Raw genomic sequence first — 56,568 nt, forward strand, 5'->3', positions numbered from 1 at the left:
AACGACGAAATCTTTGTTACCGGTCGTCTGGGAGGGTCATTGGGTGGGCGTCACCTCCGATTCGTCCCGCGGATCGCCGAATCGCGCTGGCTGACGCAAAACTTCCGGGTTCACGCCATGATGGACTTGAGCGACGGGCTCGGCGCCGATCTGCCGCGTCTGGCCCGGGCCAGTAAAGTCGGATTCGAGATCGACCAAAAGACATTGCCCCTGAATCCCGGCTGCACTATTCGCCAGGCCATTTCCGATGGAGAAGACTACGAATTGCTCTTCACCCTTGCTCCCAAAGATTCCCGCTTATTGTCCTCCCGCTGGTCCAGGAATTTCCCAAACATTCCTCTCACACGCATCGGCCGGCTCAATCGACAATCGAAAATCGAAAATCGAAAATTCCCAAGTGGCTACCTGCATTTCCGATAGTCCTGCCGAAACGGAAACGGCCGGTCGCCGATTCGCCTCTAACTTGCCGGCGGGGACGGTCGTCGCCCTGGTTGGACCGCTCGGCGCGGGGAAGACCCAGTTCGTCAAGGGCCTGGTGGCAGAGATCGGCGCCCCCCTTCCCGTGACGAGCCCGACCTTCACGCTCATCCACGAATACACCGGCGGGCGAGTCCCAATTTATCACTTCGATTTTTTCCGGATCGATGATCGCCAATCCGCGGAGCGGCTCGGCCTGGATGAATATTTCTTCGGCGACGGCATCTCGGTCGTCGAGTGGGCGGACAAGTTCCCGGAGCTTATTCCGCCTGGGGCGCGCTGGATTTCCTTGGAGCCGAAATCTGAGACCAATCGCTGGATTACCATTCGTGAAGATCCTGGCACTTGAACTCTCCAGCGCGCGCGGCAGCGTGGCGTGGCGCGACGGCGATCTCGAATGGGCGCGGCAATGGCCGAATAACCGCAAGAACTCCGGCGAGTTTTTCCAGAACCTGGCGGACGCGCAGAAGCAATTTGGCCCGCCGGCCCGGATTGTGGTGGGCCTCGGACCCGGTTCCTACGCGGGAACCCGGATAGCGATTTCCACAGCCATCGGTTTGCAGTTGGCCACCAAGGCAGAGCTGGTCGGACTGTCGTCGCTTTGCGCTGTCGAATGCGACGCGCCGGCCTACGCCGTCGTCGGGGACGCGCGCCGGCAATCGTTCTTCCTGGCGCAGGTGCGCGATCGAATCGTATCGGTTCCGCCCGCTCTGCAAAGCGAAGCGGCACTCCGCAGCGCTCTTGCCGCTTTGAACGATCAGGTACCCGTTTTCGCCATGGAAGAATTACGGCAATTCGACGGCGTGCCGGTCCGATACCCGTCCGCCGAAATCCTGGCGCGGCTTGCCGCGGAGAGGAATCGCGAGTTTGTTCAGCCGCCGCTCGAACCAATTTACCTTCGCGAGCCGCACATTACGATACCGAGACAAAGATGAGTGAAACCTATCGCTGCTGGGCCGAGATCGATCGGAGCGCACTGCGCCATAACGCAGGCGTTGTCCGCGAGCGGATTGGCGCGGCGGAGATGCTCGCGGTGGTGAAGGCGAATGCTTACGGGCACGGCCTCGTGGGTGTGGCCGAAGCGCTGGCGAGCGACGCGCAGCTCTTCGGCGTAGCGAATCTCGAGGAAGCGCTCGCGCTCCGCGCCGCCGGCCTGTCGCATCCGGTGATCACCCTCAGTCCAGCATTAGCGGAGGAACGACCAATCATCGTCGAGCGGAAGTTCATTCCTACGATTTCGGCGCTCGAAGAAGCCGAGGCGTTCGCTCGGCTCGGTCCGGTTTCAATCAATTTCAAAGTCGACACCGGAATGGGGCGGATGGGCGTGCCCGAAAACGAAAGCCTCGCGGTCTTCCGCAAAGTCGCGGCGTTGCCCAATGTGCGCGTCCACAGCATCTCCACCCACATGCCGGTCTCGAATGAAGACGCCGAGTACACGCGTGTCCAGCTAGAGCGATTTCGCAACGTCTTCGCGCAATTTCGCGCCGAAGTCCCCGGCGACTACAAAGCGCATGTCCTGCAAAGTGCTGGAACGCTGGCGTTCAATGATCCGCCGCCGGAGATCGTTCGCGCCGGGGTCATGCTCTACGGAATTTCGCCGTTGCCCGAATTCCAAAAGATCCTCAAGCCGGTGATGACCTGGAAGGCGCGCATCGCTTTGATTCGGGAAATGCCGGCTGGCCACGGGATCAGTTACGGCCGCACTTTCATCACGCCGCGCCCGATGCGGGTGGCCACGCTTTCGGCCGGTTATGCCGACGGTTATCCGAGGCATCTTTCCAATCGCGAGGCAGCCATCCTGGTCCGGGGCCAGCGGTGTCCCCTTCTCGGACGCGTGACAATGGATTTGATGATGATCGATGTCTCCCACCTCAAGGACGCCCAGGTTGGAGACGAAGCAGTCCTGCTGGGCCGCCAGGGAGATGAGGAGGTTTCTGCGACCGAACTCGGAGACCGCGCTGGGACGATCTCGTGGGAAATTGTGACGCGCGTCGGCACCCGCGTCCGCCGCGTCTTCATATGATGGCGTTGGCAGGTCTCGGCGGTGCGTGTATTTGTGAGCAGCAGCGATGTTCCAGATCATCTTCAACGAACTAAGCGCCGCGGAAATGTCGGCCCTGCCGAAGACGCTCCAGTTGGAGTTGCTGGCCGAATTCCAAATCCTGCCCGAGGACCTTGATAATCTGGACGCCAGCCGGTTCGGGGTGATCGAGCGGGAAGGAAAAAAGCTTCATCGCTATCGCGCGAAGGATTACCGGATTTATTTCGAGAAGCGCGCGGAAGGAATCACCGTGCATCGGGTCCTCCACAAGAACACGTTCCGCGATTTTCTTTTCCGCAGTAAGCTGCCGATGGCGGAAGACGATCAGCTCGGGAAAACGACCGAGTTTTGGAAGTTGATCGAGCAAGGCGAGCGAACCCGCAAAGCGTCGTGATCGAGCAGCTCGCTTCGGACGAGAACCTGCGCCGGCGGGAATTCCCGATCTGTGCGCGCAAAATCTATTGCGCCCATGCGGCGGATGCGCCTTTGCCGCGGCGGGTGGCCGACGCAATGCAGGAATCGATCGAGCGCGCGTCGGTGGATCCGCGGGAGTACGAGAACGAGCTGGAGCGGATCGCGGAAACGCGGACGCTGGTGGCGCGGTTGCTGGGAAGCGGGGTAGACGAAATTGCCTTCACGGGGCCGACCGCAAGCGGGCTGAACGCAGTGGCCAACGGCCTCGATTGGAAGCCGGGTGACGAGGTCGTTTGCTACCTCGACGATTACCCGGCCAACGTTTATCCCTGGCTCGCTCTTGAGCGTCAGGGTGTCAGGCCGGTGCTGCTGGAAGCGGCTAGTATCGGAGAGATCACTCCCGAAATCGTGGAGCGCGCCCTGACGAATCGGACGCGCGTGGTGGCGCTGGCGAGCGCGAACTATTGCAGCGGTTATCGCATCGATCTGGATGCGATTGGCGCGCTTTGCGCCGGACGAGGCGTTCTGTTTTCAGTGGACGGAATCCAGACGCTGGGAGCTTTTCCAGTGCCGCTGGCAAACATCGATTTCCTCAGTGCCGGAGCCCAGAAATGGATGCTTGGTCCATCTGGCGCCGGGATCCTCTATATGAAGGAAAGCCGGCAGGAGTTGCTGCGCCCTGCGATCATCGGCGGCTGGAATGTGGTCTCGCCCAATTTTATCGCCCAGCGGGAAGTGAAGTTTGAAACCGGCGGCCGAAAATTCGAACCGGGCGCGTACACCCATAGCGTGATCGCCGGGTTACGGGCGGCGGTCGAACTGCTGCTGGAGGCAGGACCGAATGAGATCACGCGGAGGATTCAAGGGCTGAACCAGACGTTGCGCGATCAACTTACGCCGAGTGGTTTCGAGTTCCTGAGTCCCGAAGAAGAGAAAAACCGCAGCGGCATTCTGAGCTTTCGGCATCCACGGGTCGCGTCGGATCGGCTGTTGGAAACGCTAACGAAAAACAACGTCGTCGTTTCGTTACGATTCGACCGCGCTGAACAAAGCTGGCTGCGGGTGAGCCCGCATTTTTACAACACGCCGGCGGAAATTGAGCTCCTGATCGATTCTCTCGAACGAGATATCGCGATCGCCTAGATCGCGATCGGGGAACTCCGGGCCGTGGTTCCCTTAGTTATTGATTAGGAAGCCTTGGTTTGGCATTGATCATGTGACCGCCCGGAAGAATCCCGTCTCACCATCGCGCAATTGTTGTCGGCTATTGACTACGCGCGGTATTAGCGGCCGAACCGTCGCCAAGCAGCCAGAGAGCGTCCGGATGTAAGGCTTATGGCGGAACAGGAAAACAAAGGAGGCGGTTCGATCTCCTGGGCCAACGTGACCGCATTGCTAGTAGCCGTAGCAGGCGGCATCTCGCTCCTCGTTTCGCCCCTCGTAAGTTCGCGTCCGCAGAAAGGAAGCCGCCCCGTACAGACCCTGGCCGATCAGGATGTCGATGCCCGCCTTTGGCAGGACCCGTTGCGGGTCTCCATCGATCATTTCGAAAGCGCCGCTTCCCCAAAATCGGAGACGCTCAAACGGTCAAAAGAGCATCTCGCGAAGGTGAGTTTGGATATCTCCTTGTTACGCGGGGCCACCGACAAGCCGCAGTTGTTGATCCTGCCGGTGATGATCCCGGGCGGTCCTTACGCCGAGAATAACGAGCGCCGATTGCGAACGCGCCAGGCGGTCGTTTCTGGTTTGGCGGTGAGCGGCTTTACGCCGCGGGATGGGGAACGCATTGGATACTTCGCCCTCCCGGAACTCGACGACGCACCCGAAGGACGCTCTGCGGATCTGGTTCCGTACGAATGGTTCCAAAGGGCCAGCGAAAACTCCGGACTTTCCAAAGCGGACGGCCCCAATCGCGTTCTCATCCTTTGGGTGCGCGACGACTTGCCCGGCGCGAAACCGCTCCAGACTTTGCGGGTTCTCGCGAATGCCTTGAGATGGGACACAGCGGCGCATCGTGTCGCGGTTATCGGACCTGGGACCTCGACGAGTCTGACCAAACTCTTCGAGGAAGACGCCGAGCCCGGCACTGCGAACAATGCCGGCCTCAATGGCATTGCATTGTATGCCGCGTTGCCGACCGCGGCCGCCGAGGTGTTGACGCCTGGCCAGGAGGGAAAAAACGCAGCCGAGCCTGTTTTGAAGTCCGGCCCGCGCTTGTATCGAACCATTAACACCGATGACGAGGTCGCTCGGTCGATCATCGAGGAGCTCGCCCGCCGGCGGGTTGATTTACGGGACAATTTGAACGTCGATCTGAAGAAAAACTGGCGCGCGCTTAAACACGTCGCGGTCATCTCCGAATTGGATACGGTTTACGGCAGATCGTTGCCGTTGACCCTGCGCACAGAAATTCAACGCGACCATCCCGTCCAGCCGGCGACGGAGGCGATCGAAGCGAAGAGCGATTTTTCGAGCGGCGATGACCGAAAAGAGTGGTTTCATGTTTTCACCTACTTGCGCGGAATCGATGGTCGTCTCCCAGCCGAGGGCGGCAGCGAAAAAAGCAAGGCCCCGGCGGAAAAGGAGCAAGGGACCGCGCCGCGGGAAGCAACTGAGGGCGAGGACCAATCCGACTACCTGCGTCGTCTGGCCACGCAGCTCGCCGCGGAGCACCAAAAGCTGAAGCGCCAGGGCAGTCAGGGCTTCAAAGCCGTGGGCATTCTGGGCAGCGACGTCTACGACAAATTGATGATCCTGCGGGCGCTCCGCGCTGAGTTACCCGGCGTCATTTTTTTCACGAACAATCTGGATGCGCGCCTTGGGTTGAAGGAGGAATGGCCGGCCGCTCATAACCTGATCGTGGTCTCGCCCTTCGGACTAAGTCTCGCGTCCGCATATCAGGGCAGGATCGCGCCGTTCCGTGACAGCTACCAAACGTCAGTCTTCGCCAGCACCCTCATGATCATAGGGCCGTTGAAAAGGCCAACCCGGGAGCAGATGCTTTCGCCGCGAATTTTTGAAATCGCGCGAAACGGTCCGTGGGACCTCAGCGTGAAAGCACGGATTTTCGATCCGCCGCGACTCGATACCGCCACCTGGTTTGGCAATTCGGGCCGGCGCATCTTCGCCGCGCTCGCTTTCGCCGGATTCCTGGCCGTCCTGGGTTGGATCGGTCTGACAGCAGGATGGATTGAGCTGCCTGTCGATATGACGGCGGGCTGGCGCGTGAGCAGTATCGTGAGCCGGCTCTTTGCCATGACTCCAATTGCCCTCGTGGTGGCATTCCTTGTTAGCGTCGTTGTAATTTGGCCGCTGTATCGGGTGCAACGCCTGGCCGGCGAACCGCTCGCCATTCTTCAAGGAATCAGTATTTGGCCCACGGAAATGGTTCGCGGGATCATCGCCATCCTCTGCGCGCACTTTGCCTGGAAGAGTCACGTCGCCCTGCGCGAGAGCGATGCCCAGATCAAGCGCGATCATTGCCTCCCCGGTGCCACGCCCGCGAGCCCATGTGCCGTGCCGGCGCCGCAAACGACAACATCGGTGCCCAAAACAACCTGGCTTCGCCGCATCGTGGCTCTTGGGAACTGGAACATCGCCGCGGCTCGCCAGCGCGTGCAGGAAAGGATCGGGTGGCGAACCGGGAGCCGCGAAAAGCGCTCGACTCCTTTGCCGGATAATGCGCCAGAGGGCGCGACCGCCGTGGAAAGAGACGGCATCAGCGCCGAAAAGCTGTGGCAGGAATATCTGGAAAGGGGACACTGGCGGCGCCGCCTTGCCCGCTTCGGACCGCTGGTTGTTTTTTATTTGATCGGCGGCGTCGCGATTTTTCTGGCGCTCGGATTCCCGGCTATTCCTGCCCGCGGCGGGTTCAGCTTCGGGGTCGACATGGTGATGCTGATAATCTGCATCATCAGTACGACGGTCCTGCTCTTCTACATCGTCGACGCCATCCGTCTGAACCGAGACCTGATCGCGCTCTTCAACCAGGGTATCACTTTTTGGCCCGAAAGTGCGCAGAAGCTGAGCGCGCGCCGTCGCCTGCTTAACGAGGAGGAACTGGCCGAGTATCTCGATATCCGGTTAATCGCCGCCCGCACCGAAGTGGTTTGCCCGCTGATCAATTATCCCTTTGTCATTCTCGTCCTGATGATCGTGGCCCGGAACAGTTACTTCGATAATTGGGACTGGCCCTGGAGCTTGATCATCATCCTCGCGCTCAACCTGGCCTGGGCCATCTATTGCTCGGTCCGGCTCTACCGCGCCGCCCGGAAAGCTCGGCGCACCGCGATTGACCGTTTGTCGGACCACCGGCTGCAGGCGCTTTATCACACCACTGAGGTCCAAACGCCTGAAGGCCGCGCGCAGGCGGAGACCAGGGTGAAGATGATCGAGGAGACGATCAGCGAGATTCGCGATTTAAGCCGTGGAGCGTTCGCTCCGCTGTCCAATCAACCCTTCTTCCGGGCGATCCTGTTTACGTCCGGAAGTATAGGGATCGGATCGCTTCTGCAGTACCTGCCCAGCATCTTCTAGGGCTATCCGCGAGCCGAGCGGAAATGAAGGCACACCTACTTCATCAGCAGCACGGAACGGCTGCGCTTGATCTCGCGCGTGATCTTGCGATGCATGTGCGCCGGCATGCCGGTCACACGGCGCGGCAAGATTTTGCCGCTCTCGGTCACGAATTTCTTGAGGAGATCGGGATTCTTGTAATCGATCGCCTCGGTGGCGATGTCGATCCGCCGGCGCGGCATGGTCCGGTTGGCGCGGCGGAAAGCGGAACGGCGTTTGGCTGTCTTTGGTTGCATGGCTGTTTACCTCGTCTCGCGATGGAGGGTATGCCGCTTCAGGAACGGATTGTATTTCTTTTTTTCCAAACGATTCGGCGTCCGCGGGCTCTTCTTGTTCCGGGTGCTCATGTAACGAGAGACCGGCTGCCCGAGCGCCTTCGCTTCCGTGCATTCCAGAGTGATTATTTCCTGCGCCATAAACTATTCCTTGCTCTCGTCCGGCTTGGTTTCTTCTTCTTCGCCTTCCGCGCTCTCTTCGTCCGTCAGACCAAAAAGCGAGGTGACCGATTGCCGGACACGCGACGCCTTGTTCTGCTTCTCGAGCTGCGATTGGCATTCCACGGTGAAACGCGCAAACGGGATCGCTTCGAGCCGCGCATGGGAAATCTGTTTGCCCGACATTTCGCAGATTCCGTAGGTGCCGAGCTCAATCCGCTTCAACGCCTGGTCGATTTCGTAGAGCGCATCCTGTTCCTGGGAAAGGAGGCTGAGCGCGAAGTCGCGGTCGTAGGCATCGCTGCCGGCGTCCGCCTGATGCATCCCGAAAGCTGAGGCTTCGCTGCCTTCCGCGCGCGAGCGTAAATTGTCTTTCGCGACCCCGGCCATCGAATCGACCATCGCGTCGCGAAGCTGCAGTAATTTGTCTTTCTGGCCGCGCACGAACGGGTCGAGCCGCCGTTGCTTGTGGTTTTTCGCCGCCAGGATCGTCTGGCTCGCATCAGGGGAAACAAAATTCTTTTTCGCGCCGTTGGCCCGAGGCGATTTGCCGGCGTGAGGGGACGTTTTTGCCGCCTTTTTTGCGACGGGCTTCTTCGTGGCAGCGGCTTTTTTGCCAGCGGACTTGGTCGCTTTGGCTGCTTTTGGGTGCGAAGATTTCTTGGCCTGTCCCTTTGCTTTAGCAGGTTTTTTCGAGCTCTTCTTTTTCGGGGAGTTGGCCATATTTTCAAGTGCACCCTTGGTTTGCCGGGCGCGAGCGGAGGCTTACTTAAAGGCATTTCTGGCGGGGTGCAAGGGGAGATTTACCCGCTAAAAACGAGCAAAAAAGTAGCCAGTTTTTGGGCCGATTTTCAGGAGCTGGCGCTCGAATAATGGCGCAGGGCAAAACGCCAGAAAACGCGTGAAAGGGAAAACGCAATCGACCCGGCCACAATGAGATGCAACATCAGCAGGGCAGGGTCGCCCAGCGGCTTGATCAGGAGCCGGGCCGGGATATTGGCCACGATCACCACCGGGATGATCCAGCCAAACACAAAACGAAAAAGGCGCGGGAAGATCACGTCCGGATAACGGGCAATGTGGAGAAAATTGAAGTAGCCGTAAACCAATCCCTGGGCCCGGACGATCCAGAAGCTGATCGCCGCCAGGGTGAGCATGATGGAATAATGAATCGCTACGCCGAAGCAGATCGCCACCAGATAAAGAAGAACCTGCACCACGGACGGCGTGACGTGCAGCTTGGAGAGCGCGACGATGACCACCACGCCGCCCAGGAGCGCGTTGAGCACGCTGTCGAGACCGAACTGTTTGGTGGAAACGGCAAACTGGCTGTCGATCGGCAGCGCGAGCAACGAGTCCAATTTTCCAGTCCGGACCAGCTCGGGAATATTGGAAACATTGACGAAGAAAAATGCCTGGAACAATTGGGCGATCATCTGGTGGGTGCCGATCAGCAGGATCACTTCCCACTTTGTCCAGTCACCGAGGCGATCCACCTGGCCGAAGATAATGCCGAAGAAAACGATTTGGCCGCAGAACCAGAGGACTTCCACGATCATCCAAAGGATGAAATTGGCTTTGAAACTCAGCTCCCGGATAAGCGAGTTGCGCAGCATGATTCCCCAGATGGTGAGATAACGGCGCATCCGCCCTACGCTTCCGCGCAACCGGGACGGCCGCAACTTCGAGCTTTCTCCGAGGTTGTATTAACCTCAGGCAAGATCATCGTTCGCAGACACCGGCATGTTTAAACGACCTATTCCTTTGATCGTCGCAGCCACGGTTTTGATCGTGAGCGCGCTGCTCCTGCGCCGCTGCGCGAGCGGCTCGAGCGCGACTTACCAGACAGCGCCGGTGACTCGCGGTCCGATCACGCAGGCCGTGACCGCCACCGGCACCCTTAATCCCGTCCAGAACGTCCAGGTCGGCAGCCAGGTTTCCGGCAATATCCAGAAACTATTCGCCGACTTTAATTCGGTCGTGAAAGCGGGCCAGGTCATTGCCCAGATCGATCCGATCGTTTTCCAGGCCAGCGTCAACCAGGCGGAGGGCGATCTTGCTAATGCGCGTGCCGCCCTCGAGCTGGCCCGCCTCAATGAGACGCGCACTCAGGCGTTGGTCGCCAAACAAAACTCGGCCCAGTCCGATCTCGACCAGGCGACGGCCGCGCTGCATCAGGCAGAAGCCAACGTGAAGATCAAGGAAGGCGCGCTCGAAAAAGCAAAGGCCGATCTCGATCATTGCACGATCACTTCCCCGATCGATGGCATCGTGATTTCCCGCAACGTGGATGTTGGGCAAACCGTCGCGGCCAGTCTCCAGGCGCCGGTGATCTTCCAAATCGCGAACGACCTCTCGAAAATGCAGATCGACGCGAATGTCGCCGAGGCCGACGTGGGAGCGGTGGCGGTGGACCAGGACGTCGAGTTCACGGTGGACGCGTTTCCGACTCGCACCTTCCCGGGCAAAGTGGTGCAGGTTCGCAACGCGCCGATTACTGTCCAAAACGTGGTTACTTACGACACCGTGATCGGCGTCAGCAATCCGGAGCAAAAATTAAAGCCGGGAATGACGGCGAACGTTTCCATCGTTGCGGCGCACCGCGATGAGACCTTGAAAATTCCGAACAGCGCCCTGCGTTTCCGGCCGCCGGATGTGGCGTCGTCGCCAGCGCCACGGCGCGATCCATCGGCGGGGCCGCGCCAGCCGGGCGGCGGCAACAAATCGGGGGGAAATCGTGCTGAGCGGCGGACGGAGCGGACGGTGTATGTGCTTGCTTCCGGCGCTTCGAAACCGACGGCGGTGACGATTAAGACCGGGATCAGCGACGGCATCACGACGGAAGTCGTGGAAGGCTTGAAGGAAGGCGATCGGGTCGTCACCACGATGACCGAGAGTTCTTCATCGGATGCGCCCGCGACAAATCCATTCAGCGGTCCGCGGCGGCGGCCATGAACAGTTCTTCGAACGGCGTAGCGGTTCGCCTCGACGAGGTTCGAAAGACCTATCAAACGGGGGAGGTCGAAGTGCAGGCCGTGCGTGGCGTGTCGATCGAAATTTCACATGGCGAATTCGTCGCCCTCATGGGTTCGAGCGGTTCGGGCAAATCGACGTTGATGAACATCCTCGGCTGTCTGGATCGGCCGACGGCCGGCCGCTATTTCCTCGACGGCGAAGATGTCTCGTCGTTGAGCCGCGACGACCTGGCGGACGTGCGGAATCGCAAACTCGGATTCGTTTTTCAGAACTTCAACCTGCTCGCGCGCACTTCCGCGCTGGAGAACGTCGAGCTGCCGCTGCTCTACTCCGAGGTAGCCTTGACGAGCGCCCAGCTGCGCGAAAAAGCGGAGCAGGTGCTGGCGGCGGTCGGTCTGCAGGGACGTGGGGACCACACGCCGAGCCAGCTTTCCGGCGGGCAACAGCAGCGGGTCGCGATCGCGCGGGCATTGATCAACGATCCCGAAGTGCTTCTGGCCGATGAGCCCACTGGCAATCTCGACAGCCGAACGAGCGTGGAGGTTATGGAGATCTTTCAGTCCCTGAATGAGAAGGGAATCACGATCGTCATGGTGACCCACGAGCCAGACATTGCCGCCTACGCGCGCCGCAACATCGTAATGAAAGACGGGTTGGTGCGGAGCGATCAGCTGGTCGCGAATCGCCTGCAGGCCGCAAGCGAACTGGAACGAATCTCCGCGACAGATGCCTTGGAGGCCGCGGTATGACCGGCAAAAGTTTTGCGCGCCGGATCCGGCTCGCTTCGACTTTCAAAATCGCGGCGCGAGCGTTGCGTCGAAATAAGTTACGCTCGGCCCTGACCGCTCTCGGAATCATCATCGGAGTCGGCGCGGTCATCGCCATGGTGAGCATCGGGACCGGTGCGAAAGCGCAAGTCGAGGCGCAGATCGCGAGCCTGGGCGAAAACGTGATCCTGATCTTTTCTGGCAGCACGACTGCGAGTGGAATTCGCACCGGCTGGGGCGGCGCCGGCACCTTGAAGATCGAGGATGCCGAAGCGATCCGCCGCGAAATCCCGTCGGTCACCCTGGTCAGCGAAGAAGTTGTTTCCACTTCGCAGGTCGCGGCCGGAAACCAGAATTGGTTTACCCGCATCTATGGTGAGTCCGCCGATTACTTCGATCTCCGGCAATGGCCGCTGGCGGACGGCGCGCCGTTCACTTCCCAGGATGTGCGGAGCGCGAACAAGGTTTGCGTTATCGGCCGCACGACCGCCACGCAAGTATTCGGCAGCGAAGACGTCGTCGGGCAGGTGTTGCGGGTGAAGAATGTTCCGTTTCAGATCACCGGCGTCCTCACCCCCAAAGGGCTTAGTTCACAGGGGACCGATCAGGACGACATCGTAATCATGCCGTTTACGAGCGCCATGAAGCGGGTGATGGGAGGCGGGACGACCCTGCGGAACATCAACGCGCAGGTGGCGAGCACGGCCGATCTCGGTCCGGCGCAGCAGCAAATCATCGCTCTCCTCCGCCAGCGCCATAACATCCGCGAAGGGCGCGACGACGATTTTACCGTCCGCAACCAGGAGGAAATCGCCGCCGCCCAAACCGCTACCACTGAGACGATGACCGCATTGCTCGCGGGCGTGGCGGTGATTTCGCTGGTGGTCGGCGGGATCGGCATCATGAACATCATGCTGGTGAGCGTGACGGAGCGGACGCGCGAGATCGGCACGCGCATGGCCGTCGGCGCGCACGGGCGCGACATCCTCACCCAGTTCCTAATCGAAGCGATCACGCTGAGCGTCATCGGCGGGATCATCGGTATTATCCTCGGAATTGTATCGGCGAAAATCCTGGCCGCGGTGAAGAATTGGCCATCGCTGATCTCGCCCGGATCCATCGTGATCGCGTTTGTAGTCAGCGCGGCGGTCGGCGTGTTTTTCGGATTTTACCCGGCGCGCAAAGCCGCCCGGCTCGATCCGATCGACGCCCTCCGCTACGAATAAAATTCGCTGGTAGGGACGGCGCGCTGCGCCGTCCGCCCGTCGGGAGTTGCCGCGTTGTTGATTCAACGGACGGCGCAGCGCGCCGTCCCTACCAATCATATTGAGAGCATTGCCTACTTCGGATTGCGAATCCGGCGGGAGGGGACCCATTCGTCCCATTTCGCTTCGTACTCAGTGTAGTGGATGAGGTGCACGCCATCCTTGGCCTGCAAGACCGTCGCCGGATACCAGCGCTTTTTCCAAAGCACTTCCACCTTCGCGCCGGTCGCATAGCGGACCGGTTTGATCGGTTGTAGATCTTCCGGCGCGACCCACGTGTCTTCGTCGTCTTCGTAGCCGATGAAATGAATCTTTAGCTTCTCATCCCGGACGTCGATAACCCGGCAGGCGTACCAATCTTCGTCGGCGTCCCGCGCTTTCGCCCGTTCGCCGACCCTCGGGTTGGCGAGAGGTTTCGCCGTGGCCAGGACAATTTCCGGCGAAAACTCTTTCGTATGCGCGAAGGTGGAACGCTGTTCTTCGGCTGCGTTCATGTCCGCCTCCACGTGGGCGGCGAATTCCGCCAGCGTAACCGTGCCGTCATGATTGAGATCGACATAGGAAATGCCGCGCCACGCGTCCAGCAGCGCTTCCGTGAAAGTCCAATGCTCGGTTGAGGATTCGCTGGCCGCCGAAGAAGTCACGCAGGCGTAAGCCGGACCGCTCGCTTGCTTCGTGATGGCCAGGCCGGCCTGGCCCGAATAACAACAATCGATAAACCAGAGAACGTGTTTGCATTTGCTGCTCTGGATTTTCCCCGGGATCGAATTAATCGACCATCCTTCGACTTCATCATCGCCTGCGTCGTAGGAAGCCAGAAAAACATCGTTGCCGTCATCCGATTTGGAGCCGTGGCCCGCGTAATAGACGATGAGAAGATCGTCCGGGCTTAATTTCTTCAGTTGCGCCGTGAACGCGTCGTCGATCCGTATTTGCCTGGCTTGTTTGTCCTGTAGATAAACAATCTGGGATTCGGGGACGCCGCTCTGTTTGAAGAAATTTACCAGCGCTTCATCCCGGCGGTTTTTCACCGGGAACGAGCCAAACATCTCGGAATGTTTCCAGCTCAGGACGCCGACGACGAACACCCAGGTCTTTTGCGGCTGCCAACCCAGCTCTTTGGCGCGACTAATCGGCGAAGAGCAAAAAAATGCGAGCAGCAGCAACGGAAACAGCGTTCGGCTTTTCATTTTCGCGGCATCCTAGCCAAGGGAGGCGCGGGATTCCAGCAGACTTGACCGTTCGAAGCGGTCGGGGACGTTCAAGGATGAATCGCTTTCAGCAGCTCGTCGCCGCCGCGAAGAAGAACATTACCGAGGTCTCACCGGCGGAAGCGCAAGCCCAGAGCGAGCGCGGTGACGCTCTTCTGATCGACGTCCGTGAAGGAGAGGATTGGCGCGAAGATCACGCGAAAAACGCGAAACATCTCGAGCGCGACATTATCGAACTGGAAATCGAAGAGCAGATCCCCGATCTGAAAACACCGATCATCTGCTACTGCGGCGGCGGGAGCCGGTCCGCCCTCGTCGCGGAGAGTCTGCAAAAAATGGGATACGAGAATGTGCGATCGATGGCCGGCGGTTTTCGCGCGTGGCAAGAGAGCGGTTTGCCGAGTTCGGATTAGTGAATGGTGACTGGTGATCAGTGAATGGAATAGCCCATTCACCAGTCACTGATCACCATTCACATTCCCTTAGCCGCCGACCGCCTGATAATGCCCAAGCCCGCGTTTCCACATGTAGCGAGCGACGCTCCAGGTGACAAAGAGCCATCCAGCCTGGATCGCCAGGGCCTGGCCCATCTCGGCGCCGCGGAGGCGTTCCATGAAAATGGCGATCGGACAGAAAAGTTCGTAGTAAAAGGGGAGCCATTTTAGCGCGGCCTGGATCGCGGCTGGCATGATGTCCACCGGAAACATCTGGCCGCCGAGGAAGTATTCGAACGAGTAAACGATGAAGACGATCGTGGAAATCTCCAGAATCCAGAAGGCGAAGAGCGCGATGGTGTAGGTGATGAAGAACTGAATCAGCGCGGACATGATCAGCGAAAGAAGCGCGCAAAAGTAAGTCAGGGCGTTGGAAGGAAGCACCAGGTAATCGCGGAAATAGAAGAGGATCAGGGCGACTGGCGGAATGGTGACGGCCGTGAAAACAAGGCGGCCGCTCAGGAAAATGCTGAAACGGTAAGCGAGGTAACTGAGGGGCTTGGTCAGGAAAGAATTGATCTGGCCTTCCCGGATGTCGGCCGAGATTTGCCATTCGTCTTCGGTCGGCGTGACCAGGTTCGAGACAACGATGGTCAGCAGGTAATAATAGATCATCGAGCCGTAGGTGTAGCCGTGCATACCGCCGCCCGGTTCGCGGAAAACGGCCCGCCAAAGAAACACGGTGCCCGCCAGCGGGATCAGGCCGAAGACCGCGCGCAGAAAATAGTTCCAGCGGTAAACGAACGTGTTCTGAAGACCGAGATTAAAAACGGTGAGGTATTTCTTCACGATCAGGTGTCCGTCACTTTTCTTAGGGCACGATTGTGAAAGTAGGAAAGGAAAACGAGCGCGCAAACAGCGCCGATCAGCGCCCAAAACATATCCGACTGGGTGTCCCAGACATCGCCCTGGCTGCCGAGGAATTGGTTTGCGGCACTGCCAGCGACTAGCGCCGCCCACCATTCCAGGAGCTCATAAAACGCGCTGATTCCCATGCAGATCGAGATCACGAGGTAGGGGATCCATTTTTTCCGTCGAACCACGTCGAGCCGAATAATTACCTCGCGAGCGGCGATCGCCGGAACCAAGCCCTGCATCAGATGGCCGAGGCGATCATAATGGTTGCGCTGCCAGCCGAAGATCGGACGGAGCCAATCGAATAGCGGCACCTGGGCGTAGGTGTAATGGCCGCCCACGCAAAGCACGCAGATGTGGAGAGCGATGAGGACGTAGCAAAACGTGGTGAGCCGAAACCGCCGATAGGTCGCGGCCAGGAGGACAATGGCGACGAGTCCGGGCGACGTTTCCAACCACCAGGTAAGGCGATCATAAGGCCGCCAGGCCGACCAGCCGATCACGGCCGCGACCAACAGGAGAAGCGCGAGATGAAGGCGCCGAGGCTCTTTAGTCATGAGGACGGTTACTTTTGCGAGCCAACTCCACCGCCAGATTAATCGCGACGATCATGCTATCGGGGCGGGCTAGGTTTTTGCCGGCGATCTCAAAAGCCGTCCCGTGATCGGGGCTCGTGCGCGGGAAGGGGAGGCCGAGGGTCACATTCACCCCTTCGTGGAAAGCGTGCAGCTTCAAGGGGATGAGGCCCTGGTCGTGATACATGCAGAGGACGCCGTCCCAGTCGCCGTTAGCGGCGTGGTGGAAAACGGTGTCCGGGGAAAAGGGGCCGCGGATGATTGCAGATTTCCCTTCGGCTTGCTCAGGGCCTTGAGCCAGTCGAGACGGCAGATTCCAGGGCGTAAAAGCCCCGTGGGGGCCACGCCCCTTCACGGGGATTGCAGATTGGAGTTCCTCGATGGCGGGCGCGATTATTTCGGCTTCTTCGCTGCCTAGCGCGCCGGATTCACCTGCGTGGGGATTGAGGCCGGCAACCGCGATGCGCGGACTGGCGATTCCCCGGCGACGGAGAAAATCCAGGAGGAGCAGACCGACCCGAACGATTTCCTCGGTTTTCAAGGAGCCCGGGACCTCACGCAACGGAAGGTGAACGGTTACGAGCGCCACGGTGAGTTTCCTGCCGGTGAGGAGCATCGCGAAATTGCTGACGCTACATCGGTCGGCGAAAAACTCGGTCTGGCCGGGGAAACGGAAACCGATGTCGTACATTCGTGCCTTGTTAATTGGACCCGTGACAATGGCGTGGATTTCACCGCGGAGAGCGAGCTGAACGCCTTCCTCGAGGGCCTGCAAGGCGGACCGGGCCGTTTCCTGGGTTGGTTCGCCTAACGAGCAGTCAAGCGCCGGGCCGATGATGGAGTATTCCGCATCGGCAGGCAACCGGCCGGAGGCGAGCGCGGCCCGGACGATCTCCGGTCCAATGCTGGCGGGATCGCCCAGCGTGATGCCGATGCGACAACTCATCGCGCATTGTCACAAACGGGATCGCCCCCCGCAAGATGGATTGCGGTTCTTCTGTAGCCGTCGCCCTGTGGGCGACGTTGAGCTGACGGTGTCAGCGGATCAAACGCCTCCGCCGGAGACAGTCCAAAGGGAACGCTTCGCACAGCGAAGCGGCTACAGAAGAAAAGAGAGTGGCGGTTTGGAAAGCGCCGATCCTTGGACGCGGCAAAGCCGCCTGTAGATCTCAGAACGTCCGGATGTACGCTTTCTGGCGGAGACCGGCCAGCCAGATTTCCTGCTGGCGCTGGTTTTCCTCCTGCATCAGCTTTTTCTCAATCTCCGGCCGCATCTTGGCCAGCGATGGCGTATCGCCGCCCCGTTTTTCTTCGACCTTCAGAATGTAGAAGTTCGGGGGGAGCTCGATGACGTGGCTGACCCGCCCAGGCGGAAGGTTGAAAGCGACTTTCTCCAGTTGCGGCGCCAGCGTCTTGCGTTCGATCCATCCCCAATCGCCGCCCGAGTCCCGGGTCGTATCTTCGGAATACATCTGCGCCATGCGATCGAAGGGCGCGCCGTCGGCGAGCTTCCCGAGAATTTCCTCGGCGACTGCTTTCTGCGCGGCCGAATTTCCTTCCGCCGCGCGCGTCGGAATCATGATCAGCCGCAGCTTGACCTGCTCCTTGGCTGTGAATTCCGCCTTATGCTTCGCGTAATACTCATTCACCTTTGTCGGCGAAATTGTCGTGACCGGTTTCACGTTCTTGCTCCGCATGGCCTGGACGATGATCTTTTCGGTCTCGAGTTTCTTGAACTCGGTCAGCGTATAATTCTGGGCCTGCAAGGTCTTGATGAAGGTGGCCCGATCGCCGCCGAAATCGTCCCGGATGATGTCCTTAACCCTCTCTTCCACGATGTAGGCGGGCAGCTCGAATTTTTCCTTCCGAAACGATTGCACGATCAGCTCGCGGTCGATCAGGTCTTTCAGGGCCGCGTCGCGCGCCTCCTTGACCTGTTTGGCCAACTCCTCGCCCTTAAATTGACTGTGCAACAAGCGCTCGCGGGGGGCGGAGAGAGCGCGGACCTGGGAGTAGGTGATGACTTCACCGTTCACAATCGCGGCGATGCCGTCGATCACGCGGGCATTTTCTTCCGCGGCAAGGGCACCCTGGCAAAGTGGCGAAATGAGCACGGTCGACGCCGCCAGCACACCTGCAAATAATGGTCGAATCATGGGAGTTAGAGTTTCTTGATCAATTCCAATACCTCCGCCAATTGGCGGTCGATTCTATTGGTACTAATGCGAGGGAATTTGCCCCCGACAAGTATAAAATCCCCGCGCCGGGTGAGCATTAGTTTGCCTTCGCGCACCTCCACTCGGGTGACGCCGGCCCTGGCCGCGGAGAGCCTGATTTCGGTCAGAACGATCAAATTGTCAACCGCTTCGGGAAATTTTCCGAACCGGTCCCGCCAATCCTTGCGGAGCCGGTCCAACTGCTCGCGAGTCGTGATTTCCGCGAGATGACGGTAAGCCTGAATTCGCAACGTGGGGTCGGCCACAAAACTGGTGGGGATAAAAGCCGGAGCGCGCGCGTCCGGGCCGAGTTGGACAAACTCGGCTTCGTTCGTGGCGAGAAAATCGAGGCGGATCTCGACTTCAATCCGGGCGCGAACTTTGTCGCCCTTTAGCTGGGCCACGGCCTGCTTGAGCAACTGGCAATAGAGATCGAACCCCACCGCCATGATGTGCCCGCTCTGGGCGGTGCCGAGGATGCTGCCGGCGCCTCGAATTTCGAGGTCGCGCATGGCGATACGAAAACCGGCGCCTAACGAGCTGTATTGCTTGATGGCGTTGATGCGTTTACGGGCCGCGCCCACCGTCATCATCTCCCGCGGCAGGAGCAGGTAGGCGTAGGCCTTGTGTTCCGCCCGCCCGACCCGTCCCCGAAGCTGATAGAGGTCGGCGAGCCCGAACCGATCCGCGCGGTCGATGATGATGGTGTTGGCATTAGGAATATCGAGGCCGCTTTCGATGATGGTAGTGCAGACCAGCACATCGATGCGGCCCGAGACGAATCGGGCCATGACCGATTCCAGTTCGTCGGCATCCATTTGCCCGTGGCCAAATTCGACCCGGGCCCGCGGGCAAAGCTCAACGATCCGGTCCCGTGTTTTCTCGATCGACTGCACGCGGTTGTGCAGAAAATAAACCTGTCCCTGCCGCTCCAATTCCCGATTGATCGCGTCGCGGATGATTCGTTCGTCATAGCCGCAGACGACGGTTTCGACCGGTAGACGGTTGAGAGGCGGAGTCTCGATGGTGGACATGTCCTTCACGCCGACAAGCGAGAGGTAAAGCGTGCGCGGAATCGGCGTGGCTGAAAGGGTGAGAACGTCCACCAGCTTGAAAAGCTCCTTGAATTTTTCCTTATGCAGGACGCCGAAGCGCTGCTCTTCATCGATCACCACCAGCCCGAGATCCTTGAAGATGACATCGCCGGAAATCAGACGGTGGGTGCCGATCACAATATCGACGCCGCCCTCGCGCAGGAGCTGCAAAACTTTGCGCTGCTCGGCGTGGGAACGGAAGCGACTGAGCATTTCGATCCGCACCGGATAATCGAGCATGCGTTGCCGGAAGGTTTCGAAGTGCTGCTGGGCGAGGACGGTGGTGGGGGCAAGCACCGCGACTTGTTTGCCCTCCATGACCGCCTTGAACGCGGCGCGAATTGCCACTTCGGTTTTTCCAAAACCGACGTCGCCGCAGATCAAGCGGTCCATCGATCGCGCCAGCTCCATGTCGTGCTTGGTGGCTGCGATCGCGGTGAGCTGATCGGGCGTTTCCCGGAACGGAAAGGAATGCTCGAATTCCCTCTGCCATTTTGTGTCCGGCCCGAAGGGATGACCGAGCTGCGTTTCACGCTCAGCCTGGACGGCCAGCATTTTGCCGGCGTAATCGAAGATGGATGCGGTCGCGCTTTTTTTGGCGCGGGCCCATTTCGCGTCCGCCAGCGAGCTGAGCGGCGGAGATTTCTTTCCCACCCCGACATAGCGGGAGACGAGATAAGCCTGTTCGAGCGGCACGTAGAGCCGGGAGTCGTTGGCGAATTCCAAGGCGAGCGCTTCCTGCATCTCGCCCCCGGGCGAAGGAACGCGGGTGAGCTGGAGAAAACGGCCGATGCCATGTTCAAGGTGGACCACAAGATCGCCTTCATTCAGTTCGCTGAAGTCGATCTGGGTGCGATGGCGGGCGAGCCTTTCGGCGCGCTGCAAACGCCGGCGTCCGTGGGTCGTATAGCGCCCGAACAATTCGGCGCCGGAAAGGATGACCAATTTCCCGTCTGGAAAAACAAACCCGCGCGGCAGCGTTCCTTCCAGAACCTCGACGCCTTTCATGGCGTCTCCCATAATTTCTCGGAAGCGCTCGATTTCGCCTTCCGTCTGGAAATAGATCACGACGCGAAATCCGCCCGCTCCCCAATCCCTGAGTCTCGCGGAAAACTGCGCGCGCTTCGCTTCGACCAGCATGAAATCCCCGACGGCGAAGTCGCCGATGTCGCAATCTTCGAACGCGCCCTGGAAGTCTTCTGGTTCTTCGCCGCCGAGCCAGCCTTCGCCGATCAGGATCTCGGCCTCGGCGTTTTCCTCCGGTTCGATCTCGACCCGCAGCGCTTCGGGGGACACGTAGTCTCGAACGGTCGCGCTCTGATCTTCAGCGGCGCCGAGGAGGAGCTCGATGCTCTGTAAATTTCGGACCGACGTTTGGGTGTCGACGTCGAATTCGCGGAGCGATTCCACATCGTCACCGAAATATTCCGCCCGAATCGGACGCGCCGCCTGCCACGAATAGACGTCGAGGATTCCGCCGCGAACGGCGAACTGACCGCGGGTCGTGACTTGCGACACCCGTTCGTATCCAGCAGCGGAAAGCGTTTCGACGGTCTTTTCAAGCGGCTGGCGCTTTCCCCGGCGGAGAGTGACCATGGCGGAACTCAGCGCCGCGGGATCCGGCGCGGCCTGATCAAGCGCCGCGCGGGTGGTGACGATTACGCGAGGCCCTTTCTCGCGCTGAACCTGGTTGAAAAGCGCCAGTCGCTCCGCCGCGATTTCCGGGTCAGGCAATACGTTTTCGACCGCGGCGAATTCCGCTTCCGGAAGAAAGAGAGCGTCCGGCAGCCAATTGAGCAGGGTTTCAAAAAGTAATTCCTGGGAGCGGACCGTCGGGCAAAGGATCCAGAGCGTTTTTCGCAATTCTCCGGCGATCGCGGCGACGATAAACGCCTGGGCCGGCTCGGTGACGTGAGAGAATGCGACGGGGGAACTGCCCCGGCGGACGTTCCGCAGTTTTTGCGAGATCGAATTCGAGCGCGTTACGATCGCGGGCAGGGAATCGCTCGAGGAATCTTCCACCGCCCATGGTTCGCCGGATTGGCGCGAACTTCAATTTTTCGTAATCGTGCTCCTGCTCGTGCTCGTGATCGATTCGGGTTCGAGCAAGAGCAAGAGTAAGAGTAAGAGTAAGAGTAAGAGTAAGAGTAAGAGCAGAAGAGAACTACATCCGCCGGCCGACCGCTTCGGCGACGGCGCGCAGGCGCGGAACGAGATCGGCGAAGATTTCCGGCACGATCGCCTGTTCGCCGTCACTCTTGGCAAACTGAGGAGAGTCGTGCACTTCGATCATGACGGCATCAGCGCCGGCTGCGACCGCGGCGAGGGCCATTTGCGGCACGAAGTCGCGCAGGCCGATGCCGTGAGTTGGGTCGACCACGACGGGCAGGTGGGTTCTCGCTTTCAGGATGGGAACGGCGTTGAGATCGAGCGTGTAACGGGTGGCGGTTTCGAAGGTGCGAATGCCGCGTTCGCACAGGAGCACGTTCATGTTCCCTTCGCTCAGGACATACTCGGCGCTCATGATCAAATCGCTGATCGTCGCGCTGAAGCCGCGCTTAAGCAGCACCGGCAAATGACTGCGGCCCACTTCCTTCAAAAGGGAAAAATTCTGCATGTTACGCGTCCCGATTTGGAGGCAGTCCGCGTATTTCTCCACCAGCGCCAGGTCCCTCGCGTCCATGATCTCAGTAATGACCGGCAAGCCCGTTTCCTCGCGGGCGGCGGCCAGGAAACGCAAGCCGTCTTCGGCCAATCCCTGGAAACTGTAGGGCGAAGTCCGCGGCTTGAAGGCGCCTCCCCGAAGAATGTTCGCGCCCGATTTTTTGACGATGCGCGCAATCGACGAGATTTGCTCCTGGCTTTCCACCGCACACGGCCCGCAAATCAAAGCAACCTTTTCATTCCCGCCAATCGTCACATCGCCGACCGAGACAGAAGAGGCCGCGCCGCGAGATTCGACGGAAGCGAGCTTGTAAGGTTTTTCCAACGGGATGATCGCTTCCACTCCGGCCATGGCCGCCAGCGCTTTTTCCCGGACCCGATCTTCGGCGCCGATCACCCCGATAATAATGCGGGAAGCGCCCCGGCTGATTTGGGCATCCAGGCCTAATTCGCGCAGTCGGGCCAGAATCCGGTCGATCTGCTCGTCCGTGGCGTTGGGTTGGGTGATGATGATCATGGCGTGACCGGCGGAAACACGATCATGTCGCCGGGAAAGACCAAGTGCAAGCCGAGAGCCCGGAATGGCCGACGACTAGTGGCTGATGGTGACCGGCGTCCCAGTCGAAACGGAACGGAAGAAATTCTCCGCCATGAACTCGGGCATCCGGATACAGCCGTGGGAAGCCGGATATCCCGGCAGGTAACCAGCATGCATCCCGGTGCCGCCGTAGATCCGCATGAAATAGGGCATGGGCGCGCCTTTGAAATGGGTCCCGGGCGGCTTTGGGTCCTTGCCGACATCCACGTTCGCAACCACGACGTTATCCGCGGAATCGACGTAATCGCCATACTGGCTCGAGACGTGATTTTGATCCTTCTGGATGATCTTGTACGAACCGGCCGTGGTGCCCATGCCTTCGCGGCCGGTGGAGAGCTGCGAGATGCCGACCAATTGCGCGCCCTTGTAGAAATAGGCGCGCTGCTCACTGAGCTTGATTTTGATGGAAGGTTTTCCCGAGACACTGTCGCCATCCCAATAGGAGATGCTGTCCCGCGGAGCTGCGTTAGAAACCGGTCCGGTGCCATAAACGCCGCCCAGGTACTGCGACTGGGCCAGAGCCGGATCGTCCCCATCACAGGCCGCCAAAAAGAGAGCGACGGAGGCGGTCAAAACGAGTGAAAACGGACGAAAAACTGAGTGCGACATAATCAAAAATCGGAACGACGCCTTTAACGCTCGCTAAGTTCAAAGTCAAGGTGACCGGGCTCGCGCAGCGGCGGCGATACGGTATTCGACGGGATGAGGATGGCTTGTATTCTGCTTTTTCTGAGAGAGAATGGCGACCGTTCGCCGCCTTCACTGCTTCATGCCGACCTACGAATATTCCTGCGAGAAGTGTGGAGACACCTTTGAGGCCGTGCAATCCATGCGCGACAAGCCGTTTAGCGAATGTCCAAAGGAACTTTGCCGGCAGAAAAAATGGGGCCACGGAAAGGTGAAGCGGCTTATTGGGACCGGCGCCGGCCTGATTTTCAAGGGCTCGGGATTTTATATCACCGATTACCGAAGCAATTCCTACAAGGAAGGCGCGAAGAAGGATGCTCCTGCCGCGCCGGCCACAGCTGAAAAAACGGCCGTCAAAAAAGAGGGAAGCGGAGGATCTGCACCCGCCGCGCCGACCAAGGCACCCGAGTCAAAACCGAAGAAGCAATCCGTGGAATGATTAAACTGGTCTGTCCGGAATGCCGGCGCGAAAACGAGCCGGAGCGAATTTATTGTCACGATTGCGGGGCGCGGCTTGATCGCACGGCCCTGGCCAAAATTGCGCCGAAGGGCGAGGACGCGAAGGCAACGCAGCGGCGGTTGAAGTCCATGCTCGATCCGGGGCGCCTGAAGATGCGCCTGATGTTTTTCAAGGTGAGCAAGGTCATCCTGGGCGCGTTCGCCACGGCGGCCGTGATTCAGATGTTGCTTCCACCAGATGTTCCGCCGGTGCCGAAGAGCGGTGAGTTTCCTCCCCAGATCAACCTGGACATGGAAAATGCGGCTTTGAACCACGGTTCTCCGCCTTTGCGCTACACTGAGGCGCAGGTGAACGCTTTTCTGGGCAGCGCCCTCAAGAGCAGGCAGGCAGCCCTGAGCAAGGTGCTTCAGTTCGAGCGGGCCTTCGTCAATCTCGATGAGAATGTTGGCCGAGTCACGGTCCAGCGGTCGTTATTTGGCTTCTCCTTTTACACTGCGACTTCCGGCAAAGTGACCCTCGAGAATGGAGCGCTGAAAGCTTCAAACAACGGCGGCAGCATCGGACGCCTGCCCGTTCACCCCGCCCTGATGAAATATGCCGATCCTATTTTCGCGGATTTGTGGGCTGCGCTCGATCGTGAGAAAAAATCGCTCTCGAAGATGGTCGGGATCGAGTTGCATCCGCAAGCGGTTGTTCTGATTCCGCGGCCATAAACTAGCCGCCTGCCGGAGCGCGATTTGCGCGTCCGACAGGCGTGCCAACCCAACCCTAAGCTGCTTTACGAGAGCCCCATCGTGGCGAGCAGTCGCCGATCGATCCGGCCGTCCACGACAAGGCCGTGATTGCGTTCGTAGGCCCGAATGGCGCTCCGCGTCCCGTTGCCGATAACGCCGTCGATGGCTCCGTGATAATAGCCGGCGCGCGCCAGGCGGCGTTGAACGGCCGCCACGGTGGCGTCATCGGTCAGCCCGGCGTCGGAATAATAAGCGCTCCGCGGTGTGTAATAGCCGTATCCGTAGGGGTAAGCGCCGTAATAAGGATACCCATAACCGTAGTAGGGATATCCGAGCCCGATGCCGAACGAGAAATGCGAGTGGTGATGATGATGATGGTTGTGATGACCCCGATAGCTGACGCTCAGCGCGTTGGAGATCGGAGCTGTGGCGCTGGGACGGGCGATCGCGGACGAGGCCGCTACCGCGCCCGCCACCAGCGCGATGAGAAGAAGTTTGGTTGTTTTCATTTGTTTGATCCTTTCTGATTAGACACCGCCGGAACGGAAAAGTTCCGTTTTAATTACGTTGGAAACGAAATATTCTCGGCGCATTTTTTACCTAGCTTTAGACGTAGCGCTTTGAGAGGTTTGCGTTGTGTTCCCCCGGCATAAAAGCGGTCGTCTTTGCTCTGGCCTGGTCGCCTTTCTCGTCTGTCAGACATTCTGGGCGCTGGGCGCTCCGCTCGAACAAAGCGTCAGCACTTCCCGGCAATTCATTGTGTACGGGCCCGATGTGCGGGTCCGCGGCGCGATTTGCGAATTGGCGGAGGGCGCCAAGCGCGATCTCCTCGCCGTCCTTGCTCAACGGGATTCGTGGGTCACGCCGATCCTGATCAACGCGCATTATCCCCAAGCGAACTTGCCCGAAGCGCCGCGAACCGCCCTGGCCCTTGGCCAGACTGGTTTCGGACTGAAACTGCAGCTTGATTTGACGATCGATCCCATGGTCAGCCGGCCTGAGGTCCGGCGCGAAGTGCTGCGGGCGCTGCTCGTCGAGATGATGTATCGCGAGTCTCCTGGGATTGCGGCGGGCACCTCATGCTTGTCACCGCCGGATTGGCTGCTCGAAGGTGTGCTGGCGCAAGCGACGAATCTGGACGCCGGCCTCAGCCAAATCCTTTCTCTCCCAGTCGATCGGCGCACTATCCTGCCGCTTGAGAAATTCTTGCGACAAAAACCTGAGCTGCTGGACGCGCCGGGACTTTCGCTTTATCGGGCCTATTCGTGTGCCCTGGTGGAGCTTCTGGCCCGCACTCCGGATGGCCCGGGCCGCCTTGCGCGATTCATTCTCGACCTTGCCACTGCTTCGAATGATCCGCTGGCGGGTCTGCGCAGGCATTTCCCGGGATTGTTCGAGTCCGACGCGATGGCTGAGAAAACATGGGAAAATCAGGTCGCTCGCTTTTCAAAACAACAGCCTTACCAATTGCTCGGGAGCGCCGCGACGGAGCGCATCCTGGACGACCATCTCCGTCTGAAAATTTCGACGGGGCCTTCGGCAAAAACCTTCGAGCTGGCGGAATTCCCCGCCTTTCTGAAAGCACCTTCGGCCAAGCGAGTTCTGGCCGATCTTTCCCGGGATTTGAGCGCGCTCGCGGTCCGGGCCAACCCCATCTACCAGCCCGTAATCCTCGAGTACGGAGAGATTGCCGCCGCCTTGTCACGTGGAAAAATCAAAGGTATCGCTCGGCGCCTGGACCAGCTCACTGCCTCGCGCAAGGCCATGGCCGCGCAAGTGCGCGGGATCGATGACTACCTGAACTGGTTCGAGGCAACGGGATTACGTGATCAAAGCGGAGTGTTCACCGAGTACTTGAAGACGGCCGAGTCGGCCTTCGATCCGCCGCCGATGAGACGCGATCGAATTTCCGTTTATCTCAACGCGCTCGAAACGCAGCTCCAGGAATAGCGCGAGGTTTGCCGCGGCTTTTCCAAGTGCTCAACGAAAAATCTTTTTTTGCAGGCACTCAGAAAGCGTTTCTCCTGCGAAATAAAGACAGGGAAAGACCAACGGATATGAAATTCAAAGAGCGAATCGAGCAGATGGGAGCAACGGGATATATTTTGCTTTGGCTTTTGGGGATTCCGATTCCGATTCTGTTTTTGTTTTTTCTGCTGCGCGGTTGCACATAGAGGTTAGGGGGACGCGGGTAGAGGATCAGCCTGGCGGAGCCCCGGGCCAAACCCGGGCTTTCGCCGGGCGATTTCTGTACCGCCGTGCGGCTGGTCCCCCCTGATCGGGATTGCTCCGTGCCTCGAAGTCGCGTAGAGACGCGCGATGGATTCAACGCGAGAACGATTCCAATTCGCGAGCGACAATACCGCGGCCATCTGTCCGCCGGCCTGGGCCGCTCTCGCCGAAGCCAACGCTGATGCGGAAGTTTCCTACGGCGACGACAAATGGTCCCGCCGCGTAACCGATCGGGTGCGCGAAATTTTCGAGACCGACTGCGAAGTCTTTCTCGTGTTTAATGGGACGGCGGCGAATTCTCTCGCCCTGGCTCAACTGTGCCGGTCTTATCACGCCGTCATTTGCCATCAGTACGCGCACAGCCAGACCGACGAATGCGGTGCGCCTGAGTTCTTTGCCGGCGGCGCCAAGCTCCTGCCGATTCCCGGGGTGAACGGCAAGCTGGACCTGGACAAGGTCAAAGCGGCCCTCCTTCGGCACGGAGATGTTCATTCGTCGAAACCCCGTGTAATCAGCCTCACGCAATCCACTGAGCTGGGCACCGTGTATCAGCGGGACGAGATCGAGGCGATCGCCGAGTTTGCTCGGGAGCGCTCATTGTTCCTGCACGTTGACGGCGCCCGTTTCGCTAATGCCGTGGCGGCCCTCGGATGCGCGCCGAAGTCGATCACCTGGGAGGCCGGTGTAGATGCGCTCTGTTTTGGCGGAACCAAGAATGGCACGGCTGCGGGCGAGCTCGTCATCTTTTTCCAGAAGAAGCTCGCGGAAGAATTCGATTACCGGGTCAAACAAGCCGGTCAACTGGGCTCGAAGACGCGCTTTCTGGCCGCGCCCTGGGCAGGGTTGCTGGCGGATAACGCCTGGATCGACAACGCGCGGCACGCCAACCGATGCGCCCAAGCCCTGGCCCAAAAGCTGAGCGCGCTGCCGGGCCTTGAACCGGCCTTTCCCTGCGAAGCGAACGGCGTGTTTTTGCGAATGCCGAATGAACTCGTTAGGCGACTGCACCAGGGCGGCTGGCATTTCTACAAATTTATCGAGCCGGATATTTACCGGTTGATGTGTTCATGGGCCACGACCGAAGGCGATATCGACGCTCTGGTGAATGACGTGAAGAGCATTCCTGCCATCGCGAACTGACCTTTCGCAGGGGCGATTTCTCTGGCGGCGGGGCCAATGAGAGATATGTGTAAGCCCGTGAGACCGGGTGGATGGATCCTGTTGCTCGGCGTTCTTGCGCTGGGTGGTTGCAAAGCGGCGCACGATGTGGCGGTGAGCTCATTCCGCGTGATTGATGCGCCCGCGAATTATGTCCGGCGGCATCTTGACGCCGAACAGACCACGACGACCACCACGACTTCCGACGTCACCACGCCCGGCCGCACGGTTACAAATTCGCCGAGCCGCGACCCGCAACAACGCACGGTCACTACCCAGACCCAAACCCGCTCGAACGCGGCCCCCAGCGCCACTCCCCGATCTTCGCCCCCAGTTGTCACCGAAAGGTCCAAGCCTTCCCCGAGCCCGGCGCGCACCACGACGACGCAGGCTCAATACCCAACCGCGAAGCCGGTGCCGGGAAAACCTGGATATGTCTTCAGCCCGTTTGATCCGAGCGGCGGCTACGTGGATGTGAATGGCTACACGTCGGGGCAAAAGGTAAAAGACCCTTATTCCGGCAAGATTTTCCTGGTCCCCTGATTTTTGCGCAGTTCGACCGTTGTTGAGATCCCCAAAGTGGAGCGCATTTTTACGGACTGCAGCGACGAAATTCCCCGGATCGGGCGGGCTGCGTACGCGATTTGCTTTAGAGTGAGTATGAGCCGCTTCGGCCATTTTCTCCATTCCGCTCACAATTGTCTGTTCTCGGCGCCACGTCGACGCTACAAGTTGTTCTCGATGAGGCATGCTTGCGCGCTTGCCGTCGCCGCGATGTTTGGCGTAGTGACCGCCGGACACGCGTATGTTCTCACCGGTAAAAGTTGGCCGAGTGGCAGCGTTCTGGTTCTCCAACTCGGTCTGGGACCCGCCGGCCGCACTCTCCAGGACGGAAATATCTCCTGGGATACGGCGGTCTTGCCTGTGGCTCAAATGTGGAACGAGAGAATTCAGCGCGTCGTCGTGACCAACGTGCTCAACCCCCTTGGGCTGGCCTCGCCCACCGACCACCTGAACTCGGTCGTCTTTGCCAATTCGGTTTTCGGTCAGTCCTTCGGCTCGAACACCCTCGCGGTGACCTATTACTCGAGCAGCGGTTCGAACATGGTGGAATCCGACACGCTCTTTAATCGGGCGATCACTTTCGATTCCTACCGGGGCCCTCTGCAATTCGTGCCTCACGGGCTCGCCATTCCCGACATTCGCCGCGTTCTTCTCCATGAACTCGGGCACACGCTTGGCCTGGGCCATCCTGATACTGGTGGCCAACAAGTCGTCGCCGTCATGAACTCCGTCGTCAGCAATCAGGAAGTCCTTTCCGCGGACGACATCGCCGGTGGACAGCATCTCTACGGAGCCGGCGAGCCCACGCCTACCCCGGCTCCCACAGCCACGCCCGGACCGTCCGGGAGTCATCTCGCAAATATTTCCACGCGGATGAACGTTGGCACCGGCCAGAGCGTTCTGATCGGTGGCTTCATTGTCCAGGGGGCGCAACCCAAGACACTCATTCTGCGAGCTATGGGACCTTCTCTTGCCGGCGCCGGAATTCCGAATGTCCTGGCCGATCCCGTCCTGGAGTTGCACGATTCCACCGGGACCATCATTGCTTCGAACAACAACTGGCAGGATGACGGACTGGCGAGCCAGATTCAGGAGATGGGCTTTGCCCCAACCAGTCCGGCGGAATCGGCGATCCTCGTTACCGCTCCTCCCGGAAGTTACACCGCGGTGGTGAGCGGGTGGGGCGGCGGTCAGGGGACTGGCCTGGTGGAAGTTTACGAGATGGACGGGAACAGTGCGCGAATGATGAATATTGCGACGCGCGGGTCGGTGGGAACCGGAGGCGAACCGATGATTGGAGGATTGATCGTCCGGGGAGGCACGGCCAAGAAAATCATCGTGCGCGCGCTGGGGCCATCGCTTGCTGGAATGATTTCCGGAGTACTGGAGGATCCCTATTTGGAATTACGTGACGCCTCGGGGAATCTCATGGCCTCGAACGACGATTGGGGCAACAGCCCGCAAGCCAGTGAAATCGCCGCTGCCATGCCGCCCACCAACGGCCTGGAATCAGCCGTTATTGCGACCCTGGGCGCCGGGAATTACACCGCGATCGTTCGCGGCGTGGATGACGCAACCGGCGTCGGCCTTGTGGAAGTCTTCGATCTCGATCCCTGACGTTTTTATGAAAATCCGCCGCTCTCCATTTTTGCTGGCGTGCCTCGCGCTCACCTTGCCGGCGCTTCGCGCCACCACCGTTATTCCGCCCACTTTCGATCAGCTCGTCGGCCAGGCGGAAGTGATCTTTCAGGGTACTGTGACGGATCTACGCCCGCAATGGGCGGGCGTTGGAGCAGAACGACACATTGTGACCCTCGTTACTTTCAAAGTCGACGACGCGATCAAGGGCTCGCTGAGCGAAAGCTACACGATCCGGATGTTTGGGGGCGCGCTGGATGGGCAAATGATGGAGGCGACCGATACGCCGAGATTTAAGTTGGGCGATCGCGATATTCTTTTCGTGGAAAACAATGGCACCCAGTTCGTGCCGCTGGTGGGGATCATGCATGGACGCTTCCGGATTCAAAAGGAAGCTGGCGGCCGCGAAGTTGTCTCGAAGGACAACGGCGCGCCTGTCGCTGATGTGGCAAAACTGGGGTTGGACGAAAAGGCCGCGACCACCGGTCAGGTTCTCTCGACGGCTGAATTCAAGGCGGCTATCCGGCAGAAGCTGGGGCCAGGCGCCGCGAAGTAAGAAAGCTTTTTCGCTTCCGATCGACGCCGGCGGACTGAAAACCCTTAGTGGGTACCGTCTTGTTTCCGCTGCTCGGCGACCTGACGCTTCACCTCGTTGGTTCGATCAAGCGAGCGTTTCATCCAATTATGCTCGCTCACCGGCCGGGGCGCGGCCGCGGTTTGCTTAGAGGCCGTCGCGGCCGGCGTAGTCGCTACTTGCTGAGTTTCTTTTTGCTTTTGAACAAGAAACAGCCAGCCCAGCACGGCCACGACCACCAGGACGACAACGGTTCGCATACCCCAATCAGGAGCAGGCCGCGAGCCATGACGCGGCTACGTTGCCGTGGTTATTCCTCGATGGTAAGTAACGGCATGAATCCAGGGTTTTCCATGCGCAGCTCGTTGCTCGCGGCGATCTCGGTCCTGGCATTCGTCTGCCCCGGTCGCGCCCAGACTTTCCAGGGCAAGGAACTGGTCCAGGCCAGCCTGGTCGCCGATGTCAACGCCGTTGTTCCGGGCAAACCCCTTACCGTCGGCCTTCTTCTGAAAATGGCGCCGCATTGGCATACCTATTGGCGTTTTTCCGGCGACGCTGGTTTGCCCACCGAGATCAAATGGAACCTGCCGCCCGGTTGGAAGGCAGGCGAAATCCAGTGGCCGCTTCCGTTTCGGATGATCGACCCCGGGGATATCGAAACCTACGGTTACGACAATGAAGTGATGCTCCTCCAGGAGATCACGCCGCCGGCGTCGGTGCCTGATTCTTCGATCAAATTGGCGGCTGAAGCCAGCTGGCTCGTTTGCGAGAAACTTTGTATCCCGGGCAGCGCGAATCTCCAAATTGGACTCCCCGTTTCCGACAAGAATGCGGCCGCGAACGAGGACCTCTTCACGCGCTATCGGCGATCACTTCCGCAGAAATGGCCGGAGGGCAAGGTCGCCAGCGCGACTTGGAGCCGAGGCGGCCAGGAATTGCAATTGACGGTCGAGAGCGCCGCGCTGGCGAATTATCCCGCGGCGGATTTTTTCCCATTGCCGGACGCCAACGTCGTTGTCGGTCATCCCAAAACGGAGCGGAGCGCTCCCGGCAAGCTGATCTTCCGGGTGCCGATTGAAGGCGACCCAAAATTGTCCGCGCTCAACGGGGTGGTCGTCTTCGGCCAGAGCGCGAACAGCGCCGAGCGCAACGGCTGGACGTTGCCGACTGAGGTCCAGATGCTTTCCGGGGGATCCGGAAGCCTCTGGAAATTTCTGCTCTTCGGTTTCCTCGGCGGCTTCATTCTGAACCTGATGCCCTGTGTGTTGCCGGTCATCTCGCTCAAGATTTTTGGTTTCATCCAGCACGCCGGCCAAGATCGGCGACGCATCCTGCGAAGCGGGCTCGCCTTTATCGCGGGGATTTTTGCCTGGTTCATTGGCCTCGCGCTTCTCCTCATCGGGCTGAAATCAGCCGGTCGCGAGATCACCTGGGCGTTTCAATTCACGAATCCGTATTTCGTCCTGTTTATGAGCGCGGTGGTTCTGGTTTTTGCGCTCAATCTTTTCGGCGTTTTCGAAATCACGCTGCCCCAAAGCGCGAGTCGCGGGGTGCTCGGTTGGACCGCGCGGGAAGGGGACGCCGGCTCTTTTTTCCAGGGCGTCTTCGCGACCGTTCTGGCGACACCCTGTACGGCGCCGTTCCTCGGCACGGCGCTGGGGTTTGCCTTTACCCAATCGGGCTGGACGATTCTGCTGATGTTTGTCGCCATCGCGGCCGGCATGTCTTCGCCTTATCTCCTGCTTTCCGCCCAACCGGCCTGGATGCGTCTGCTCCCCAAGCCCGGTGCCTGGATGGTGCACGTGAAACAGCTGATGGGTTTTCTCCTGCTGGCGACGCTCCTCTTTTTGCTTTGGGTCCTGGGCGCTCAACGCGGGGTTGAAGGGGTCATTTGGGCCTCCTGCTTTTTGCTGGCGCTCAGTGTCGTCTGCTGGATGAAAGGCGTCTTCCTTGTGCCGACGGCTTCCCATGTGGCTCGTGTCGTCTCGATCCTGCTCGCGCTCCTGCTTCTGCTCGGCAGCGGCTATTATTTTATCGGCGAAAAATTCCGCGCCACCCGCCTCGCTTCCGGCGAGATGCAGATGCAGGGCGACTGGCAGCCTTTTACGCCGGAGCGTTTGGAAGAGGAACTCGGGCAAGGCCATTCCGTCTTCGTGGATTTCACCGCGGCCTGGTGCCTGACCTGCAAGTTTAACGAGGCGAGCGTCCTCGAAAGCAGCGCCGTGCGCGATGCCTTTCAACGCCACGGCGTCGTCAAAATTAAAGCGGACTGGACCAATGCCGATCCCGCGATCACAAAAATTTTGAAACAATTTGGCCGGCCCGGTGTCCCAATGTATGTGCTTTACCCGGGCAAGAACGCGGAACCGATTTTGTTTCCGGAATTGCTCACCCAAAGCCTTATCCTGGAAAAACTGGAAACCCTGTTACCACACGTCGCTGCTCAATGAATATGAAATCAAAACTGCTTGTTAGCCTGCTCTCCTGTGTTGCTTCCACCGCGCTTTTCGCTGCCGAATCTCCGGCGGTCGGAACCACCGCGCCCGATTTTTCGGTGACCGATTCGAAAGGGAAGACGCAATCTGTCTCGCAATACAAGGGGAAGTACGTGGTCTTGGAGTGGTTCAATCCCGAGTGCCCATTCGTGAAGAAGCATTATGGCAGCGGGAACATGCAAAAGTTGCAGGAAGAATTTACCGGCAAGGGCGTCGTCTGGCTGAGCATCGATTCATCGGCTGCTGGCAAAGAAGGACACCTCACCGCTGAGCAGGCGAACCAGAAAATGACGGAATGGAAAACGAAACAAACGGCCCTGCTTCTTGATCCCAACGGTAAAGCTGGCCAGACCTATGGGGCGAAGAACACGCCGCATATGTTCGTCATCAATCCCGAAGGCAAAATCATTTACGAAGGCGCCATCGACAGCAAAGCCTCCGCCAATCCGGCCGACCTCGCGAACTCGACCAATTACGTGAAAGTCGCGCTCGAGGAATCGATGGGCGGCAAGCCTGTGACCACGGCCACCACGAAGCCGTACGGTTGCTCGGTGAAGTACTAGGCATCTACAGAAGAGGCGCGCTAGAGGCGCCGCAGGATCGCCATCGGCGTGAGCCGCACGAGGAGCATCGCGATCTTCATTACGATTCCCGGAATGACGAGCGCTTTGTTGTGCTCGATTCCGGCGAGACTGGCGCGGACGACAGCTTCCACCGGCACGTGCATGAAGGAAGGGCTGGGATACGGCTGCTTCACGATGCTGCGGCGTGCGACGGAGCTGAACTCGGTATCGACGGGGCCGGGACAAAGCGTGCTCACGACAATGCCTTGTTTCCGGACTTCGCCGCGGACGGCCTCGGAGAAACTGGTGACGTACGCTTTGCTGGCAGCGTAAACGGCCATTTTCCGGAGCGAAAGAAATCCGGCGCTCGAGCTGACGTTCAGGATCGCGCCGCGTCTCTTCTCGATCATCGCGGGCAACAGCGCGCGCGTCAGCATCGTGAGCGCGACAATGTTTACTTCGAGCATTTGGCGGAGACGCTCCGGCTCTCCGGTAACGAACGTCCCGCGATCGCCGAGGCCGGCATTGTTAATCAAGAAATCGACCGCGATTTTTTCCTGCGCGAGCCAATCGCATAATGCCGTCACAGCTCTCTCATCCGCGAGATCGACGGCGCGACAGTGGACATTCAGGTTCGGATCCCCTTTCGTCAGCTCGGCGCGCAGTTCCTCCAGCCTCTCCAAGCGTCGAGCCACCAGAACGAGCGACGCGGCACGACCCGCCAATTGCCGGGCGAACTCGCGCCCAATCCCGGCCGACGCTCCGGTAATCAACGCGCAACAGCCAGTCAGGTCGAATCCGCTCATGGCGCGCGCAGGATTGGCTCCAAGGTGCGCCAGACCAGGTCGGCGATGATTCGATGTCCCTCCGGGCTTGGATGAATCAGGTCGCGCTGGTTCAATTCGCGATTGCCGCCAACGCCTTCGAGCAGGAACGGAATGAGCGTAGCCTTATTTTCCTGGGCGAGTTCCCTGTAAACTCGCGAAAACCCATTCGCATAATCGTCGCCCATGTTTGGCGGCATCTGCATTCCGGCAATCACAACTTTCATCTGAGGATTCTTCGTTTTGGCTTTGTCGATGATGGCCTGGAGGTTCGATTTCATCGCTTTCAAATCGAGGCCGCGCAGTCCGTCGTTGCCGCCAAGTTCAAGAAAGAGAACGTCGATCGGCCGTTGGAGCAGCCAATCGATCCGGCGCAAGCCTCCCGCGCTGGTATCGCCGCTCAAACCTGCGTTCTGGATTTCGAACGGCAGCTGGGCGGCGCGGATCTTCTCCGCGACCAGGGCCGGAAACGCTTCCCCTGACTGGACGCCCAACCCGGCCGTAAGGCTGTCGCCCAGAAAAACGATGTTCTTCTTCGAAACCGACGCCGGCGAGGGAGTGGCGGTCTGGCCGAAAAGCGTCGCTGGGAAAAAATAAGCGGCGAGCGCAATTCCCCAAAATGCTGGCATCGTTTTTCTCATGCGCGGCGGATCATGTTCGCGTAAGCAAGACGAACCCAAACCTACCGTCAATGAGCGCCTCTTCCATTCTCGATGTTCAGCACCTGACCAAGACTTACGCGACCGGCGCCGGCCAGCTCACGGTGCTCAGAGATATTTCGTTCGACCTGCCGGCGGGCGGGACCTGCTCGATCCTCGGACCATCGGGCAGCGGGAAGACAACGCTGCTCGGCCTCTGCGCGGGCCTGGATCGGCCGACGTCGGGGTCGGTCCTTTTAAACGGGATCACGCTGGGCGAAGAGGGGGAGGATGAGCGGGCCCGGATTCGCAACGAACATGTCGGCTTCGTCTTCCAAAACTTTCAGCTCATTCCGACGCTAACGGCGCTGGAGAACGTGACCGTGCCGATGGAACTGCGCGGCGACCGGAGCGCGCGGCAACTGGGACTCGACTTGTTAGGCCGGGTCGGGCTCGGCGAACGAGTGGACCATTATCCCGCGCAGCTTTCCGGGGGCGAACAGCAGCGGGTGGCTTTGGCGCGGGCTTTCATCAACCGTCCAAAAATCCTTTTCGCGGACGAGCCGACCGGAAACCTCGACGCCGAGACGAGCAGTTCGGTCATCGAAGTCATGCTGGAGCTAAACCGCAGCGCGGGGACCGCGCTGGTGTTGGTGACCCATGATCCGGAGGTCGCCCGCCTGACCGAGCGGACCATCCGGCTGAAGAACGGGGAGATGGTATGACGTCGTTTCAATAGCTGATGATCAATTCCTTCATTTGGAAAATGGCGTGGCGCGACAGCCGGTCGAGCCGGCGGCGGCTCCTGCTCTTTTCCATCTCGATCACGCTGGGGATCGCGGCCCTGGTGAGCATCGGTTCGTTTCGCCACAGCCTGGCCCGGGCGATTGACGACCAGGCGCGCACGCTGCTGGGAGCGGATCTCGTCGTTCAATCGACGAGAGCGTTTCGACCTGAGGACGAAGCCCTGTTGCACTCGTTAGGCGAAGCGCAGGCGCGCGAAGTCCGGTTCACGACCATGACCAGTTTCCCGAAGAGCAACGGAACCAGACTTGCCAGCGTCCGCGCCCTTGGGGGCGATTTTCCGTTTTATGGCCCCATGGAAACGACGCCCGCGGCGGCCGCCCGCGAATTCCGGGAGGGAGCGCGCGCGGTCCTCGAGGAGAGTCTAATGCTCCAGTTCCACGTCGAACCGGGTGATCCGGTGAAAATCGGCGACTTTGAATTCATCGTTGCGGGTGCGCTTCGGAAAATGCCGGGCGAAGCGACGGCCGCCGGATCCTTCGCGCCGCGGGTTTACATTCCGCTCCAGGAGCTGGAGCAAACCCATTTGCTGAAGCCGGGCAGCCTCGCCCGCTATCGAGCCTATGTGAAGTTTCCGGAAAACACCGACGTCGAAGCGCGAATGGAAATGCTTGGGCCGCAGATCAAACGGCTGGGCATGGATTACGACACGGTCGAGAAGCGGAAGCGCGATCTCGGTAAGTCGCTCGATAACCTGTATCGTTTCCTCAATCTTGTCGGGTTCATTTCGCTCTTGCTCGGCGCCGTCGGCGTGGCCAGCGCGATCCAGGCGCATCTCCAGCAGAAAACCAGGACTGGCGCGATCCTGCGCTGTCTTGGCATGTCCGCGGCCGGCACCGTCACGGTCTATCTAATTCAGACCGCGGCGATGGGGCTTTTTGGCGCCGGCATGGGCGCGGCGCTCGGAGTGGCGATGCAGCGGCTTTTTCCGCGCATTCTCATGTCATTCCTGCCCCTGCCGATCACAACTTCCCTCGCGTGGCAGCCGATCTTTGCCGGCTTTTTCATCGGGTTCGCGGTTTGCATTCTCTTCGCCCTGCCGCCGCTGCTCCGCTTTCGACGATTGTCGCCCCTCCGCGTTTTTCGTGCCGCGGTGGAAGTCGAATCGCCGGGCCGCAGGCGCGACCTCATTCTCTGGGCGATCTACGGCCTGATCGTCGCCGGGATCACCGCGTTTTCGATTTCGCAGGCCGAAACAGTTGTGCGTGGCGTGATTTTCGCCCTGGCCTTGTTTGTGGCCGTCGGCATTTTTGCCGCGGTCGCCAAGCTCCTCATCGTTGGCATTCGCAAATTCTTCCCGCACGGTTGGAGCTTCGTGTTGCGGCAGGGATTGGCGAACCTTTACCGGCCGAACAACCGCACGCTGCTCCTCACCCTTTCGTTAGGGCTCGGTACTTTTCTCCTGCTCAATCTCTATCTCACTCGCGAAGTGTTGCTCTCGCAGTTCACTTCGCTCGGCGCCAATAACCAGCCCAACATCTTTTTCTTCGACATCCAGCCGGACCAAAAAGCGGGCGTGGCCGAGACTGTGCGGGCCGCCGGTCTGCCGGTCATCCAGGAAGCGCCGATCGTCACGATGCGGCTTGCTGAGGTGAAGGGACGGAAAAGCGCCGACATTCTCCTCGATCCGCAGCGGAAAACACCGGAGTGGGAATTGGAACGAGAATACCGGACGACTTATCGCGACCAGCTTACCGAGACCGAGAAGGTCACAGCGGGGAAATGGATTGGGCGGATCGACTATAAACCGGGCGATACGGTGCCGATCTCGGTCGAGGGTGACATTGCGAAAGATCTCGGGATAAAGATCGGCGACGAACTGATCTTCGACGTCCAGGGAGTCCCGATCAAGACGACGCTGGCCAGCACGCGAGAAGTCGATTGGAAACGGTTCCAGACGAATTTCTTTGTCGTGTTTCCAGCTGGCGTTTTGGAAAACGCCCCGACGTTTCATGTTTTGGTGAGCCGGGTGCCTACGCCGGCCGAATCCGCGAAATTGCAAAACGCGGTGGTGGAAAAATTCCCAAATGTTTCCGCGATCGACCTGACTTCCGTGATCCAAACCGTCGATTCGATTTTGAGCAAAGTGGCGCTGGTGATTCGCATCATGTCGCTCTTCACCGTGGGCGCCGGCCTGATCGTATTGGCGAGTACCATCTGGAGCGGGCGCTATCAGCGGCTTCAGGAAAGCATTCTGTTGCGCACGCTCGGGGCGTCGCGGCTGCAAATCTGGAAAATACTCTGCGCCGAATATTTTCTTCTCGGGGTTTTCGCGAGCGCCACGGGAATCGTCCTGGCGGTAGCCGCAAGCTGGGCCCTGGCGAAATTCGTTTTTGAACTCAGTTACTCGCCAACGATCTTGCCGCTTTTTGTAACGGCTGGCTCGGTGAGTTTGCTGACGGTTGCGATCGGGTTAATCGCGAGCCGTGGAGTAGGGAGCGCGCCGCCGCTGGAGATTTTGCGAGCGGAGGCGGAGTAAGCGGAACGGTTATCGTTTGTCCTGAGGCTGGAGCGATTTTAGTTCGCTCCTGCTCAGCGGCCGCCAATGTCCCCGTGGCAAATCCCCCAAACGCAGACGCCCGATCCGGGTGCGGACGAGTTTCTTCACCTCATAGCCAATCTCGTAAAACATCCGGCGAATCTGCCGGTTGATGCCTTGCCGGAGGACAACCTGAAGGCGTGCAGCCTTTACCGAATGGATCTTGTCGATCCGGGCGCGCTGCCCGTCGAGCATCACGCCATCGATCAGTTTCCGCGCGAGAACCGGATCCCAGGGATGATCCAGGGTGACCTCATATTCCTTTTCGATTTTGTAGCGCGGATGGGTCAGGCGTTGCGCCAGGTCGCCATCGTTGGTCAGGACCAGCAGGCCTTCCGTCTGGGCATCGAGCCGGCCGATATTAAAGAGGCGCGGGAATTTCGGCGGCAGGAGATCGAAAATAGTGTCGCGCGCATTGGGATCGGAACGCGTCGAAACAAAACCCGCGGGCTTGTTGAGGATGATGTGGAGCGGGCGTTCTCGGCGGACGAGTTTGCCGCCGACTTTGATGTGGTCTTCCTCCGCGGGTTGCGCGCTGAAATCAGTGCAAACCCGGCCGTTGATCGTGACGCGACCCTCAGCAATCAGCTGGTCGCAATGCCGCCTCGAGCCGACACCGGCGGCGGCAAGAAAACGGTTCAGGCGCATTGCGCACTCAATGAAGCGTCGAAGTCCACAAAAGCGAACCTCAACTTCAAACACCGCTTCGGTTTTCCACACATCTGCCAGAACTATTGCGTCTGGCTGGGCCGAGTGCCGCGCGGAGCAGTTTAGTGACGGCGCGCTCTGTCTGACGCTTACTTATTGCGAGCGATTGCCAACGAGCGGCATTCCATCTTATCGTTGAATTTCTTACCCCTCTACCCATGAGCACAACCACAGAATATGAACAGATGGAACAGGTCCGTATCCTCGATTCTCTTCGCAGCAAAGTACGGAAGCAGGAGAAGGAAGGCTATAAAGGCTTAAGGAAGCGAGTGGTGCGTGGTTCTGAAGAGAACGACGGGTGGATTCGAGATGGAGATCTCATCGAGGTTGCTTTGGTCTTAAGTGCACTTTCCGATTCCAAGAAGGCCTCTGACTCTGATTTCCAGAAACTGTCTGACAAGCTTTCTGCCGATTCCTTAACTCTCACATCGCTCGATCCGGGAAGCTTCTTCGAACATATTGATATCCAGACGGGGAAGCTCGGAGGAACGGATGATCACGTCCCGGTACTCCGAGCAGCTATCATCTTGGAAACGCTCTCGCGATCCTTCCCGAGTGCTTTTTCTAGCGGTGGCTTCGGAAGTTATGCTCGAATCGTATACGAACTTTATAAAGCCTCCGAGCCCGACGAGATGCTCGGAGGAGCTGGTCCCGGGAGTGACGGTGGGGCGCAGACAGCCTTCGTTACGATGCGGTGTATTCGCGCCGTCGTCTCGTTTGCCAACATGTGCCGAGATTTTGCGGAGTTGACGATGGCGGTCGTGGATTTGCAGGAAAAACCGCTCCCGGAGATGCCGCAAGAATGGTGGGACATTCACGCTAACGTGCTCAAAGAGACGGCCGCTATCACTACGAAGCTATATGTCGATCACTGGCAGTTTTTAGAAGACGGGCAGTCCCATGAGGACAAACTAAGAAAAATTTGCAATCTGGCCGAAGAGGCCGCGTCCAAAGCTCGCGCGACAATCGAGTACTATTCCGCTGAGGAAAAAAAGCCAAGTCGGCTAGGGCGGGACAAAGTTCGCGAGAGTTTCGAGAGACTAGAGAAGAGTTTCACGGACATCGCTGAAAAGACAAAACAGATTAGCGATCTCGCGGCTCCATTAAATGCGATTGCGAAAGAGCTGAAGGAAAAGCTACGGCCTACCTCGCGTTACCTGGAATCAATACTGGATCGCGAATTGGCTTCCGCTCTTTCGCAAAGCCGTCGTATCGCCGACGGCGCCGAACTCTTGTTTGCAGTCAACGGTTTGGCCATGCTGGGTAATGTGGAGGATGCTCGAATTGAGCGCGTGCTTCGCGCGGTGTCTGAGCAAGTTACGGACGCCGGTCGCATTCCAAGTCATCGGCCATTCGATGTCTTTGCCAAAGGCTATGTGCTTCATGTAGCCGCAGCCGAATCCATCCGGGCTTTTGCCGAACTAACGGTCCACGCGCCCGAGACTATAACAGCGGAGCTTGTTCAGAAATTGCTGCGCCATTTTGGGACGACATGGCAAGAAAAAGCGGGGGGCTGGCGGCACGAGCGCGACAATGAAAACGGACTGTGCCAGCAATGGTTAACTGTCGTTTCATTGCGCGCCTTGCAAGCGCTGGGACGGGGGCTGGATAAACGAATCAATCAATTGGTTCTGAGCAACCTCAGTGTCCGGCAGCCGGTGGAATTGAAAAACATCGGTTTGCCAGATCTTTTCTATCCAGACTTCGGCCTTGTTGTCTCTGGGCTGCGAAAGAAGAGCATCGCCAATGTCTTGCAGGGGATGCGGGCGCATATCTTGGGAGATACCTCGCAAAACCACAAATATTCCCTGGTGCTCTACGGCCCGCCTGGCACGGGCAAAACGACCATTGCAGAAGCGTTAGCCAAGACGTGCGAAGTGCCGCTGGTGGAAGTGACGCCGAGCGATATCTTGCTGGCTGGGGTCGAGAAGATTGAAACTCGCGCCCGTCTGGTCTTCGACGGGCTCTCCATGCTAACTGATGTGGTGATCCTGTTCGATGAATTCGATTCGATTCTGTGGAGCCGGGAAGCTGAAGAGAAGCCTGAGGGAATACTGCGTTTTCTTACGCCCGGCATGCTGCCAAAACTAAAGAAGCTCTACGAACACGCGAAGAAGCAACGCATCGGTTTCATTCTCTCGACGAATCTAATCGGTGGTTTGGACAAAGCAGCTACCCGTGAAGGACGTTTTGACGTGCGGCTAGGAATTTATCCTCCGGACCTCCTCTCGCGTTATGGGCGGCTAACTCAAGCTTGGGCAACTTGGATGGCGGCGAGTAAAAGCAAGGCCTCCTTTCCAAAAGCAGCAGTGACGGAAGTTGTGCAGCGAACGGCTGGGGCGCCGATGGCTCGTTTAGGCAAACCGAGCTGGTTCACGGCCCCGAATGGAACGCCGGACGATGACTCGCCCTTTAGCTTATTGCTTGGCAAATCAGCCGACGTGGATTGGCCCGTGCCTGAGAAGAAAATTCCAGAAAAACCGGAAGAGGATTACGGAAAAGAGCCGTTGAAGAAGTTGAATCCAGAAGTTCTGAGCGAGTGGAAGGAATGGTATTTTATTGGTAGCCGTGACCGCAAATTCGAGTTGGAAAACGGGGAGATACCAAGCTGCGTGGTCCCGCCATGCCTGTCTGAGAGCGAATTTGAGACTGCACCCTGGGAATCTTGGAAGGCATCTTGCGATGCCCACGCTCAGCCTCCAATTTGAGCATCTGCCGCCACGAGTCAGATGTTCGCATCGTCCGGAATTCACCCATAGATTGCGACCAACGCGAAATGTCGAGCACCATGCCTAAAATCTACCTGGCCGGACCGGAAGTTTTCCTTCCTCAGGCAGGCGTGATCGGCGAAGCCAAAAAGGCGATTTGTAAACAGTACGGAGGCGAAGGGGTTTTCCCAATCGATACTGAGCTCGATCTTCGTAATTGCAGTCCGGCAGAAGCAGGTTTCCGCATTAGCGCTTACAATGAAGACCTAATTCGACGCTGCGATCTGTTGATTGCTAACATGACGCCGTTCCGGGGCATCAGTGCGGATATCGGCACGGTTTACGAAATGGGCTTTGCTGCGGGTCTTGGGAAACCTGTGTTCGCGTACACGAATGTAGCGGAGAACTACGCTTCCAGGACGCTAAGGGATCTGGGGCTCCCGCGTGCGAGAGATCACCGGGGTCGTTTGTGCGATCGCTCTGGCATGTTCATCGAAGACTGGGGGCTGATGGACAATCTGATGCTCGAAGGAGGTGTTCGTTCTCACGGAGGAGAACTTATTGTGGGAGCCGTCCCAAAGGATGAACTCTATACAAATCTCAAAAATTTTCAGCGGTGTGTGGAGCGAGCGATGGCTTCGATCGGAAGCCAAGAATCGGGTCGGCCGTCACCGTAACGGTGACCAGCTGAGACTAATTCATCGTGACCGGCGCGAACCGACACCGGCGGCGGCGAGGAAACGGTTCAGGCGCACGGGGATTCAAGTGAATGGTGACTGGTGATTGGTGAATGGAAGACAGTGTTGCCGTCTACCAATCGCTATTCACTTATCACCATTCACCAGCCTGCTAGGCGTCCGGCTTCGTCTTCGGAAGGCCGATGACTTTCGTGCCTTCCTTGAACTGGCCGCGCTTCTTCAGAAGCTCAACGCGCTCAAAGCGTTTCAAGACGTTCCGCTTTGCCGTAATGGTGCTGGCTCCTTTTAGACTGCGATGTTGCGACATAAATACTCCTGTTCTCCCGGGGTTGGGGAGCGCGCACCTTACAATGGTGCGCGGGTTTTTCAAGCCCGGCGGTGCTCAGGGAAAAGCTCGAGGATACTTTGCTCGTTCGCCTCGCAAATCCCGCGCTCCGTGATAAGGCCCGTAATTAGCTCGCGCGGAGTCACATCGAACCCGTAATTCGCGGCTGGGCTGCTCTCCGGGGCGACCCGGACTTCGACATGAGCGCCGCCGTGCAACCCGTCAGCATGGCTCACTTCCTCGGAACCGCGTTCCTCGATCGGAATTTCGTTTACCCCATCGCGAATACTCCAATCGAAGGAGGAGGAGGGGAGCGCGACGTAAAACGGCACGCCGTTATCTTTTGCGGCCAGGGCCTTCAAATAGGTGCCGATTTTGTTCGCCACGTCGCCGGTGTAAGTCGTTCGATCGGTCCCGACGATCACCGCGTCCACCTTGCCCCGCTGCATCAAATGGCCGCCCGCGTTATCGGCGATAATGGTGTGCGGGACGCCGTGTTCGCCGAGCTCCCACGCGGTGAGCTTCGATCCCTGGCTGCGCGGACGCGTTTCGTCCACCCAAACGTGAATCGGAATGCCGGCGTCGTGCGCCGCGTAGAGCGGGGAAGTGGCCGAGCCAAAATCGACAAACGCGAGCCAGCCGGCGTTGCAATGGGTGAGGACGTTGACCGGACCGCCGCCTTTTTTTTTGCTCAGATCCCGAATCAACTGGAAACCATGTTCGCCAATCCGCCGGCAATATTCGGCATCTTCGTCGGCGATTTGCTGCGCAGCGCGAAACGCAACCGCCCGCTTTTCCTCCGGCGAGTCCGCGGCGGCGATTGCTTTCAATTGCCGGTCCACAGCCCAGGCCAGATTTACCGCGGTCGGTCGCGTCGCCTTCAACTGCTCCGCGGCTGCCATGAGGTCGGACTCGAACGTCGCCAGATACATTCCGTAGCCCGCCGCCGCGCCGATCAATCCCGCGCCGCGCACGTGCATTTCGCGAATCGCTGCCGCCATCTCCGCGACTGTGCGAACGTCCTCGATCACGAACCGGTGCGGCAACGCGCGTTGGTCGATCAGTTGGATCACACGCTCGTCCCCCGGTTTTGGCCAAATGGTGCGGTAGTGGCGTCCCTTGACGTTCATCGAAGTAAGAATGCGTTGAAGGTCGCGAGGCTACAACTGGTTGCTCAGGACCACCCGTCGTCCGCAGGCGGTGACCTGATGGTAAATATGAACGCGGTCAGTGATCAATTGCCGCCAATAGGAGACCCGCTGTTCTTCGATGATCAAATAGATCGGGTCCGCCCGGTTCCAGGCTTCGAGAACAAAATGTTCGTCGAGATATTGGTTCTGGAAATCACCGTTCTGCTCGAAGGCATCGGGCGATTGGTTCACGAAAAAGAACTTCTTGTTTAGGTAGAAGCTCAGGCTGTTTCCATCCCGCAACTTTCCTTCAAAGAGAACCTGGCCGCGGCTTCCCAGTCGCGGGTTCAGGAATTGAGCAGCTTCGGCGAGGGACAAATAGGGAGCGACTCGCGAAGCGCCTTCGGTTAGTCCGAATCCGATCGGCACCATGGCGCCCAGGAGCAGACATAATGCAATTTCGGCGCGATTTTTTGCGGCAAAATAGAGCGCGGGCAGAGTGAAAACGAGCAATGACGCCATCATGAGCGGCGGCAGCAACGGAAGAGTGATCGAATCGGGAAGATTGGGCGCGATCAGCGGAGCGAGCTTTGCTGGAGCGAAGAAAGCCATGCCGGCAATCGCGACACCGGCCGCCAGAACAAATGCGATACCCACCAGACGGAGCGAACGAGCCATTCGTTCCCAGGCGCAGGCCGCGAAGAGGGCAAACGCCGGCCAGGCGCTCATCGAGGAGGTGGCCTGACGTTCGCCGGCGAAAAGCAGCCAGAGAATGACGATGGCCGCCCAACAAAGCGGCAGCGCATCGGCAAACGTGAATTCACTGCGACGAATTATTTTGCGCAGGGCGAAAATCAACCCGGGAAGAATGAGAAGGAGAGTCGGGAACCACCAGCCGAAGTGGAGCGCGAGAAACTGCCAGAGCGGCAGAGCGGGTTCCCTCCGGCCGCTCAGGAAATGGGATAGGAAGCCCGGAAAATGCCGTTGCGCCCAGATGAACCAGGGGGTCACGAAGGCCGCGAAAAGAAGCAGGTAACGCCAATCCAACAGAAGCGCAAAACGGAGCCGCGCTTCCCGGAAGAAGATCGCCAGGAGGACAAAAAGCCCGGCGAGACACAGGATGACCCCCGGACCTTTGGCCAGAAAGGCCAGGCCAGCGCACAACCAAAAACCGGCAAACCACGCGGGACGGAGCTTGCGTTGCTGGTAACCGCAAACGGCGCAATAAACGGCGCCCGTGAACAACAAGGTGAAGACGGAATCGAACGTGACCATTCGTCCGAGCGCGAAGACTCCTCCGGAACAGAGAAGAATGAGCCCGGCGGCAAAACCACGCCAATACCCGGCCAGCCGTTCGCCGATGAGAAAGGTGAGCGCGATTGCGCCAATCGTAGCCAGCGCGATTGGCACCCGGGCCGCAGCCGCGCTCACGCCAAAGATTTCAAACGAGAGCGCGATCGACCAATAGACCAGCGGGGGTACCTGCAACTGCGGAACACCGTTGTTGGTGGGGAGAAGCCAATGCCCGGTTTCCAGCATCTCTTTCGCGCCGGACGCGAGCTGACCTTCGACGCCATCGAACAGATCGCCCCGCGCCGCCGTTCCGATGTGGAGGAGGGCGGCGAGCGTGAGGAGGAGGACCAGCAGAGCGTGACGCGTCGGCGGCGGATTGAGGACTTGCGGCTCGAGGAAGGTGTCTTCGAGCGAGAGACTGCGCGCGCCGGCGACCATGGGAATTTGTTAGGTTGGCGCCGAATCCGGAAGGCGGTATCGATCCCAGTCGTCCGGCACCCGGAGCAACTTCGCTTCGGGCATCTGAATGATCGCGAGCATCTGGCGGCAATCCGCAATCAGGGTGTCGTCGACGGGTCGCACAATCCTGAATGCGCACCAGAACCGCACTCGTTCGAGACGATCAAGCCAGCCTTCCACCACGAGCTTGTCCCCCAGTTTCGCCGCGCGTCGGTAATCGATTTCCGTCCGGACAACCACCGGATATTTTTGGTTCTCCGCCATGGTGGCGAGGCCGAGGCCAAGTTCCCCGGCGAGAAGCGTGCGGGCCACCTCGATGAACCGCAGATAGGCGATGTTATGGACGACCGCCGCACAATCGGTATCGAAAAACATCACCTGATGCTCGGTGCGAATCCGAGGCGCGCTTTCGTTCAACATTCGAAAGCATCATTTCCGAACCGTTGGTGAAAGCAACGGAATTGTCGGGTGGACGCCGCCGAGTCAGTTCCCGAATTGACGCGTCGCCGGATGATCACGGCGCAAAGTCGCCTCCCACTTGTCGAGGAACTCGGAAACCGATCCGGCGACTTCCTCTACGGTGATTGCCTTCATGCATCGGAAATCGATCGGGCATTCGCGGAGAAAGCAGGGACTGCATTCCACTTGATGGCGAATAATGCGATGCCCGGTTCCGAGCGGACCGGTCAGACGGGGCTCCGTCGAGCCGAAGAGGGCCACGACCGGAACACCCAAAATCGTGGCGAGATGCATTGTCCCGGTGTCGTTGGTGAGGAGCAGGGCGCACTCGCTTAATTCGGCAATGAGTTCTTCCAGCGTCGTTTTGCCAATTCGGTTGATGCAGCTGCCGCCGAGCGTCGCCGCGATCGCGGCGCCGGTTTCCTCATCGTTGGCCGTTCCGAAAAGGATCCATTGGACCGGCCGCTGACTGGCAATCGTTTGAGCGGCCTCAGCGAAACGCTCCGGAAGCCAGCGCTTGGCCGGACCGTATTCGGCCCCCGGGCACAACCCAACTTTCACACTGGCGCCATTCGTTTTCCCGCGTGGCAAAAAGTGCCCCTTCGGCGGCGGCTCGGATGGTCCGCCGAGCTCGCGCGCGATTTGGAGGTAGCGGTAGACCTGGTGTTCGATGGGGCCGAGCCGCGGAGACTCCGGGACGATCTGGTTCAGCAGCCAGCGGCGATGATGTCCGCGGTAGCCGAGCCGGCGGGGCACCCCGGCGAGCCAGACTTCCAGGGCAGTCCGCAATGAATTTGGAAAGAGGACGGCGACATCGAACCGCGGCCGCTGGCGCAACGCTCGCACCGCCTTGGTCAGCGAACCGCTCGCCAGGCCGATGATTTCGTCGACCTCGGGCACGAGTTTCCAAACCGCGACGAGCTTTTCCGGGACCGCGATCGTGATGTGGGCATCCGGTCGTCCCGCCTTGATTGCGCGCACGGCCGGTATGCTGATGACATTGTCGCCGAGCCAGTTTGAGCCCCGGATCAGGATCCGAAACGGCTTCAACTCATCTGAGGGCATCGCAGGGGGAAGGTAAACGCCGCGCCGGTAATGCGTCAGGAGAAAATTCGGCCGCGGTGTCTTCCAACGGTTGTGCACCCAGAACCAATCCTCCGGGGCCGGCCGGATCTGTTGCTCGAGAACTTTGTTGCCTGCGAGAGTGATGGCGTTCACCGAGTCACCCGGGGAATCGATCCGCTCCGTAAAGACCATCCGCCAGCGGGCCGGTCCAACGGTGTGAACGGCGGCGGCCAGGACGGCGGCCCCGGTGCGTTTGGCCAACAGGGCGGAGAGTGGCGACGTCGACGCGAGCCGGCCAAAGAATGGCGTCCAAACTCCATGGTCGCCGGCATGTTGGTCCCCTAAAATTCCGATGACCCCGCCCGAGCGAAGTAATTCAATCGGGCCATGGAATCCTTCGCTGCGATCGAACATTTCAACGCCGGTGCGTCCTCGCTTTCGGCGCACGTCCTCGTCGACGTAGCGGTTCCCGAGCTTTTGATAAACGGTCGCGAGCCGGACGTAATCAACGCACCGGGGGAAAAGCTGCGCGAACAGTTCCCAGTTTCCGATATGGCTGAGGAGCACCACCACGGGCCGGCCGTTCCGGAGCTCCCGATGAACAGCCTCCAAATTTTCCGTCTCGAGATGCTTCGAGATTTTTTCCGGCGCCATCAAACCCATTTTCCCGCTGGAGAACAGATTGGCGCCGAGCCTCTGGAAATGGCGGCGGGCGATGCGTCGCAATTCCGGCGTCGATTTTTCCCCGGAATAGGCAATCTCCAGGTTACGCTGCGCCAGCCGGCGATAATGGGGGAGGAGCAGCCAGCCCAAAAAGCCCATCAATTGGCCGAACCAGAAAAGAAACCGCAACGGCAGGACGCGGACGAAGGTGGTTCCCGTCCGGTAGAGGAGATAAATGCTGAAATCGAGCATGCGGAACCAGCGAGCCGAAGCTGGTGAATTTGGGCCGAAGCGTAAATTTGCCAGCGGGATGCTTCAATCAATATAATGTGCCTGTGTTGCCGTCGTCTTCTCATCCCATTCCGTCGGGTTTTGCGCAGGTGGTTGCGCGAAAATTCGGCCGCGGCCCGTTCCTCGTGATTGGCGCCGAGCGCGAGGAGCTCGAGCGCCATTTTGAAAGCGCGAAGATTGGCGCAACGGTCCTCGCTTCGGTCGCCGAATTGCCGTCTCTGCGGTCGCAAAATGGAAGCTGGCCCGGGGTCGATCTGGCTATTTGGTTTTATCCACCAGAAGCCGGAGAAGATGAGGTTGCGGTGCAAGCGCTGCCGAGCTGCGCGCGGGAGATCCTTCTCCTCCCGGGAGCTGGAACGCAGCCCGCCAAGCGCCGGCCACTACTGGTCGATTCATTCGCCCGCGCAGGGATGCTGCCCGACTACGAGTGCGATCTCAGTGATTTCGATCCGGCTGGGCTTCGGCTGGTGCGGAAGGATCCGGAATCAGCGGACGTCCTCGTGCCGGCGGTGGAATCTGCTTTTGCGCGGCTCGACCGGCACGTCCGGGGATTGGAGCGCAGCCTGCGAACCCGAATGTCGGAGCTCGACGCCGCCGAACGCCACATTTCGCGGCTCGAGGAGAAACTGCTGAAGCTGAAGGAAGCGAAACGGCAACTAAAACAACTCAAGGAAGAAAAGCAGGCGCTCCGCAAATCCCCCGAACGCAAGGTCGGCCAGGTCTTGCTCGCTCCTTATTTGCTGCCCCAGCGCCTGGTGCGGGGAATCCGAAAGCGATTGCCGAACGCGAAAAAATCCCCGGGACTTGCGAGTGAATATCAGGCCTGGTTTGAAGCCCACCGCGCGAAAGAATCGGAGTTCGATCGCTTGCGCAAAGAAAGCCGGGCTTTTGGATATCAACCGTGCATCAGCATTGTCACCCCGGTTTTTAATACGCCGATAAAATGGCTCGAGGAGTGCGTCGAGTCTGTCCTCGGGCAAATCTACGAAAAGTGGGAGCTCATTCTGGTCGACGATAGTTCGACCGATCCGGAGCTTCTGAAGTTCCTGCCCGAACTCGCCGCGCGCGATCCCCGCATTGTTCTGGGAAAAGAGGCGGAGCGCGGCATTTCCGCTGCCTCAAATCGCGGAATCCAGCTCGCGCAGGGGGAATGGATTGGCTTTCTCGACCACGACGACGTGCTCGAACCCGATGCGCTCTCCGAACACGTCAGGTGGCTCCAGACGCATCGCGATGCGGATCTAGTTTACTCGGACGAAGACAAGCTGACCGAGCAGGGTCTCGACGCGCCGATCTTCAAGCCCGATTGGTCGCCCGATTATTTTCTTTCCTGCAATTACATCTGCCATTTCACGATCATCCGGCGCGACGTTCTCGAGGCGGTCGGAGGGTTTCGCTCGGAATTCGACGGCGCGCAGGACTACGATCTTTTTCTCCGGATCAGCGAAAAGACGACCCGAATCGACCACATTCCGCGGGTGCTTTATCACTGGCGGCGCAGTCCTGGTTCCACGGCGGACAATATTCGGCGCAAGCCGGGTTCGCTCGAGACCGGCCGTCTCGCGCTGGAGGCGCATCTCGAGCGGGTTGGGGAATCGGGGCACGTGACCGTGGACTGGCGCACCCATGCCTACTGGATCAAGCGTGAGTTCGCCGAAGCGAAAAAGATCTCGATCATCATCCCGGTGCGCGACCGGGTCGATCTCCTGGCGCGGTGTCTCGATAGCCTGACGCGGGAGACAAGTTATGCGCCTTACGAGATCGTGATCGTGGACAACGACAGCAAATCGGAGGAAACGCGCGCCTATTTAGGCGGCCTCAAGCACCGGGTGCTGCATTACAGCGGCCCCTTCAATTACTCCGCGATCAATAATTTTGCGGTCGAACAAACCGACAGCCCCTGGCTCCTTTTCCTGAATAACGACACCGAAGTGATCGACAGCGAGTGGCTCACAATCATGGCGGAACATATCCAGCGCCCGGAGGTTGGCGCCGTGGGTCCGCGGCTTCTTTATCCGGATGACAGCGTGCAGCATGCAGGAGTCGTGGTGGGCGTGGGCGGAATCGCCGAGCACGCTTTTCGCGGTTTCCCGGCGGAAGCACCCGGCGTCTGCCGGCAACTCCAGGTGACACGAAACTACAGCGCGGTGACCGGCGCCTGCCTGTTAACGCGGCGGGAAGTGTTTAACAAGGTCCGCGGATTTGATGAGGCACATCTCCCCGTTACCTTCAGCGATGTTGACCTTTGCCTGAAAATAAGGCGGGCCGGTTACCTCATCGTTTACACTCCGTTCGCCAAGTTGTATCACCATGAATCGCAGTCCCGCCGCCCCGCCGTGGAGCCGCTCGAAACGGAAGTCATGCGGGAACGCTGGCGGGCGCTTCTGGAGGACGATCCGTATTACAATCCAAATCTTTCTCGCGAACGGGCCGATTTCTCGTTAGGCAAATAATCGGGTAGGATTTCTCATGGCGAAACGGGACAAACAACTGTGGCAGGGATTGAGCGGCGGTGCGCAAAAGGCGCTCGTTACCCGTGATTACGCGGCGGGAACCTTCGCCCAACAGGTGGCCGGAACGGGAGTTGAAGCCGGACTCCTGACTTCGGCTGACCGGTCGGCTGCGGAAAACCGGGAAATCTGGATTCCCGGGGTCGAGATTTTCCCAAGGAAAATTCATCATCAGCGGCATCGGGGCTTGTTTGGCGAATTCGTTCGGCGCGAGGAGGGAGTCCTGGCGCGAATCGGCCTTTGGCCAGACCAATGGGCGACGGCCCGGATGTTCGGGCAGACGGCCAAGGGGTTTCATGTTCATCCGCCCAGCATTCCCAGGGGAAAAAAACCGGCCGACTGGATGCGTCGCCTTTTTGTGGACGAGCCGGAGAATTATTCTCTCCGCCGCTATCAGGAGGAGCAATGGGACGTAATGTTTTTTGTGCAGGGTGTGGCTGAAATGATCCTGCGAGATGTTCGGGCGGGACTTCCCTCGCGCACGATGCGTTTTTTTATCGATGGTGACAATCATCCCGGCGCGAACAACGTAGGCATCGTCGTGCCGCCGGGAGTCGCGCATGCGATTCGAGGGGAGGGGGCGGAGGATCTCATCATGGTTTATGGGACGAGCACCTCTTTCCGGCCGGAATTCGAAGGACGGATTGCAAGCGATGTGGAAACCGCCGGTTTGCCTGAATCGTGGGAACGTTTCCTGAACCTGTAGCGGCGGTCTATGACCGCCGTTTTTGCCCTCTCCACCCAAATCTCTCCGACGGTCAGAGACCGCCGCTACAAGATTGAATGAAGCGAAGCTTCAACCCGGCCGAACCGGAATTGATGGATCGCCCCCAGCCGGTCACGCCGGAGTTGGCCAGCGACCTGCGGAATCTGCGCCAGCTCAATCGCTACTTCGGCAGCTATGCGTTGATCGAGCATTTCCTTGAGCGCTGGATTTTGCCCGGCTCCCGGATGCGTGTCCTCGATCTCGCCACCGGTTCCGGCGACATCCCCCGCCTCGTGGTCGACCACGCCCGAAAAGCCGGCGCGACGATCACTGTGGAAGCGGTCGATCAGCAGGCTTCGACCATTGAGATCGCCCGCGGCTTAAGCGGAGATTATCCCGAAATCACATTCCTGGAAGGCGACGCTCTTTCTTTTGGGGAAGGGGATTCACCCTATGACCTGGTGCTCTGCTCCCTGGCCCTTCACCATTTCGACGAAAGTAGCGCGGTCCGAGTCCTCGCCCGCTGCCGGCAGCTCTCGAGCAAGTATGTCCTGGTCTCGGATTTGCGGCGCGGTCTTCTCGCCACCGTTGGTGTTTACCTTGTCACTGCGCTAATTTTCCGCGACCCGATGACTCGCGCCGACGGACGGACCTCCGCCGCGCGAGCCTTTTCCTTCCGCGAACTCCGCACGTTGGCCGAACGTGCCGGTTGGAAGGATTTCGGCCACGCCAAATTCGCCTTCGCCCGCCAGGCCATCTGGCTGGAGCCGAATTCCCAAGGTGACGTTCGCGGTTAGCGGTTGCGCGTCGCCTTATTGGACAAAATATACCTGGACCACTCCAATGCCGGCGGCGTTGCCCTTGCCCCGGACCTGGGCGGTGTATTGGCCGGGTTGAATAGTCGCCACCAGCGCTGCTTCCAGATCGTGGGAGGGTTGGAGTCCGAGATTGATGAGTTCCTGCTCCTGGCTGCTTCTCCAGTCGTCATTCTCCAGAACGAGGGCGCCTTGTTGATCGCGCAATTGCAGCGTGGTGTCGGTCAGAGCGTTAGGAATTCCGAAGTCCAGGAGCGACGGCCCAAGTGCGCGCACCACGGCTTGGATCGGTCCGTTTTGCACGATGAACCCGGCGATCATGAGCCCATCGCCTGGCTGGACCAGACCTCGTGTGGCGATGTTGGCTAGCCGCGCTGGGGAAGCGGAGGAAAGATCGAACGCATCGACGACACCGGTGCCGACGGTGTTTCCCGCGCCCCGCACAACCGCCGTGTAACTGCCCGGCTCGAGATTGGCGATGATCGCGGATTCAAGATCGTCAGTTGGTGCGAGACCACTGCCGTTGATTTCGGTAAATTGATTGCCGGTGATGAGTCCGCCGATCTGGGTTGTCTTCCAGTCGTTATTTGTTGCTACGGTCGTCCCGCTCGCGTCATGAATTTCCAAGGTAGGGTTTGCCAGTGCGTCCGGAACTCCGAATTGCGCGAGCGAAGGTCCAATGGCGCGCACCAAGAGTTTTTTCGATGAGCCAGCCGGCCCTTGGACAATGAAGCCCTCGATTAAGACGTTGTCGTCAGTTCCAACCAGGAGCCGGGTGGAGATGTTTGCCACCATTGGAGTGAAGTCGCCAACCAGGCGGATGAACGAAGGGGAGAGGGTTTCGTTAGGAAAAGTGTAGGGGCCGCTGAGTAAGAACGAGCCATCTGGTTGAGGCGCGAGAGCGCCGGGCACGCGTGAATACTTATCGCGTCGGGCAGGGGCTACGAACGAAGGGTCGACAGAGCCATCGGGGTTCAAACTGGCAATACCCGGAGCCGCCACGCCGTCGAATGCTTCAAATGTGCCCGAAACGAGAAACTTTCCGTCGGGCTGCAACTCAATGTTCTCGACGCGAGGAAAGAATGCGGAGGTTTCGGGGGTTTGCGTCCATTGGGCGCCGCCGCCCGAATTAAAGGTGCCATCGACCGTGCCATCCGAGTTCAAACGAACTACTCCTCGCGCCGAGGTCCCATTGTAAGCCGTGAACTGGCCGGCTAACACGATCCGTCCGTCGGGCTGAACGTGGGCATCGAGCAGCGGCAAACTGGCCATGAATACTCCCTTCGGTGGCTGGATGGTCTGATTTCTGAGCGGATCGTAGACAACGGGAAAGTTCAGGCTCAGATCGAACGGGTTGATTGTGGTCGCCGCAAAGCTGCCGTCGATTGACCCATCGGCGTTTAGACGCACCACGTGGAAGGATTCGTCCTCGCCAAGATATTCGAATAAAATTCTTCCATCCGATTGCACCGCCAGGACTCGAGTACCTGCGTAAATCGCATCCAATTGGCCATCCAAGAGACGAATGACCTGGGATGAGGAGATCGATTCGGCGAGGTGAAAGGTGCCATCAAAATGTCCATTGGCCTGAAGGCGCGCGAGAATGGAGTACAACGTCGTCTGGGGATCGGATGCGCACGAAACAAATACTTTTCCCTGGGGCAAGGCGATTGCGCTCTGGAAGGCAGTTGATTCGGCCGAATAGGTAGTGTCTTCGATTCCGGTGGGCAGCACTTTCCCGTATGTGAAGCTAAAATTTGCATTGAATCCGAAAACCAAAAAACTGCCATCAGTTAAACGCTCGAACCCGAGGGCGCTGAATCCTCCGGATAGAAAACTATTCTGGTTTGGGCTCGAAAGCGTAAAATTCGGATCGAGTGAGCCGTCGGCAAGCAGCCGTCCGACATTATAAGGGATAGGCGGATCGATTAGGCTCGCGAAGCCGATAAGAGTGGAACCATCATCCAAGCGCCCAAAGCTGCTTGGGGCCGTCTCCTTCCCGGTTTTGTGAGTCGTAGTCAGGCTGGAATCGAGCGTGCCATCGGGATTAAGTCTAGCGACGCCGAGATGCGAATCGGTAGAGGCACCAACCGGATCTACGTCGTTGAAAATGCCTCCCAGCAGCATGTCGCCATCGGGCAGGGGACTTAAGGTAACCGGGGTTCCAGGATCTCCGGTCGGGGTGAATGTTGTGTTCACTGTGGTGGGCAGATGGAAAGTGCTATCTCCTGTGCCGTCAGGGTTGTAGCGCAAGACAGTGCTACTGGCGACGATGACCAACTTTCCATCCGGTTGGGCAATGAGATCCCTTCCGATGAGGGAGTCCGACGTGGTTGAGAAGGCAAAGGTCGAGTCCACGGTGCCGTTTGCGTTGAGTCGAAGGATGGGTGCACGGGGTCCCGACGTTCCAAGGCGAAATTGCCCTGACATCACGATTTTGCCGTCACTCTGAACAAGGAGAGCGCGAATTCTGCTGGTGCTACTGCCCCGGCTGAAACCACTCGGCTGAAAAGTTGAGTCTATCGAACCGTTGGCCTCGAGGCGGGCGACTCCCCGGTTCGATAGTCCATTCACGTTGTTAAAGCTTCCTCCAATTAGAATTTTGTTATCTGGCTGAAGCGCCAGCGAATAAATATCTCCACCGGTGACCGTCGCCGGGACGAAACTTGGATCCACGGTCCCATCCGGCAGCAGCCGGGCTACGTCCGTCCGGGCTATTCCCGCGATGGTTGTGAAGTAACCAATGACCAGGATCTTCGCATCCGGTTGGACGTAAATATTCCAGGCGAACGTGCTAGTGTTCGATCCTCCGACATTCGCTGGATTGAAAGTCGGGTCGATCGAGCCGTCATTGTTTAACCGGAGGATATATTCAACATCCTTCCCCGGCGCGGCGTAGACGTAGCGCGTCGCTGAAATGTAAATCTTGCCACCTCCCGCCGATGCCGCAGCCCGAACCAGCTTATAGCTGCGGTCAAAATTGAACGTCGTATCCAGGGTTCCGTCTGGCAAAAATCTTGTGACGGCAGCAGTTCGCCGATCCGTCAGGGTATCCGGATCGAAATAGAGAAGGTATTTCCCGTCAGGCAGCAGGAGCGCTCGTTCCGGCAGTTGGATGCTGGCAAAAGAGGGCGCACGAAAGTTTGGGTCCGGCGTCAGATCTCCGGCCTTCGCGACGGAGCAAATCGTGAGTCCGCTCAATAACGACGCGCAGAGCCAAAGGGTCTTCCACGGATTGAAGAGAGATCTCGAAGGTTTCGAAAGCTGGTTGCGCAAGAAGGTTGGAACGGTTGTCCTATTTTTCATAACAAGAAGAGAAGCGACCACAGGCAGAATGATTGATGTCTCCAATGAGTATTAGTTTGGGAAACGGAACGTGGGGTCGCCGGGGCGGTCGAGCGTCGAGGCTGCAGATTGGGAAGTGACATGTCAACGCTTTCTACGCTTTGAAATTAAATTTAGATTTCAACTAACTCAGATCGCCAAGCATCACTTCGACGAGAATAACGCCGTGCCAGGGCTCGCCCGATGCCGGCAGCTCTCGAGCCGATATGTCCTGGTCTCCGATCTTTTATCTTCTCACGGCTCTTATTTTCCGTGATCCGATGACGCGCGCCGACGGTCGTACCTCCGCCGCCCAAGCGTTCTCCTTCCGCGAACTCCGAACCCTGGCGGAAACATGCCGGGTGGAGGAATTTCGGGCCCGCGAAGTTTGCTTTTGCGCGCCAGGCGATCTGGTCGAGCCGCGGGGGCAGGCCTGATCCCGCTATTGGGGGAAGTAAACCTCCACGACGCCAACGCCGCTCGTGTTGCCTTTGCCGCGGACCTGAGCGGTGTATGGCCCGGGCTGAAGTGTCGCAACTAGCGCCGCCTCCAAATCGTTCGTGGGCTGGAGGCCAAGGTTCTGAAGTTCCTGTGGCTGACCCGTTCTCCAATCGTCATTCTCGAGAACGAGGGCGCCTTGCTCGTCGCGCAATTGCAGCGTGGTGTCGGTCAGAGCGTTAGGAATTCCGAAGTCCAGGAGCGACGGTCCAAGTGCGCGCACCACCGCTTGAATCGGTCCGTTTTGCACGATGAACCCGGCGATCATGAGCCCGTCGCCCGGTTGGACCAGACCGCGGGTGGCGATATTGGCCAGGCGCGCTGGGGAAGCGGAGGAAAGATCGAACGCA

53 protein-coding genes (1 of these 53 cut by a window edge) are annotated in these 56,568 nt (G+C 59.1%); 29 read left to right on the top strand and 24 right to left on the bottom strand.

All coding sequences use genetic code 11. From position 1 onward, the window contains the following. The 7 genes from VJU77_02285 to VJU77_02315 all read left to right on the top strand — a co-directional run. Positions 1–420, top strand: the 3' portion of a protein-coding gene (locus tag VJU77_02285) for a thiamine-phosphate kinase (GenBank protein ID HKP02164.1). 471 nt of this gene lie to the left of the window's left edge; the window shows 420 of its 891 coding nt (coding positions 472–891); the start codon falls outside the window, past its left edge; the stop codon is at positions 418–420. Further along, a complete protein-coding gene (gene tsaE, locus VJU77_02290; protein ID HKP02165.1) occupies positions 398–826 on the top strand; it encodes a tRNA (adenosine(37)-N6)-threonylcarbamoyltransferase complex ATPase subunit type 1 TsaE in 429 nt (142 codons plus the stop codon). The genes VJU77_02285 and tsaE overlap by 23 nt, the downstream gene beginning before the upstream one ends. Next, complete coding sequence (tsaB, locus tag VJU77_02295) at positions 807–1,412, top strand: tRNA (adenosine(37)-N6)-threonylcarbamoyltransferase complex dimerization subunit type 1 TsaB (GenBank protein HKP02166.1); 606 nt, start codon at positions 807–809, stop codon at positions 1,410–1,412. The genes tsaE and tsaB overlap by 20 nt, the downstream gene beginning before the upstream one ends. After that, complete coding sequence (gene alr, locus VJU77_02300; protein ID HKP02167.1) at positions 1,409–2,500, top strand: alanine racemase; 1,092 nt, start codon at positions 1,409–1,411, stop codon at positions 2,498–2,500. The genes tsaB and alr overlap by 4 nt, the downstream gene beginning before the upstream one ends. A gap of 46 nt (positions 2,501–2,546) precedes the next feature. Then, positions 2,547–2,912 (top strand): hypothetical protein, encoded by a 366-nt coding sequence (locus VJU77_02305; GenBank protein HKP02168.1) that lies wholly within the window; start codon positions 2,547–2,549, stop codon positions 2,910–2,912. Then, the gene (locus tag VJU77_02310) at positions 2,909–4,075 is read left to right on the top strand and encodes an aminotransferase class V-fold PLP-dependent enzyme (GenBank protein HKP02169.1); all 1,167 of its coding nucleotides are present in this window, start codon (positions 2,909–2,911) and stop codon (positions 4,073–4,075) included. The genes VJU77_02305 and VJU77_02310 overlap by 4 nt, the downstream gene beginning before the upstream one ends. Positions 4,076–4,267: 192 nt before the next feature. Then, positions 4,268–7,468 (top strand): hypothetical protein, encoded by a 3,201-nt coding sequence (locus VJU77_02315; GenBank protein ID HKP02170.1) that lies wholly within the window; start codon positions 4,268–4,270, stop codon positions 7,466–7,468. A gap of 35 nt (positions 7,469–7,503) precedes the next feature. Here the strand turns inward: VJU77_02315 and rpsR are convergent, their stop codons facing one another. The 4 genes from rpsR to VJU77_02335 all read right to left on the bottom strand — a co-directional run bounded on the left by rpsR (position 7,504) and on the right by VJU77_02335 (position 9,587). Next, on the bottom strand, positions 7,504–7,743 hold the full coding sequence (rpsR, locus tag VJU77_02320) for a 30S ribosomal protein S18 (protein HKP02171.1): 240 nt from the start codon (positions 7,741–7,743) through the stop codon (positions 7,504–7,506). Between the two features lie 6 nt (positions 7,744–7,749). Further along, entirely contained in the window at positions 7,750–7,923 is a 174-nt protein-coding gene (rpmG, locus tag VJU77_02325) for a 50S ribosomal protein L33 (GenBank protein ID HKP02172.1), read from the bottom strand. Between the two features lie 3 nt (positions 7,924–7,926). Beyond that, positions 7,927–8,664: a TraR/DksA C4-type zinc finger protein gene (locus tag VJU77_02330; protein ID HKP02173.1), complete on the bottom strand. Its 738-nt coding sequence runs from the start codon at positions 8,662–8,664 to the stop codon at positions 7,927–7,929. A gap of 128 nt (positions 8,665–8,792) precedes the next feature. Then, positions 8,793–9,587 (bottom strand): ABC-2 family transporter protein, encoded by a 795-nt coding sequence (locus tag VJU77_02335; GenBank protein ID HKP02174.1) that lies wholly within the window; start codon positions 9,585–9,587, stop codon positions 8,793–8,795. 97 nt (positions 9,588–9,684) lie between these two features. Between VJU77_02335 and VJU77_02340 the strand changes: the two genes are divergently transcribed. The 3 genes from VJU77_02340 to VJU77_02350 are packed head-to-tail and all read left to right on the top strand — an operon-like array spanning position 9,685 to position 12,910. Then, entirely contained in the window at positions 9,685–10,896 is a 1,212-nt protein-coding gene (locus VJU77_02340; GenBank protein HKP02175.1) for an efflux RND transporter periplasmic adaptor subunit, read from the top strand. After that, positions 10,893–11,666 (top strand): ABC transporter ATP-binding protein, encoded by a 774-nt coding sequence (locus VJU77_02345; protein ID HKP02176.1) that lies wholly within the window; start codon positions 10,893–10,895, stop codon positions 11,664–11,666. The genes VJU77_02340 and VJU77_02345 overlap by 4 nt, the downstream gene beginning before the upstream one ends. Continuing rightward, positions 11,663–12,910 (top strand): ABC transporter permease, encoded by a 1,248-nt coding sequence (locus tag VJU77_02350; protein HKP02177.1) that lies wholly within the window; start codon positions 11,663–11,665, stop codon positions 12,908–12,910. Before VJU77_02345 ends, VJU77_02350 begins: the two co-directional genes overlap by 4 nt. Before the next feature lie 113 nt (positions 12,911–13,023). Here VJU77_02350 and VJU77_02355 read toward each other — a convergent pair whose 3' ends face one another. After that, the gene (locus VJU77_02355; GenBank protein HKP02178.1) at positions 13,024–14,139 is read right to left on the bottom strand and encodes a Tudor-knot domain-containing protein; all 1,116 of its coding nucleotides are present in this window, start codon (positions 14,137–14,139) and stop codon (positions 13,024–13,026) included. 77 nt (positions 14,140–14,216) lie between these two features. Between VJU77_02355 and VJU77_02360 the strand changes: the two genes are divergently transcribed. Continuing rightward, positions 14,217–14,573 (top strand): rhodanese-like domain-containing protein, encoded by a 357-nt coding sequence (locus tag VJU77_02360; protein ID HKP02179.1) that lies wholly within the window; start codon positions 14,217–14,219, stop codon positions 14,571–14,573. Positions 14,574–14,642: 69 nt separating this feature from the next. On the opposite strand, the gene VJU77_02365 is transcribed toward VJU77_02360, so the two are convergent. From VJU77_02365 to VJU77_02395, 7 genes are all read right to left on the bottom strand, one after another. Then, entirely contained in the window at positions 14,643–15,443 is an 801-nt protein-coding gene (locus VJU77_02365; GenBank protein HKP02180.1) for an ABC-2 family transporter protein, read from the bottom strand. A gap of 2 nt (positions 15,444–15,445) precedes the next feature. After that, the gene (locus tag VJU77_02370; GenBank protein HKP02181.1) at positions 15,446–16,066 is read right to left on the bottom strand and encodes a DUF2238 domain-containing protein; all 621 of its coding nucleotides are present in this window, start codon (positions 16,064–16,066) and stop codon (positions 15,446–15,448) included. Next, on the bottom strand, positions 16,059–17,030 hold the full coding sequence (locus VJU77_02375; GenBank protein HKP02182.1) for a 4-hydroxythreonine-4-phosphate dehydrogenase PdxA: 972 nt from the start codon (positions 17,028–17,030) through the stop codon (positions 16,059–16,061). Before VJU77_02375 ends, VJU77_02370 begins: the two co-directional genes overlap by 8 nt. 223 nt (positions 17,031–17,253) lie before the next feature. Then, positions 17,254–18,240, bottom strand: coding sequence for a peptidylprolyl isomerase (locus tag VJU77_02380; GenBank protein ID HKP02183.1), 987 nt, complete (start codon positions 18,238–18,240; stop codon positions 17,254–17,256). Positions 18,241–18,245: 5 nt separating this feature from the next. Continuing rightward, a complete protein-coding gene (gene mfd, locus VJU77_02385; GenBank protein HKP02184.1) occupies positions 18,246–21,416 on the bottom strand; it encodes a transcription-repair coupling factor in 3,171 nt (1,056 codons plus the stop codon). Between the two features lie 142 nt (positions 21,417–21,558). Then, on the bottom strand, positions 21,559–22,575 hold the full coding sequence (gene aroF, locus VJU77_02390; protein HKP02185.1) for a 3-deoxy-7-phosphoheptulonate synthase: 1,017 nt from the start codon (positions 22,573–22,575) through the stop codon (positions 21,559–21,561). A 75-nt stretch (positions 22,576–22,650) separates the two neighbouring features. Then, entirely contained in the window at positions 22,651–23,229 is a 579-nt protein-coding gene (locus tag VJU77_02395; GenBank protein HKP02186.1) for a L,D-transpeptidase family protein, read from the bottom strand. Between the two features lie 166 nt (positions 23,230–23,395). Here VJU77_02395 and VJU77_02400 point away from each other — a divergent pair, with 166 nt between their 5' ends. Together VJU77_02400 and VJU77_02405 are read left to right on the top strand one after the other, a co-directional pair. Continuing rightward, positions 23,396–23,782 (top strand): FmdB family zinc ribbon protein, encoded by a 387-nt coding sequence (locus VJU77_02400; GenBank protein HKP02187.1) that lies wholly within the window; start codon positions 23,396–23,398, stop codon positions 23,780–23,782. Next, positions 23,779–24,516 carry a zinc ribbon domain-containing protein gene (locus tag VJU77_02405; protein HKP02188.1) on the top strand — a complete coding sequence of 246 codons (738 nt, stop codon included), beginning with the start codon at positions 23,779–23,781 and terminating at the stop codon, positions 24,514–24,516. Before VJU77_02400 ends, VJU77_02405 begins: the two co-directional genes overlap by 4 nt. A 65-nt stretch (positions 24,517–24,581) precedes the next feature. Here the strand turns inward: VJU77_02405 and VJU77_02410 are convergent, their stop codons facing one another. Next, entirely contained in the window at positions 24,582–25,046 is a 465-nt protein-coding gene (locus VJU77_02410; GenBank protein ID HKP02189.1) for a peptidoglycan-binding domain-containing protein, read from the bottom strand. A gap of 127 nt (positions 25,047–25,173) precedes the next feature. Here VJU77_02410 and VJU77_02415 point away from each other — a divergent pair, with 127 nt between their 5' ends. The 6 genes from VJU77_02415 (at position 25,174) to VJU77_02440 (ending at position 30,685) form a co-directional block, all read left to right on the top strand. Continuing rightward, positions 25,174–26,487 (top strand): hypothetical protein, encoded by a 1,314-nt coding sequence (locus tag VJU77_02415; GenBank protein ID HKP02190.1) that lies wholly within the window; start codon positions 25,174–25,176, stop codon positions 26,485–26,487. Positions 26,488–26,513: 26 nt separating this feature from the next. Beyond that, on the top strand, positions 26,514–26,711 hold the full coding sequence (locus VJU77_02420) for a hypothetical protein (protein HKP02191.1): 198 nt from the start codon (positions 26,514–26,516) through the stop codon (positions 26,709–26,711). 145 nt (positions 26,712–26,856) lie between these two features. Further along, complete coding sequence (locus VJU77_02425; protein ID HKP02192.1) at positions 26,857–27,909, top strand: low specificity L-threonine aldolase; 1,053 nt, start codon at positions 26,857–26,859, stop codon at positions 27,907–27,909. Between the two features lie 57 nt (positions 27,910–27,966). Continuing rightward, positions 27,967–28,470 (top strand): hypothetical protein, encoded by a 504-nt coding sequence (locus VJU77_02430; GenBank protein ID HKP02193.1) that lies wholly within the window; start codon positions 27,967–27,969, stop codon positions 28,468–28,470. 198 nt (positions 28,471–28,668) lie between these two features. Further along, entirely contained in the window at positions 28,669–30,108 is a 1,440-nt protein-coding gene (locus tag VJU77_02435; protein HKP02194.1) for a matrixin family metalloprotease, read from the top strand. A gap of 7 nt (positions 30,109–30,115) precedes the next feature. Further along, positions 30,116–30,685 carry a hypothetical protein gene (locus VJU77_02440; GenBank protein HKP02195.1) on the top strand — a complete coding sequence of 190 codons (570 nt, stop codon included), beginning with the start codon at positions 30,116–30,118 and terminating at the stop codon, positions 30,683–30,685. A 44-nt stretch (positions 30,686–30,729) separates the two neighbouring features. Here the strand turns inward: VJU77_02440 and VJU77_02445 are convergent, their stop codons facing one another. Then, the gene (locus tag VJU77_02445) at positions 30,730–30,963 is read right to left on the bottom strand and encodes a hypothetical protein (GenBank protein ID HKP02196.1); all 234 of its coding nucleotides are present in this window, start codon (positions 30,961–30,963) and stop codon (positions 30,730–30,732) included. A 27-nt stretch (positions 30,964–30,990) separates the two neighbouring features. Here VJU77_02445 and VJU77_02450 point away from each other — a divergent pair, with 27 nt between their 5' ends. After that, entirely contained in the window at positions 30,991–33,153 is a 2,163-nt protein-coding gene (locus tag VJU77_02450) for a protein-disulfide reductase DsbD domain-containing protein (protein HKP02197.1), read from the top strand. Positions 33,154–33,155: 2 nt separating this feature from the next. Beyond that, positions 33,156–33,761 carry a redoxin domain-containing protein gene (locus tag VJU77_02455; protein ID HKP02198.1) on the top strand — a complete coding sequence of 202 codons (606 nt, stop codon included), beginning with the start codon at positions 33,156–33,158 and terminating at the stop codon, positions 33,759–33,761. Positions 33,762–33,781: 20 nt separating this feature from the next. On the opposite strand, the gene VJU77_02460 is transcribed toward VJU77_02455, so the two are convergent. Both VJU77_02460 and VJU77_02465 read right to left on the bottom strand, forming a co-directional pair. Beyond that, positions 33,782–34,567 carry an SDR family NAD(P)-dependent oxidoreductase gene (locus VJU77_02460; GenBank protein HKP02199.1) on the bottom strand — a complete coding sequence of 262 codons (786 nt, stop codon included), beginning with the start codon at positions 34,565–34,567 and terminating at the stop codon, positions 33,782–33,784. Beyond that, positions 34,564–35,226, bottom strand: a complete 663-nt coding sequence (locus VJU77_02465) for a GDSL-type esterase/lipase family protein (GenBank protein ID HKP02200.1) — start codon at positions 35,224–35,226, stop codon at positions 34,564–34,566. Before VJU77_02465 ends, VJU77_02460 begins: the two co-directional genes overlap by 4 nt. 50 nt (positions 35,227–35,276) lie before the next feature. Here VJU77_02465 and VJU77_02470 point away from each other — a divergent pair, with 50 nt between their 5' ends. Together VJU77_02470 and VJU77_02475 are read left to right on the top strand one after the other, a co-directional pair. Further along, positions 35,277–35,948, top strand: a complete 672-nt coding sequence (locus VJU77_02470; protein HKP02201.1) for an ABC transporter ATP-binding protein — start codon at positions 35,277–35,279, stop codon at positions 35,946–35,948. Between the two features lie 17 nt (positions 35,949–35,965). Continuing rightward, on the top strand, positions 35,966–38,506 hold the full coding sequence (locus VJU77_02475) for an FtsX-like permease family protein (protein HKP02202.1): 2,541 nt from the start codon (positions 35,966–35,968) through the stop codon (positions 38,504–38,506). A 9-nt stretch (positions 38,507–38,515) separates the two neighbouring features. Here the strand turns inward: VJU77_02475 and VJU77_02480 are convergent, their stop codons facing one another. Next, positions 38,516–39,214, bottom strand: a complete 699-nt coding sequence (locus VJU77_02480) for a pseudouridine synthase (protein ID HKP02203.1) — start codon at positions 39,212–39,214, stop codon at positions 38,516–38,518. 218 nt (positions 39,215–39,432) lie between these two features. Between VJU77_02480 and VJU77_02485 the strand changes: the two genes are divergently transcribed. Together VJU77_02485 and VJU77_02490 are read left to right on the top strand one after the other, a co-directional pair. Further along, positions 39,433–41,982 carry an ATP-binding protein gene (locus VJU77_02485; GenBank protein HKP02204.1) on the top strand — a complete coding sequence of 850 codons (2,550 nt, stop codon included), beginning with the start codon at positions 39,433–39,435 and terminating at the stop codon, positions 41,980–41,982. Between the two features lie 80 nt (positions 41,983–42,062). Next, a complete protein-coding gene (locus VJU77_02490; GenBank protein HKP02205.1) occupies positions 42,063–42,659 on the top strand; it encodes a nucleoside 2-deoxyribosyltransferase in 597 nt (198 codons plus the stop codon). 172 nt (positions 42,660–42,831) lie between these two features. Here VJU77_02490 and VJU77_02495 read toward each other — a convergent pair whose 3' ends face one another. The 5 genes from VJU77_02495 to waaF form a co-directional block, all read right to left on the bottom strand. Continuing rightward, on the bottom strand, positions 42,832–42,987 hold the full coding sequence (locus tag VJU77_02495; GenBank protein HKP02206.1) for a small basic protein: 156 nt from the start codon (positions 42,985–42,987) through the stop codon (positions 42,832–42,834). 59 nt (positions 42,988–43,046) lie between these two features. Then, positions 43,047–44,135: an S-methyl-5-thioribose-1-phosphate isomerase gene (gene mtnA / locus VJU77_02500; protein HKP02207.1), complete on the bottom strand. Its 1,089-nt coding sequence runs from the start codon at positions 44,133–44,135 to the stop codon at positions 43,047–43,049. A 30-nt stretch (positions 44,136–44,165) separates the two neighbouring features. After that, positions 44,166–45,866 carry a glycosyltransferase family 39 protein gene (locus VJU77_02505; GenBank protein HKP02208.1) on the bottom strand — a complete coding sequence of 567 codons (1,701 nt, stop codon included), beginning with the start codon at positions 45,864–45,866 and terminating at the stop codon, positions 44,166–44,168. A 9-nt stretch (positions 45,867–45,875) separates the two neighbouring features. After that, a complete protein-coding gene (locus VJU77_02510; GenBank protein HKP02209.1) occupies positions 45,876–46,307 on the bottom strand; it encodes a thioesterase family protein in 432 nt (143 codons plus the stop codon). Positions 46,308–46,370: 63 nt separating this feature from the next. Then, positions 46,371–48,326, bottom strand: coding sequence for a lipopolysaccharide heptosyltransferase II (gene waaF / locus VJU77_02515; GenBank protein HKP02210.1), 1,956 nt, complete (start codon positions 48,324–48,326; stop codon positions 46,371–46,373). Between the two features lie 128 nt (positions 48,327–48,454). Between waaF and VJU77_02520 the strand changes: the two genes are divergently transcribed. From VJU77_02520 to VJU77_02530, 3 genes are all read left to right on the top strand, one after another. Then, entirely contained in the window at positions 48,455–50,818 is a 2,364-nt protein-coding gene (locus tag VJU77_02520) for a glycosyltransferase family 2 protein (protein HKP02211.1), read from the top strand. Between the two features lie 16 nt (positions 50,819–50,834). Beyond that, positions 50,835–51,581, top strand: a complete 747-nt coding sequence (locus VJU77_02525; protein ID HKP02212.1) for a hypothetical protein — start codon at positions 50,835–50,837, stop codon at positions 51,579–51,581. Between the two features lie 77 nt (positions 51,582–51,658). Further along, on the top strand, positions 51,659–52,378 hold the full coding sequence (locus VJU77_02530) for a methyltransferase domain-containing protein (GenBank protein ID HKP02213.1): 720 nt from the start codon (positions 51,659–51,661) through the stop codon (positions 52,376–52,378). Positions 52,379–52,393: 15 nt separating this feature from the next. On the opposite strand, the gene VJU77_02535 is transcribed toward VJU77_02530, so the two are convergent. Continuing rightward, positions 52,394–55,702: a hypothetical protein gene (locus VJU77_02535; GenBank protein ID HKP02214.1), complete on the bottom strand. Its 3,309-nt coding sequence runs from the start codon at positions 55,700–55,702 to the stop codon at positions 52,394–52,396. Between the two features lie 245 nt (positions 55,703–55,947). Between VJU77_02535 and VJU77_02540 the strand changes: the two genes are divergently transcribed. Beyond that, the gene (locus VJU77_02540) at positions 55,948–56,157 is read left to right on the top strand and encodes a hypothetical protein (protein ID HKP02215.1); all 210 of its coding nucleotides are present in this window, start codon (positions 55,948–55,950) and stop codon (positions 56,155–56,157) included. A 5-nt stretch (positions 56,158–56,162) separates the two neighbouring features. Here VJU77_02540 and VJU77_02545 read toward each other — a convergent pair. Further along, positions 56,163–56,568: hypothetical protein (locus VJU77_02545; GenBank protein HKP02216.1), on the bottom strand; the 406-nt coding region annotated here is incomplete at its 5' end.

It is taken from the genome of Chthoniobacterales bacterium, assembly GCA_035274845.1.
GTDB lineage: Bacteria > Verrucomicrobiota > Verrucomicrobiia > Chthoniobacterales > UBA10450 > AV80.

What these genes read in the sequence shown, in the direction of transcription:
- VJU77_02315 (HKP02170.1), top strand. Translation starts at nt 4,268, where the DNA reads ATGGCGGAACAGGAAAACAAAGGAGGCGGTTCGATCTCCTGGGCCAAC.
- VJU77_02370 (HKP02181.1), bottom strand. Translation starts at nt 16,066, where the DNA reads ATGACTAAAGAGCCTCGGCGCCTTCATCTCGCGCTTCTCCTGTTGGTC.
- VJU77_02305 (HKP02168.1), top strand. Translation starts at nt 2,547, where the DNA reads ATGTTCCAGATCATCTTCAACGAACTAAGCGCCGCGGAAATGTCGGCC.
- alr (HKP02167.1), top strand. Translation starts at nt 1,409, where the DNA reads ATGAGTGAAACCTATCGCTGCTGGGCCGAGATCGATCGGAGCGCACTG.
- rpsR (HKP02171.1), bottom strand. Translation starts at nt 7,743, where the DNA reads ATGCAACCAAAGACAGCCAAACGCCGTTCCGCTTTCCGCCGCGCCAAC.
- VJU77_02530 (HKP02213.1), top strand. Translation starts at nt 51,659, where the DNA reads ATGAAGCGAAGCTTCAACCCGGCCGAACCGGAATTGATGGATCGCCCC.
- VJU77_02535 (HKP02214.1), bottom strand. Translation starts at nt 55,702, where the DNA reads ATGAAAAATAGGACAACCGTTCCAACCTTCTTGCGCAACCAGCTTTCG.
- VJU77_02330 (HKP02173.1), bottom strand. Translation starts at nt 8,664, where the DNA reads ATGGCCAACTCCCCGAAAAAGAAGAGCTCGAAAAAACCTGCTAAAGCA.
- VJU77_02435 (HKP02194.1), top strand. Translation starts at nt 28,669, where the DNA reads ATGAGGCATGCTTGCGCGCTTGCCGTCGCCGCGATGTTTGGCGTAGTG.
- VJU77_02440 (HKP02195.1), top strand. Translation starts at nt 30,116, where the DNA reads ATGAAAATCCGCCGCTCTCCATTTTTGCTGGCGTGCCTCGCGCTCACC.
- VJU77_02455 (HKP02198.1), top strand. Translation starts at nt 33,156, where the DNA reads ATGAAATCAAAACTGCTTGTTAGCCTGCTCTCCTGTGTTGCTTCCACC.
- VJU77_02405 (HKP02188.1), top strand. Translation starts at nt 23,779, where the DNA reads ATGATTAAACTGGTCTGTCCGGAATGCCGGCGCGAAAACGAGCCGGAG.
- mtnA (HKP02207.1), bottom strand. Translation starts at nt 44,135, where the DNA reads ATGAACGTCAAGGGACGCCACTACCGCACCATTTGGCCAAAACCGGGG.
- VJU77_02510 (HKP02209.1), bottom strand. Translation starts at nt 46,307, where the DNA reads ATGTTGAACGAAAGCGCGCCTCGGATTCGCACCGAGCATCAGGTGATG.
- VJU77_02465 (HKP02200.1), bottom strand. Translation starts at nt 35,226, where the DNA reads ATGAGAAAAACGATGCCAGCATTTTGGGGAATTGCGCTCGCCGCTTAT.
- VJU77_02400 (HKP02187.1), top strand. Translation starts at nt 23,396, where the DNA reads ATGGCGACCGTTCGCCGCCTTCACTGCTTCATGCCGACCTACGAATAT.
- VJU77_02490 (HKP02205.1), top strand. Translation starts at nt 42,063, where the DNA reads ATGCCTAAAATCTACCTGGCCGGACCGGAAGTTTTCCTTCCTCAGGCA.
- VJU77_02410 (HKP02189.1), bottom strand. Translation starts at nt 25,046, where the DNA reads ATGAAAACAACCAAACTTCTTCTCATCGCGCTGGTGGCGGGCGCGGTA.
- VJU77_02495 (HKP02206.1), bottom strand. Translation starts at nt 42,987, where the DNA reads ATGTCGCAACATCGCAGTCTAAAAGGAGCCAGCACCATTACGGCAAAG.
- VJU77_02485 (HKP02204.1), top strand. Translation starts at nt 39,433, where the DNA reads ATGAGCACAACCACAGAATATGAACAGATGGAACAGGTCCGTATCCTC.
- VJU77_02475 (HKP02202.1), top strand. Translation starts at nt 35,966, where the DNA reads ATGATCAATTCCTTCATTTGGAAAATGGCGTGGCGCGACAGCCGGTCG.
- VJU77_02345 (HKP02176.1), top strand. Translation starts at nt 10,893, where the DNA reads ATGAACAGTTCTTCGAACGGCGTAGCGGTTCGCCTCGACGAGGTTCGA.
- VJU77_02470 (HKP02201.1), top strand. Translation starts at nt 35,277, where the DNA reads ATGAGCGCCTCTTCCATTCTCGATGTTCAGCACCTGACCAAGACTTAC.
- VJU77_02355 (HKP02178.1), bottom strand. Translation starts at nt 14,139, where the DNA reads ATGAAAAGCCGAACGCTGTTTCCGTTGCTGCTGCTCGCATTTTTTTGC.
- VJU77_02350 (HKP02177.1), top strand. Translation starts at nt 11,663, where the DNA reads ATGACCGGCAAAAGTTTTGCGCGCCGGATCCGGCTCGCTTCGACTTTC.
- VJU77_02445 (HKP02196.1), bottom strand. Translation starts at nt 30,963, where the DNA reads ATGCGAACCGTTGTCGTCCTGGTGGTCGTGGCCGTGCTGGGCTGGCTG.
- VJU77_02505 (HKP02208.1), bottom strand. Translation starts at nt 45,866, where the DNA reads ATGGTCGCCGGCGCGCGCAGTCTCTCGCTCGAAGACACCTTCCTCGAG.
- VJU77_02450 (HKP02197.1), top strand. Translation starts at nt 30,991, where the DNA reads ATGACGCGGCTACGTTGCCGTGGTTATTCCTCGATGGTAAGTAACGGC.
- waaF (HKP02210.1), bottom strand. Translation starts at nt 48,326, where the DNA reads ATGCTCGATTTCAGCATTTATCTCCTCTACCGGACGGGAACCACCTTC.
- VJU77_02335 (HKP02174.1), bottom strand. Translation starts at nt 9,587, where the DNA reads ATGCGCCGTTATCTCACCATCTGGGGAATCATGCTGCGCAACTCGCTT.
- VJU77_02460 (HKP02199.1), bottom strand. Translation starts at nt 34,567, where the DNA reads ATGAGCGGATTCGACCTGACTGGCTGTTGCGCGTTGATTACCGGAGCG.
- rpmG (HKP02172.1), bottom strand. Translation starts at nt 7,923, where the DNA reads ATGGCGCAGGAAATAATCACTCTGGAATGCACGGAAGCGAAGGCGCTC.
- VJU77_02380 (HKP02183.1), bottom strand. Translation starts at nt 18,240, where the DNA reads ATGATTCGACCATTATTTGCAGGTGTGCTGGCGGCGTCGACCGTGCTC.
- VJU77_02425 (HKP02192.1), top strand. Translation starts at nt 26,857, where the DNA reads ATGGATTCAACGCGAGAACGATTCCAATTCGCGAGCGACAATACCGCG.
- VJU77_02360 (HKP02179.1), top strand. Translation starts at nt 14,217, where the DNA reads ATGAATCGCTTTCAGCAGCTCGTCGCCGCCGCGAAGAAGAACATTACC.
- aroF (HKP02185.1), bottom strand. Translation starts at nt 22,575, where the DNA reads ATGATCATCATCACCCAACCCAACGCCACGGACGAGCAGATCGACCGG.
- VJU77_02340 (HKP02175.1), top strand. Translation starts at nt 9,685, where the DNA reads ATGTTTAAACGACCTATTCCTTTGATCGTCGCAGCCACGGTTTTGATC.
- VJU77_02525 (HKP02212.1), top strand. Translation starts at nt 50,835, where the DNA reads ATGGCGAAACGGGACAAACAACTGTGGCAGGGATTGAGCGGCGGTGCG.
- VJU77_02480 (HKP02203.1), bottom strand. Translation starts at nt 39,214, where the DNA reads ATGCGCCTGAACCGTTTTCTTGCCGCCGCCGGTGTCGGCTCGAGGCGG.
- VJU77_02540 (HKP02215.1), top strand. Translation starts at nt 55,948, where the DNA reads ATGTCCTGGTCTCCGATCTTTTATCTTCTCACGGCTCTTATTTTCCGT.
- VJU77_02375 (HKP02182.1), bottom strand. Translation starts at nt 17,030, where the DNA reads ATGAGTTGTCGCATCGGCATCACGCTGGGCGATCCCGCCAGCATTGGA.